Here is a 45,523-nt window from a genome sequence, read left to right as displayed (position 1 = left end):
AAAAATTGAATCAAAAGTATCAGTTATAGAAAAATCATTCTTATTTTATATCATAATCATGTGATATAAGGAAGTTATAATTATTTCTAATGTAATATGAATTTACAATTTTAGAGGGGTAATCTATATGACTAGATTTTTGTTTATTTTATTGGCTTTGACGGTGTTTTCACTCACATCATCAAATGCAGCTATCTATAAAGGTCAACGAATTTTTATTAAAAAATGCTTAAAGTGTCATAAAGAGGGGCAGAACTTTATAGCAAACTACAAGATGAAAAAATGGAAAAGGCTTATGAAGAAAAAAGGGAAATTATTAGCTGAGATACATTTAGATAATGAAAAAGCAAAAAAATCTTGGAAATATTTTAAAAGTAAAAGATATGCTAAAAAATCAAGACATTTAAAACAGTTTTTAATTGAATATGCTAAAGATAGTGGGAATGTTCCTGCTTGTAACTAATCTTTAACAGTAGAGCTTTGGCTCTATTGTTTACTTCATTTTGTAAAATCCTCCTTTTTAGATAAAATATCAAACTTTTTAATAATAGACTTCTTGCATAACCTAGATATATCTCAGAAAAGTAAAAAGTAGTGAGATAGTGCAAAATAAATTTTTATGCCTAGCCATAGCTAAGGATAAAATATTTTTTTGTGCTAGATTGCTGCTTTTTACTTCTCCCTTTGGGCATTATAGAGAGAGCTTTACTCTACGTTAGATAACCTTCACTGTAGCTACGGCTACACTGAAGAACATCTGCCTTGATTAAAACTCTCTCTAAAATGCTGAGCTCTATCTAGGTTATGCAAGAAGTCTAATATATACAATTTAAGGAACTATAATGGAAAAAATGTGGTCAGGCCGTTTCTCGGCATCTGCTTCAAATCTCTTAGACCAATTTAACGCTTCAATTATGTATGATAGAAAACTTTATCGTGAAGATATTGAAGGTTCTCTTGCGCATGCAAAAATGTTAACAAAACAACAAATTCTTACAGAAGATGAATTTAAACTCATCGAAGAAGGATTGATGCAAGTCAAAAGTGAAATTGAATCAGGTGCATTTGAATGGAAAATATCAGATGAAGATTTGCATATGGCAATTGAGAAAAGATTAACCGATATCATAGGTGATGCTGGGAAAAAACTTCATACTGCAAGAAGTAGAAATGATCAGGTAGCAGTAGATTTTCGTTGTTATACCTTACGTAAAAACCTTGAAATTGTTGAACTGATTAAAAAATTAATGAAAGAAATTGTTGTAGTTGCCGATAAGCATACTGAAACATTATTACCAGGGATGACACATCTACAACATGCTCAGCCGATAAATTTCGGGTTTCATTTAGGTGCGTATCTTTCAATGTTTAAACGTGATATCCAAAGGTTTGAAAGTTCATATGAACGTAATAATATTTCACCTTTAGGTTGTGCTGCACTTGCTGGAACACCTCATAATATTGACAGAGAATACTCTGCCAAACTGTTAGGTTTTGAGAGTGTAAGTGTAAACTGTCTTGATACAGTAAGTGATAGAGATTTTGCACTTGAGATTTTATTTAATATTTCAACGATGATGATGCATATCTCCCGTTTGAGTGAAGAATTGGTACTGTGGTCATCATATGAATTTGGTTTTGTAGAGTTAAGTGATGAATACTCAACAGGAAGTTCAATTATGCCACAAAAGAAAAATCCTGATGTACCAGAGCTTTTACGTGGTAAGACAGGACGTGTTTATGGTTCTCTCATAGGACTCTTAACAGTTATGAAAGGGCTTCCTTTAGCATATAATAAAGATACACAAGAAGATAAAGAAGGTGTCTTCGATGCTGTAGAAACAGCTGAGCTTTCACTCGAGATTTTAAAAGAAGCAATCAAAACAATGCAAGTGAAAACAAAAAATATGAACAGTGCTTGCAAGATAGGACATTTAAGTGCGACGGATTTAGCTGATTATTTAGTTGAAAAGTGTGATATTCCTTTTAGAGAAGCACATTTCATTACTGGTAAAGCTGTTGCAAAAAGTGAAGAACTAGGGATAGATTTAAGTGATATAGATTTGTCTCACCTGCAAGAGATTGATGCTAGAATTTCTCAGGATGTTTTAGACTTTTTGGTGCTTGAAAATTCTATGAATGCAAGAAAATCACAAGGTGGAACAGCTTCTATCCGTACAAAAGAGCAATTAGAATTTTTTAAAAAATATTTAGAGGGAAAATAAAATGAATGTAAAAGTAATACATAAAGAGGGAATGAAGTTTGAAGCAAAGACTGCTAAAAGTAGTTTTATTATTGATTGTCCGGTAATTTCACCAGTGGAGTATTTTTTGGCTGGTATCATTACTTGTAGTGCGACAGATCTGATTATGATTCCTAAAAATCAAGGAAAAACTGTTACTGATTTAGTTGTTGATGGTGATGTTGTAAGAGCTGAAGATCATCCTAGAAAATTTGTGAAGTTGCATTTGACATATAATTTTAACTCTGATGCTGATGATACTACCGCTGCAAGATGGGTCATGGCTTCTGTCGAAACATACTGTTCAACTATTAATACTGTGCGTGATACAACAGAGATATCTTACTCTATTACACATAATGGTACATTGGTTCGTGAGAATGAGAAAATTATCAGCGGTACTGGCAGTAAGATAGATTTAGGTGAGATAGACGCTTGTTGCAGCTAGAGAAATTTTCTCTAGCTTTTATAAAAAGTCTTTTGGGTCTGCATCTGTAAAATGACCCCATTTTAGCTTTGCTCCACCTAAGACATGGAAGTGAAGATGTTTTACTTCCTGCCCTCCATCACTTCCAATATTTGTAATAACTCGATAACCACTTTTTTCGATTTTAACTTCTTTAGCTATATCTTGAATAAATGCAGTCATGCCTGCCATTGTTTGGGGTGTTACTTCATTAAAACTATCTACATGTATTTTTGGAATAGCTAAAATATGTATGGGTGCTTTAGGATTAATATCATGAAATGCTAAAAAATTGTCATTTTCTAATATTATATTTGAAGGGATTTCTTTATTTACGATTTTACAAAACAGACACATTGTATTTCCTTGTTTTTGGGTTATTGTAACATATAATTTGACAAATGAAGCTATTTATAAATTAATTTTGACTATAATCTTTTTAAAATTTAAGAACTATGGAGACTCTATTGAAAGAGTGGTACAATAAAATAAATGAAGCACAAAGTGTTGATGCATTAGAAGAGATTCGCATCGCCGTTTTTGGTAAAAAAGGCATATTAGCTGCCGAATTTGCAAAAATGAAAACAGCTCCAAACGAACAAAAAGCTCAAATTGCAAAAGATTTAAATAATCATAAAACTGCACTGATGAACGAGTTTACTGCAAAAAAAATTGCATTACAAACACAAGAGTTGCAAGAAGCAATGAAAGCAGAAGCAATCGATGTTTCTATGTTTAGTACAAAGTCATCTGCAGGTGCACTCCATCCTGTGATGGAGACGATGGATAGAATCGTAGAATATTTTTCTTCCATGAATTTTGCTGTTAAAACAGGTCAAATAGTTGAAGATGATTTTCATAACTTTGAAGCACTCAATCTTCCTAAATACCATCCTGCTCGTGATATGCAAGATACTTTTTATTTTAAAGATGAGATGTTGTTGCGTACACATACTTCACCTGTTCAAATTCGAACAATGCTTGAGAGTAAACCACCTATTCGAATGATTGCACCGGGTGCTGTGTTTCGTCGCGACTATGACTTGACACATACTCCGATGTTTCATCAGATTGAAGGTTTGTTAGTTGATGAAGAGGGAAAAGTTTCATTTGCAAACCTGAAGTTTATTCTTGAAGACTTTTTAAAATATATGTTTGGTGATGTAGCGGTACGTTTTCGTCCTTCATTCTTTCCTTTTACTGAGCCTTCTGCAGAAGTAGATATCTCATGCGTATTTTGTAAAGGTGAGGGTTGTCGTGTTTGCTCTCATACAGGTTGGCTAGAAGTTCTAGGTTGTGGGATCGTAGATCAAAATGTTTTTAAAGCTGTAGAGTATAAAAATGTTAGTGGTTATGCATTTGGTCTTGGAGTAGAGCGATTTGCAATGCTCATTCATCAAATAGGAGATCTTCGTTCACTTTTTGAGGGAGATATTAAGTTACTGGAGCAATTTCAATGATAGTTACTAAATCTTGGTTAAATGAGTGGATAGATCTTGGTGGTATTTCTACAGATGAATTGGCAAAAACTTTTAACGCTATTGGTCTGGAAGTGGATAGAATTCATGAATATAGAGTTCCACAAAAAATTCTCTTTGGAAAAGTACTAGAGTGTGAAAAACACCCTGATGCAGACAAGCTTAATGTATGTAAAGTAGATATTGGTAGTAGTATCCGTCAGATAGTTTGTGGTGCTGCAAATGTGAGAGCAGGACTTGATGTTGTTGTTGCTACAGTAGGTGCAGTTATGCCTTCTGGCCTTGCAATAAAACCTGTAAAACTTCGTGGTATTGATTCTGATGGTATGATCTGTTCTGCTGGAGAGATTGGTCTTCCTGATTTAGGTAAAGGTATTATGGAACTTGATGCAAGTATGGGAGCATACAGCATTGGAGAAGAAGTTAGTACAAACCCTATTTTTAATGATGACTTAATTGAAATTGAATTGACTGCCAACAGAGGTGACTGTTTAAGTATTCGAGGGATAGCAAGAGATCTTAGTGCTGCGTTTGATAGACCTATAAAAGAGTACACAATTACTGATAATGATGAAAAAAGAGGTATTGGTCGTATTCTTTCTTTATCACATGAAAAAGATTTGGATGTCAATCTTAGATATAAAGCAGTAGATTTAAAAGAGTTAACTTTACCTCTTGTTATTAGACTTAGACTTGCTCAGATTGAGGAAAAACGTGAGACTGATATTAAGAGCTTATTATCATACGTCACACATGCAACAGGTGTAATTTTACGGGCTTATGATTGCGAATTTTTCTGTAAAGAAGAAAATAAAATAGCAAAAGTCATTCTTGATGAAGATAAAAATCAATTTGCTTGTGTAGAAGCACAAGACAAAGAGATGGCTTCAACTATTGGTGTTAGTCAAGTTAGTACATCAAAAATGAAAAAACAAGAGGGAAAACTTTTCTTAGAAGCAAGCTATATCCCTCCAGAGATTATCTCAAAAAAGATGGCAGAGCATAAAATAGATGCGGACTCTTTGTTTTATAGAACATCACGTGGAAGTGAACCAGAATTAGAGGGAGGGTTATCTTATTGTGTAGATTTGATTGAATCTTCTTCATCTTCTACAACTTTTAGTGGAATTGTGGAATTTTCGACACAATTTAGAGAAAAAATTGTCACTGTAAAAAAACAAGAGATTGATGAAATTATTGGTGCGAGCATTGATAAAACTGTTGTGAGTAAAATTCTTAAAAATCTTGGATTTGATACTTCAAAATCTTCTACAGATGGATTTGTAATTAATGTACCTCAGTTTCGTCATGATATTGTAAATAAACAGGATATTGTAGAAGAGATCGTTCGTATGGTTGGTATTGATAATATTCCATCTAAAGCATATACTTTGCAGGAAAAGAATCAATTAGAAGATAATTATTTTGAGTATAAAAAACGTTCTATTTTTAGACATCGTGCTGCACAAAGTGGTTTCTTTGAGTCAGTTCATTTTGTTTTTGATGAGAAAAAAGTTTTAAATGCTTATGGATTTGAGACGACAAAAGAAGAATTAGAACTTTTAAATCCTATCGTGCAAACACTAGATACTTTAAGACCCACGCTATTGACTGGACTTTTAAAAGCAGCTTCTCAAAACACTAAAAATGGATATTCTTCAGTAAAACTTTTTGAAATAGGTTCTGTATTTACGCCTTTACGAGAAGAGTCATTAAAAATGGCATTTATTTTTAGTGGGGAAAAAGAGAATGAAAACCTTTCAAATGCTGGAAAACCTGCAAAAATTGATTTTGGATATTTTACACAAAAAATATCGGATGTAGTTGGTGATTTAGAATTGACTCAATACACAACAAAACATAAACTTGCTCACTTGTATCAATCTGCACAAGTTTTACATGATGGTGAAGTTTTAGGTGAACTCTTTAGAGTGCATCCTGAGGTAGAAAAAGCTTATGGCTTAGATGTTACATATATGTGTGAACTTGATTTTTCTAAGATTGCTTATGCTCTTAAAACAGCGAAAAAAAGTTCAAAATATCAAGCTTCATTTAGAGATTTGAGTATAATCACTCCAAATGCAATAAGTTATGAAACTATTAAGAAAGTCATCCAATCAAACGCAGTAAAAGAACTGATACGTTTTTATCCTGTTGATCAGTATAGTGATGAATCTTTAGATGACAATACAAGTCTTTCTATCCGTTTTGTGCTTCAATCAGATGAAAAAACACTAGAAGAGGAAGATATAACAACAGCAATGGATAGTATACTGGCAGCTTTACAAAAAGAGCTTGGTATTGGATTGAGATGAGTTTAGTTAAAGTTTTTCCAGCAACTCCTTTTTCATTAAAAATTGATGCTATTGCGCCAGACAAGTCTATCTCTCACCGAAGTGTAATGTTTGCTATGCTTGCTGATGGTGTAAGTGAGATAGAAAATTTTCTACGCGCAGAGGATACACTGAATTCTTTAGAAATTGTAAAAAATTTAGGTGCAAAAATTGAAGATGATGGAAAGTGTATCAAAATCTCATCAAATGGAATAAAAGAGAGTTTTGAGATACTTGATTGCGGAAACTCCGGAACGGGAATGCGCCTGTTTTGTGGGCTGTTAAGTTCTGCAGATGGGCATTTCGTGCTTACTGGTGATAAATATCTTCGTCGTCGTCCAATGAAAAGAGTAACGGCACCTTTAATAAGCATTGGGGCTAAGGTAGATGGAAGAGAACAGGGTGATTTGGCTCCGTTAAGTATTAGAGGAGCTTCTCTAAAAGCATATGATTATGAAAGTAAAATTGCTTCTGCTCAAGTGAAATCTGCAATGATTTTAGCCGCATTACGAGCTGATGGGGTTTGTACTTATAAAGAGCCAGAACTCTCACGCGACCATACAGAGAGAATGCTAAAAGGCATGGGTGCAAATATTGAAGTTGATGGCTTAAAGACGACAATTCATCCACTAAAAAAACTTTTGACTCCCCTAAAAATAAGAGTACCAGCTGATCCATCTTCTGCTTTTTTCTTTGCAGTTGGAGCAGCTATAACTCCAGGTTCTGATATTGTGCTTGAGGGTGTAACCCTTAATCCGACTAGAATTGAAGCTTTTAAAGCCTTAGAAAGAATGGGGGCAAATATAAAATATGAATTGACAGATGAAAAATATGAACCTGTTGGAAATATACATATTAAATATTCGCCACTGCATGGCATTGTTATTGAAGATAATATCTCTTGGCTTATTGATGAACTTCCAGCACTCTCTATAGCTATGGCTTGTGCTGAGGGTGAAAGTCTTGTGAAAAATGCTGAAGAATTAAGGGTAAAAGAGAGTGATAGAATAGGAACTGTTGTGAGAGGTTTACAGGCTTGTGAAATTCTAGTGCAGGAGTACCCTGATGGGTATAAAATCACAGGTGGGGAACTCCAAAAGGCTAAAGTAGATAGTGATGGTGATCATAGAATTGCCATGAGTTTTATCATTGCAGGTTTACGATGTGGAATGGAAGTGAATGATTTAGAATGTATAAATACCTCTTTTCCAAACTTTTTTGAATTGCTAGAAAAAATTACAACTATAAAGTTTGCTTAAGTATTAAGTGTAAAAGGAAAGATAAATGCATATAGAACTTGCAGAAAATTACGGATTTTGTTTTGGTGTTAAACGTGCAATTAAAATTGCAGAGGAAAATAAAGATTCAGCAACATATGGACCACTCATTCATAATTCTAAAGAGATAGCAAGACTTGATAAAGATTTTAATGTTGCCTTAGAAGAGGACTTTAAAGCATTTAAAACCGGTGATAAAGCAATAGTCCGTACGCATGGTATAGTCAAAGATGAACTTGAAAATCTTCACAAAAGTGGGGTGAAAGTAGTTGATGCAACCTGTCCTTTTGTAACAAAGCCACAAGAAATTGCTCAGGAGATGAGTGAAAAAGGGTATAGTGTCGTCATTTTTGGAGATGAAAAACATCCTGAAATTAAAGGTGTCAAATCATATGCAACACATGGGGCCGAGGTAGTCACATCAGTAGAAGATTTGAAAGATTTAAAACTGCACGAACGTATTGCCCTTATAGCACAAACTACTCGTAAGGTAGAGGATTATATGGAGATTGCAAATTATCTTATTCCTCGTTATAAAGAAGTTTGTGTATTTAACACTATTTGTAATGCGACATTTGAAAACCAAGAGGCAGTTAGAAAACTTTCTAAAAAAGCTGATATCATGCTTGTAATAGGTGGTAAAAATTCATCAAATACAAAACAGCTTTTTAGCATTGCTAAAGAGAATTGCTCTGATAGTTATCATATTGAGGATGAAAATGAACTAGATTTTTCGTGGTTTGAAAACAAACAATATTGTGGTGTTACAGCCGGTGCTTCAACTCCTGACTGGATTATACAAAATGTAATAAAAACAGTCAAAGAAACTGATGTTTAGAGGCACTTTCATATAAGTTTCTTTTTTCCCTATCCTTTATCTTAGAATTTAATACTCATATAATCATTATTTAGATATAATCACGACAATTTTTATGTAACAGAGGATAGGCAATGGCGTTCGATAACGAATCATTTGAAGAAGAAGAAAATTTTGCAGAAATGTTTGCAGAAAGCGAAAAAAAACAAGAGACAAGCCGTATAGTTGAGGGTGAGATTGTAGAGATACAAGATGAAGACAACAGAGCGTTAGTAGGTGTTGGTGATAAACTAGAAGGTATACTAAGCCTTGATGAGATCCGTGATGAAAATGGAGAACTAAAGTTTACTACTGGTGATAAAATTAGAGTAATGCAAATGGGATACTATAACGAGCGTCCTAAGATTTCTTACAAAAAAGTTTTAGAACAAGAAAAAACTATTGAGTTTATTGATGCGAATAAAGACGATTATGAAGATTTAGTAGTTGAAGGTATCATTACTAAGAAAAATCGTGGTGGGTATGTAGTAGAAGCTGATGCAGTTTCTTTCTTTATGCCACGTTCATTAGCTGCGTTTAAAGATACTGATGAAGTAGTTGGTCGTAAAATCAAAGCACAAGTTGTAAAGATTGACCCTGTTGAGAACTCAATCATTCTTTCTCGTCGTAAACTTTTTAATGAAGAGCGTAAAAAGAAAAAAGAAATCATCGATCAACTTATGGCTGAAGATGTTATAGTTGAAGGTACAATCAAAAAAATCACTAGTTATGGTATGTTTGTAGATGTGGGTGGTGTAGATGGTCTTGTTCATTATAATGAGATTAGCTATAAAGGTCCTGTAAACCCATCAAAACTTTACAATGAAGGTGATGTGGTAACTGTTAAAGCTATCTCTTATGATAAAGACAAAAGACATCTTTCTCTTTCAATCAAAGCAGTACAACCAGATCCATGGGCTGAAGTTGAATCTGAATTAGATGAAGGTGATACAATTACTGTTACTGTTTCTAATGTAGAAGCATATGGTGCATTTGTTGATCTTGGAAATGACATTGAAGGTTTCTTACATATTTCAGAAATTACTTGGAATAAAAATGTAAAAAATCCAAATGATTACTTAGAAGTAGGTCAAGAAATTGATGTTGAAGTTATAGAAATTAACTCTAAAACGCATAAGCTTCGTGTTTCATTAAAAAGACTTCTTCCAAAACCATTTGATGAGTTTTTAAAGAAATATAATGAAGGTGACATTGTAACTGGTACAATCACTTCACTTACTGATTTTGGTGCTTTTGTTCGTATTGATGGTGTTGAAGGTCTTTTACATAATCAAGATATTTCATGGGATAAAAATACAAAAGCGAAAGAAGTATTAAAATCTGGTGAAGAGATTGAAGTAAAAATTGCTAAAATTAATGCTGAAGATCAAAAAATCTCTCTTAATCGTAAAACATTACTAGAGTCTCCAATAGATAAATTTGCTACAACGCATAAAGTGAACTCTGTTGTAACTGGTACTATTCGTGATATTAAAGATTTTGGTGTATTTGTATCTTTAGAAGATGGTGTAGATGCACTTATCCGTGATGAAGATTTAACTCCTTTAGTAAAAGAAGAGTTAGAAGTAGGTCAGACAATAGAAGCTGCTATTGCAAACATTGATACTCGTCGTGATCGTATCCGTTTATCTGTTAAAAAATTAGATTATATTAAAAATCAAGAAATGCTTGAAGAAATTAATGATAATGAATCACACTCTTTAGGTGATTTAATCAAAGATAAACTTAGATAAGCTATCTTTAAATGCAAAGTTTTATAAAATGGTTTGCTCCTATAATAGCTATAGGGGTTGCTGTTTTTCTAACTATATTCCTCATCTCAATTAACTCTGCAGATGTTACATTGGATGATGAACCACTGCGTTTAGAAAATACTAACAAGACAATAAAGCCAGAAAAAATTTGGCTAAATCATTTTTCAAAATCCGAAAAATTAGGTTATTTTTATCCTGTAAATGAAATTTATGTCAAAGTAGATTTAAACGAAAAAATAACTAAAACTATTACCTATAAGCTATCTGCTAATATTCAAGATCCGTATCAACTATTTTGTTTAAAAGAAGAATTGAATACGCATAAATTGAAATATTTCTTAAAAAAAGACAAATACGGTATAGATTTACTTATTTATTCACAAAATGTTGATAAATTACAAGACTTAAAAAAAGCGTTAAAAAATTATAAAATCAAGGCTCAAATAGAGCTTTATAAAGAGGAATATTAAATGCAAAAATATACTGTTGTAGTATGTGATCATATTCATGAAGCAGGATTGAAAATGCTTCAAGAAGATGCAAATATAAATTTTATCATGGCGGCTGATGAGCCTAAAGACAAGTTAATAAAAGAGATTATCCCACAAGCTGATGTAGCGATTACACGTAGTTCTACTGATGTAGACTCTTTTTTTATTGAAAATGCTACAAATATGAAAGCAATTGTGCGTGCAGGTGTGGGTGTGGATAATGTAGATATTCCAGGATGTTCTAAAAAAGGTATCATTGTTATGAATGTGCCTACTGCAAATACTATCGCAGCTGTTGAACTTACTCTGACACATATGCTCTCTTGTATGAGAATGTTTCCATATTCTCATGATCATTTAAAAAATCAAAGAATTTGGAAACGTGAAAAATGGTATGGATATGAGCTCAAAGGGAAGAAACTAGGTGTTATTGGTTTTGGTAATATTGGTTCACGTGTAGCTAAACGTGCTAAAGCATTTGAAATGGATATAGTAGCTTATGACCCATATATTAATCCATCTAAAGTAACTGACTTAGATATGACATATACGAAAAATTTTGATGATATTTTATCTTGTGATGTGATTACAATTCATACACCTAAAAATCAAGAAACTATTGGCATTATCAATGAAGAAGAAATTGCTAAAATGAAAGATGGTGTTGTTTTAGTAAACTGTGCTAGAGGTGATTTATATAATGAAGATGCTCTGTATAATGGTCTAAAATCTGGAAAAATTCGTTTTGCTGGTATAGATGTTTTTGGTAAAGAACCAGCGATTAATAATAAACTTCTTGATTTGGATAATATTGTTGTTTCTCCACATCTTGGAGCAAATACTTATGAATCTCAATATAACATCGGTACACAAGCTGCACAAAACGCTATAGCTGCTGCGAAAGGAATTGCATATCCAAATGCGATGAACTTACCTATTGATGAAAGTAAAATTCCTTCTTTTGTAAAACCATTTTTAGAAATGGGACAAAAATTAGGTTTCTTAGAATCACAAATAAACAAGTCTAAAATTATCTCAATTAAAGTTAAAGGTGCTGGTGAAATTGCTAACTATGTTGATTCTCTTGCAACTTTTGTTACTGTTGGTGCTCTAAGTCACAGTAGTGAATCTATTAACTATGTAAATGCAGACTTTGTTGCTAAAGAAAAAGGCATAGAAGTTTTAACTGAAGATTTAGGTGATTCTAAAGTTTATAAAAACTTAATTACTGTAAAAATAACTACCAATGAGGGAACTACATCTGTCTCAGCTACTATTTTTGAAGATGGCTTACAACGTATCGTTTCTATTGATGGTTTCGAGAATGAAGTTGCACTTAAAGGTGACATGATTTTATTTAAGAATAGTGATGTTCCTGGTGTTATTGGGAGTGTTGGTACAATTCTTGCAAAACACAATGTAAATATTTCTGATTTCTCTTTAGCTAGAAATGAGAACAAAGAAGCACTTGCAGTGATTTTAGTTGACAATGCAGTTAACGATACCACTTTAAGTGAATTAGCTGCTCTAGACGCTTGCTTAAGCGTTAAATACGCTCGTATTTAGTTCCTCAACTCTCTTTCTTTTAATTTTTCTTTTACTTTCAAGTTTTGCTTGGAAGTAAAGTCTTTTGGTTTTAATTTTCTTTGATATTATTAATTATTTAAATGTTTTATTTGTATGTAGTAATGTAGGTTAATTCTCATGCATTGCATGAGAATTAATATAGAAGAAAAAGTGAAGTGTTTAGATAGGTTCTTCTATTGAAACAGCTTTTCTTTCTTTAAAGTGAAAATGTTTTTCAAGGTCTGACATATAAAGTAATACAGGTACAATAATTAAAGATGCAACAACTGCTGCAACTGTACCAAATATAAGTGAAACACCAAGTCCACCAAAAACCGCATCACTTGCAAGCAGTGTAGATGCTAACATAATTGCAACAGCAGTTAAAAAGATAGGTTTTGCACGAGTTGCGCTTGCATAAGCAATTGCTTCAGCTTTATGCATACCTTTTTCATGCATTAATGATTTTGTAAAGTCTATAAGCAATAAAGAGTTACGTGAACTAATACCAATAAGAGCAATAAAACCAATAAGGGAAGTCGCTGTTAAGAAGAATGTGTCTGTTGTGAATATATCCATAATCATATGACCTACAATGACTCCTATGATAGAAAGGAATGAACCGAGTAGTATGATTCCACTTAATGTATAACTTTTGTAGTATATAACCATAAGTAAGAAAATTAGAATTAAAGCAGCTATAAACGCAGCTCCAAGATCTCTGAATGTATCCATAGTTACTTTCATCTCTCCATCCCAAACAAGATCATAAGTTTGTCCTGTTTTCTTGTCACGAAGTTGTAAATCAAAAAGACCCGTTTTAAAAACATCATATTCATCTTTAAATGTTTCTATAATTTCTGTTCTTGCATCTAGTAGAGGATACACTTGAGATACCATATCTGTTTCAGCTAGAACATTTGTCATTTGATGTAGGTCTTTACTCATAATCATAGGATTTGATTTTCCTGGAATTATCGTGACCATCTCAGTAACAGGAACCATCATTCCTGATGTATTCATGAGTCTAAGTGCTGATAATTTTACTCTTACAGAGTTTAAATCTTTTTTTGTAAAACGTTTAGAATTTTCTGAAAGAGATAAAAATAGAGGAATTTGATCATCAAATTTATCTGAATTTTTTACGGCAACATTCATACCTTCAAATGCAAGATATAAAATATCATTAAGTTGTTTGATAGTAACACCAGATTTTGCAACTTTTGTACTATTTACTACTATTTCAAAATTGTCATATATCTCATCTTCCATCACGTCGATATCTACAAGACCTTTTGTGTGTTTAAAAACATCTTCAACTTTATAAGCTAGTTTTTTAATGCCTTGTGCATCTTGACCATAAATCTCAGCAACGATTGAGGATAGAGTAGGTGGACCCGCTGGTGGCTCTACAAAAGAGATTTCAGTATCAGGATAAATTTTTTCACAAGCACCCTGAATAATCGGACGAATTCTTTGAACCATAAGATATGAAGGTTCTTCTCTTTCGTGTTTAGCTGTAAGGTTAAGAACAATTTCTGCAACATTTTCAGCATTTTTAAATTGACTTCCTTTGATAAGACCAGCGAAGTCAAGCGGAGATCCCATACCTAAAAAGACCTCAGTATCTACAACATTCTTCTCTTTTGTTACATATGAACTGACACAGTCAGTTACCTTTTTTGTCTGTTCTACTGAACTTCCACTCGCTAAAGTAACATAAATATTGAAAGTATCATTATTTTTCCCTGGAAGCATCTTAGCTTTTACTATTTCAGTGGGTGCTATCAATAAAATTGAACCTATAAAAGCTACAAGTGTAGCAATGAGGATTAGGTTTCTCTTAAATCGACTTTGAACCCCTGTACGTACGAGATTCTCAAATTTATCAAACATTAATGTTCTCCTTTACTATGGTCGGGACGTTTGAGCATTCTTACAGCTAAATAAGGCGTAAATATATAAGCAACAAATAGGGAAGCTATAAGTGCGACAGGAACATTTTCAGGGATTGGTTTCATAAATTGCCCCATCATACCTCCAACAAATGCCATCGGTACCATTGTCATGATAATAGCAAGTGTAGCAATGTTTGTAGGTGCTCCAATCTCATCCGTTGCTTTTACCATTAATTCATCATCAGGAATGTGCGCAGATTCTGCTGAATGGTAGTGTCTGTGAATATTTTCAATAACAATAATTGCAGCATCAACCAAGAGTCCTAGCGAAAGTAAAAATGCAAAAAGTGTAATACGATTGATCGTTTGTCCACTTAAATACGCGACAAAAAGAGTGACAGCTAGAATTGCCGGTACTGTAAATGTAACGATTAAAGATTCTCTCCAACCAAGAACAAAGATAAGTAAAATAGCGATAATCACAATAGAGAGTACCAAGTGCATAACAAGTTCATTTACTGCTTCATTTGCTCTTTCTCCATCATTTCTTGTAATCACATAGCTTACGCCATTTTCAAAGAGGATATCTTTATATTTTTCAAGATTTTTCTTGACTTCTTCAGCAATAATTACTGCATTTGTTCCTTGTAATTTAGAAACAGTTAAAGTAATTTGATTTTGAAATGGCATCATACTTCCATCTTGTTTTCTTTTGCTAATCAATGCTGATTTAAAGTTTTGAATATCATATGAATCTTCAACTTTTGCAACTTGTTTTAAGTATACTGGAGAACCCATATACTGTGCAACTATAATATTTCCAACATCTTTGGCGGTCTCAAGTGCATTTTTAACTCCGACCATAACAATTTGATTGTCTTTAGTACGGTTTTTAATTTCTGGAACATTATAGGCAAGTGATTCAACAGACTTCATAATTTGTCCCATTGAAAGATGGTAACCAGTAAGTTTATTTAAATCTACTTCTATATTGAACTGATGTCTATGCCCACCTTTTAAAGCAGTAACTGCAACATTTGGTAGCCCATTAATATCGTGTTGAATCTCTCGTACTTTGTCATATAACTCTGTTTGAGAAAGTTTACCGTCTGAATAAAAAGCAATACTAACAATAGGTATATCAACATCAATATCAAGAGGTTTAATGATAGGGTTCATAGCACCTTTTGGAAACATATCTGAATTTTGCATGATTTTATCATACACTTTTAGATTAGAAGTTTCTTTTTCTTGACCGATGAAGAATGCTGCGTTTACAATACCAACATTGTCCATAGCCATACCGTAAATATGTTCAACACCTTTTACTTCTTTAAGTTTTCTCTCAAGAGGTTTAACAATGATTTTTTCAACTTCTTTCGCACTCGCTCCAGGCAGCGCAACGATTACAGTTGACCCACTGACGACCATTTGAGGGTTTTCCTCACGTGGCATAACTTCTAAAGCAAGATAGCCTATAAGTAAAAGAGAAATACCTAAGACAATTGTCAAAGGATTTCTAAGAAAAGATTTTGCAAGCTTTCCTGCAATATCTTCTGGAATATAAGATTTGTTATGATTCATATTTATTCCTTAGTCTATAGATACAGTTGCATACATACCTGGATATACAAATCTACTATGTGGTTTAAATGCTATTTTGACTTGAAAAGTATGAGTCATAGGGTTAGAACTAGGGATGATAGCTTTTACTTTTCCGATTTCTTCAAGTTTCAATGATGGAATGTAGATTTTTACTTTTTTACCACGTTTAAGAAGGTGCATATCGCTCTCAGCTATCTCTACTAATACTTTTAAATTACTTAAATCAGAAAGTATATACGCAGGCATACCTGGCATTGCCATTTCACCAACACGTACATTTTTCTTGATAATAACACCATTATTTGGTGCTTTAATATTTAAATATTTATATTGATTTTCAACCTCTTTGAGTCTTTGTTGTGCTTGTTGTACTTGTTTTTTAGAAATTTCAACTAAGTCACGAAGGTTTTTTGCAGCTAGTTCAAGGTTTTCTACTTCATACTTTGAAACCATATCTTTAGCAAGAAGTCTTCTATTTCTATCAAGGTTAAGTTTTATATTTGTATATTGATTTTGATACATTTGTAGTGAAAGTTTTGCTTGAGAAATTCCAAGTTCAACTTGAGATTTCGTAGCATCAATCTCTTTAGAATCAATCTTGTAAAGCATTTGACCTTTTGTGACATAGTCTCCTTCAGCGGCATATGTGTTTGTAACAAATCCCATAAAGCGACTCGTAATCATCTTCTTATTATCAGAAATAACTGTACCCGAAAGAGTAAGTGTCTCCGCCATCAGTGAAGCACCAAGTGCTAGTAATATAAGTAGTTTTTTCATGTTTAGTTTTCTCCGTTTGCTAATTTTTCTAAAGCAAATACTTTTTCAGTACGCTTGTTTTTTGCTTTTTGTAGTTGTAATATTTTTTCTATTTGAGCAGATTGTTTGATGATAACATCACTCATAGAAACAAGTTTCTCTTTATATCTATACTCATAGTTTTCATAGATGGCATTCGCAAGTGCTAACTCTTTTTCAAGAGAAGCTATCTCCTCATCCGCACTTCTAATCTCAGTTCTTATTTTTAAAAGCTTCAGTCTTATACCTTCTTTTGCAAGTTCAACTTGAGAACTCATTTTCAGACGTTCAATTTTTGCTTTTTCTAGTTTTGAGTTATCTATACCACCGTTAAAAAGGTTCCATGTAAGTCTAGCTCCAACAGTATAAGCTTTATGGTCACTTGCATCACCTAAAAAAGTATTATCCGCAGTTGCGATCTCACCAAATGCACCTATAGTTGGATAAAATGCACTCTCAGATGCACCTTGCATAGATTTTTTTATCTCAAGTCCAGTTTGGGCTCTTTGAATATCTAAGTTTGCATTTAAAATATCCTGATCTGTGTAAGTAGGCATCGGAACATCTGCAGTAGGAGTTTGTATCTCTTGTACTTTTTTATTGAGTAAAAAACTTATGTAATGGTAAAGGAGCTCTTCGTTTGATTTCATTTGAACTAAAAGTCTTTCAACATTGCCTTTTTTAGCCTGCACTTCTAAAAGGTCAACTCTTTTAGCATACCCTACCTCTATCATCGTTTTGGTAGTATTTTCTAAAATATTTATGTTTTCTAAAATCGTGTCTAAGTTTGCAATAGATGACTGAAGTAAAGCCATATCATAATAACTTTTTTTCAGTTGGTATACTTTTTCATTCTCAACTTTAGCTTTTTCAAGTGTTTTGAGTTTATGTACTTCTTTCATAATGTCTGTATAACTAGATATTGCGAAACCTGCAAAAAGAGGCACCTCATATCTAAGTTTACTTTGAAAGAAGTTTCTATCATCTGGATAGTTAAGTGTATTAGGTGGTGTAGTTAAGTATGCTGGATCTGTTTGTGCAGGCATTGATGGGTCACCAAAACCAAAATCTCCAAAAGTAGCTTCACGTGAAGTGAGTTTAAAACCAAAAACATTTCCTGCATCGTTTGAACGCGCTATATCTTGTTGGAATGTTAATTTACCCCAGTTCATACCTGAAGCAGAACCTTCACTTTCTTTTGCTGCATCTATATCATACTGTGCTGCTTTTATTTCCAAGTTTTGCGCCTTTAGCGTCTGGAGCGCATCACTTAAAGAGAGTGCCTCTGCATGTATCTGCGAAGCACTAACCAAGAGGGCAAAGGAAAATATACTAACTGTTTTTTTCATACTGTTGTTATCCTTTTTTGAGAAAGTTGTAATACCTAATTATAACATATAATTTTTAGACATATATTGCATATTAATCACATTTGAAATTTTAATCTGCAAAAAAAAGAAGAACAAGAGCGACAAATGCCTTTGTAGATTTTCAGTATAAGAAAATAATATAGTTGTACTTTAAGTTTATATGACTATTATTTGATTTTTAATTTATAATTTTAAAGGTTAATAACTATGTCTAACGCTTGTCCATTGAATTTTATTAAAGTTGATTCTAGTGTCTCCCGCTTAAATTCACTTTTTGTCTCTTTGCTCGTGCTTTCTTATCTTTATACAAATAATGTTTATATTCTTATTTTTTTGTCCTTTGATTTTGTTTTAAAGCTTTTTATCAATGTTGAAATTTCACCTATCATGAGGTTGGCAGAGTCTATAAAATCAACTTTTAAGATTAAAGACAAATATACAGACGGTGGAGCTAAAAAACTAGCGGGATATTTTGGTCTCTTTTTTGTTGTTTCTTTACTCATTACACATTTTATTCATAGCTGGATGTTGACCTTTGGCATCGCTATTGTATTTTTAACATGTTCACTTTTGGATGTCTTTTTTAACTACTGCATCGGTTGTAAGATTTACTTTATTATCAAAAAAATATATCCAAATTTTATGAACAACCTCTAGAAATCAAATGAAAACTATAGGTTTATTTGGAGCTATTTCCATAGGTATTGGTGGTATGGTTGGTGGTGGAATTTTTGCTGTTTTAGGAGAAGCTGTTTCTCTAGCTCATGGTGCTACTGCTGTTGCTTTTGCTATTGCTGGAGTTGTAGCACTTATGACTGCATACTCTTATGCCAAACTCTCCGTAAGGTACAAGAGCCAAGGTGGTACAGTGACCTTTGTCGATAGAGCTTTTGGGGATAATGTATTATCTGGTTCTCTAAATCTTATGCTATGGCTTAGTTACCTTATAACGATTTCTTTGTATGCAACTGCCTTCGCCTCTTATGGAAAAACATTTTTTTCACACACTTCTGTACTATTAGAACATACTCTTATTAGTTTTGCCATTATATTGCCGGCGATTATAAATCTTGTAAGTGCTTCTTTTGTGAGTAAATCAGAAAGCATTATAGTAGCGACAAAAGTTTCTATATTAGTTTTGGTTATAGTTGTTGGAGCTTTTTATATAGAGCCGCATCGAATGTCTCCAAGCAACTGGAGCTCACCTCTGTCTATTGTTGTGGCAGGTATGATTATTTTTGTAGCTTATGAAGGTTTTGAGTTGATTGCAAACTCTGCAGAAGATATTAAGGATGCAGATAAAAATCTTCCTCGTGCTTTTTATGCTTCGGTTATTATTGTTATTGTTTTATATATTTTGATAGCTATGGTGACAGTTGGTAATGTGCCTGAAGAACAACTTATGAAAGCAAAAGATTATGCACTTGCAATTGCGGTAGAACCATCACTTGGAGATAAAGGTTTTTTTCTTGTTGCAGCAGCAGCTCTTTTGTCAACTTTTTCTGCGATAAATGCGACTATCTATGGAAATGCAAGACTTGGATATATCATTGCAAAAGATGGAAAACTTCCAAAAATGTTGATGAAATATAAGAAAGATGTTCCATTTTCAGGTGTTTTATATACAGCATTTTTTAGTCTTATCTTGGCAAATAGTATAGACCTTACAGAAATTGCCATCATCGGAAGTGCAGGCTTTTTACTTATATTTTTACTTGTAAATATAAGTGCTTATAGATTAAGAAAAGAGATTAAGGCAAATCCTATTATCTTGATTATTTCATCAACATTTAGTTTTATAGCACTTGCTGTATTGTTATTTCATACTTATAGTTCAAATCCAAGAGCCATAATGATTTTTATGGCTTTTATAATTATTTCTCTTTTATTTGAACTTATATATGGAAGATACATACGAGGACAATTTTTTAGTAGAGATTACAAGGATGTTTCTTAACATTGCGTTAATACCACAAGAGTATACTCTTAGTATGAAAAAAATATTTTATATAAATCTACTTTTTGCTCTTGGACTAAATGCACAAGTTTTATCCTTGCAAGAGAGTATAAACAAAACACTCTCCAATCACCCTGACATTAAAACTTTTGCTTTAAAAGTGACGCAATCGCGTACAGGCTACACATCAGCTCGGGCGGATTATCTGCCACAGGTAAATCTTTCAGCAGAATATGACCCGATAAAAACCTATGTTTTTCCTTTTAACGGTCAATTTAAAACAGTGGATGACGACGGTTGGAATGCAGGTGTAAATCTCAAACAAAAGATTTGGGATTTTTCAAAAACGACTACAAAAATGGATGCTGCAAAAGTAGAGCAAAAGATAGCAGAACTCTCTTTGCAAGACATAAAAGCGCTTATGGCTTCAAAGGTAAAAAGCCTTTATTCTTTGATGGTTGTTCAAGCAGATGCTATAAAGGTGAGAGAGCAAGATTTACTCTCAAAAGAAGCCTATTATGCTCAGGCAAAAGCTTTGTTTGAACAAGGCTTAAAAACTGAAGCAGATACAAGTCGTTTTTTATCTTCTGTTTATCTAGCAAAAGACAATCTCGCCATTGCCAACTCTTCGTATGAAAAAGCAAAAAATTCACTCTCTCTTTATATGGGTGAAAAGATTGCAGATGATGTGACACTTGATGCTAGTGTACTCAAAAAAGAGTTTAATATCGATGCTCAAAATACACAGAAGATTATTGCATCCAATAAAGAACTTAAAATTTATGAAGAAAATATAGATAAAAACATCTTACTGCATAAATCCGCCAAAGCCTCACATTATGGTTCACTCGACCTTGTTGCATCGTATAACCGCATAGGCTCTTTAAATGAATATGATTCAAAGATAGTCGGTGTTGTTTTAAATATTCCACTCTATAGTGGTGGAAGGATAAGTGCCGAGGCACAAAATGTACAAATAGGTACGCAAATATCAAATGAGCAAAAAGCCTCAAAACTTTTAAATCTCAAAGAAGAGATAAGTAATCTTTTACTTGATATAAAAAGGTATGAGAAAACGATACAGGCAAAAAAAGCACAACTAGAAGCTGCAAGAAGTACACAAAAAGTGCTTGAGGGTAGATATAAAGAAGGCTTGGCAACATATATCGAAGTGCTTGATGCTACAGCCTTGGTTTTAAGTGCAAAGCTTGGTCTTTTAGAAGCTTATTATTCTCGTGCATTAAGTATTGATAGAATCGATTATTTACAAGGAAAAATATAATGAAAAATAGTATAAAATATCTAGCTTTAGCAGGTGTAGTTTTACTTGGAGGAGTGATATTTTACAATAAAGTGTACATTCCAAAAAGTACCTATACTAAAGTAAACGCAGTAGAGGGTGATATCAACAGTTCTGTATTTGGTATTGGTAATGTGGGAGCGAAAAATATTTATACCATCATGGCGCAAACAGGCGGAAGAATTTTAGAGATAAAAACAGACGAGGGCAAATGGGTAAAAAAAGGTGACTTACTTGTGCTCATGGACCCAGTAGATTTACCACAACTCTTAGAAGAGTCCAAAATTTCAGTCCAAAAAGCAGAGTCTGAAGTTGTTGCTTCACAAAAAGAACTACGCTCTTTGGTCGCGCAAAAAAATCTCGCTTTGGTCACTTATAAGCGCTATGAAAAACTGAAAAAACAATCTTTTGCTTCTCAGTCAGAATATGATAAAGCAAAAGCTGATTTAGACTCTATTGCAGCTCAGATTGAAGCAACAAAAGCACATATTGATTCTGCAAAAACAGAAGTACTGCGTGCAAGTAAGGCAGTAAAAGCCTTACAAGTTAAACTCTCTCGTTATAAGATTTATGCACCAGTAGATGGGTATGTCATAGCAAAGGATGCAGCGATATCACAAAGTGTTGCTCAAACGCAGTCAATTTTAAAGATCGTGAGTCCTAAAGAAGTTTGGGTGAAAGCTTACATAGATGAGCGTATCAGTGGTGCTGTAAAAGTAGGGCAAAAAGCAAACATCACGCTTCGTTCACAAGCAGATAAGAGGTTTGAGGGTTATGTAAAACGTATCGTTGCACAGAGTGATGCAGTGACACAAGAAAGAGAAGTTGACATCGCTTTTGATAACCTTCCTATTCCTTTTTATATTAATGAACAAGCTGAGGTGAGTATTGCAGTACAAGAGTTGCACAAAGTTGTTAAAATTCCTTCAAAACTTATTGTTTACAAAGACGCAAAAGCTGGTGTTTGGGTGGATGAAAATATGCAGGCACACTTTGTAGCTGTAGAAATTCTTGCTATTGCAGATGATATGACAGCTGTTGCAGGCATAGATGCAAAGTCAGTTATTCTTACTCCATCCAAAAGTAAAAAACCTCTTTATGAGGGAGCGAAAATATACTAATGATAAATTTAGCACAAAAAGAGATAGCGCATACTTTTGGTAAGTTTATGGTGACTTCCATGGGTGTGGGAATGCTTCTTGGCATAGTTCTTATCATGATGGGTGTCTATCGTGGGATGATTATCGATGCGCAAGTTTTACTTGATGATTTAGATGTGGATTTTTGGATTGTTCAAGAAAATACACTTGGACCATTTGCAGAAGCTTCACGTCTGCATGAGGATCTTAAAGATAGTATCAAAGTTATCCAAGGCATTGACAAATCTGAAGGAATTACCTTTCAAAACTTACAACTCCCATCAAAAGAGGGTGCTGTACGTGTCTATGCTGTAGGATATAATCCTTTTGGCGAGATAAACCCAATAAATCCAAGTAGGATAGTCAAAGGAAGAGGGCTTAAACGCGGTCATTATGAGATCGTTGTAACGGATAAGACAGGATTTAAGCTCGGTGAGAAAATCAAGCTTGGAAGAAATGAGTTTAGTGTTGTGGGCATTACGCATGGAACTGTATCTTCTGGCGGAGATTCTTTAGTCTATATCTCTTTAAAAGATGCACAAGAGTTACAGTTTTTATACTCAAATGCACGCATACGAAATGATAGAGACAGAGGCATAGTTGGTGTAAATTCACACATGCTAAACGCAGTAATAGCAACAAAAAAGAGTGGCTATGATGTCGATAAAGTGGCTGAGGATATTAGAAGGTTTAAGCATAAAAGTGTTTATACCGGTGCCCAAGAAAAAGTGATCTTAACACAGAACCTAATAAAAAAAGCATCAAAACAGATAGGTATGTTTACAGTCATCTTAGTGATAGTTTCTACCATTATTATTGCTTTGATTATCTACACTATGACACTTGAAAAGATGAAAGAGATAGCCATTATGAAACTTATAGGTATTCCAAATTCTATCATTATCAAAATGATAGTTCAAGAAACATTGCTTATGGGTGTTCTTGCTTTTATCTTTGGAAATATCTTTGCTCATTTGATATATGGCAAGTTTCCAAAAAGAGTTGTCCTTGAAGCACCAGATGCTTTTGTACTTTTTGGCGTAGTAGTTGTCGCTTCTATCTTAGCTTCGATAGTCGGTGTGAAAAAGGTAATCAATGCAGACCCAGCCCAAGCGATAGGTGGATGATATGAGTACGCAAGCGATAAAAGTAGAAAATCTTGTCAAAAACTTTGGCAAAGGAAGTTCTTTAGTTGAGGTAATAGATGGTGCCTCTTTTGAAGTTAACAAAGGTGAACTTGTTGCCCTCGTAGCCCCTAGTGGAGCTGGAAAAACAACACTACTTATGATGATAGGCTGTGTAGAAGAGCCTACAAGTGGTACTATTTGGCTTGGTGATGAAAAAGTATATGAAAACAAATGGCTTACAAAAGAGACAAGAAAAATACGAAGAGAAAAGATAGGCTTTATTTTTCAAGCGCATTATCTTATTCCTTTTTTAAATATTTTAGAAAATGTTACTTTAGTCCCACAAACAAACGGCATTAGTAAAAAAGAGAGTGAAGAGTTTGCGATGGAACTTTTGGAGTATTTTGAGATACAAGATAAAGCACAAGCAATGCCCTCAGCACTTTCTGGCGGACAAAATCAACGTGCTGCAATTGCGCGGGCTTTAGCCAATAAACCAAAGATAATTTTAGCCGATGAACCAACAGCAGCACTGGATTCAAAACGTTCTGTGGATGTTGTAAAAATGCTCAAAAAAGTTGCACTAGAACAAGATGTAGCCGTTATCATGGTTACACATGATGAAGCAATGTTACCTCTTTGTGACAGGATTTTAAAGATTGAGGATAAAAAAGTAATCTCGGTGGAGGTTGCAAAAGAGGCACAAATCCTGTAAAAATGCAATATTTAATTTTTTGCTAAAAACTCTATGATATACTTGAACTATGTAAGTAATAGGGGATTTTGTGAAATTAAGATATGTATTGGTCTTAGTATTTGTGGGTATTGTCTTAAACGCAGTTGTATTTTTATTTGTAAATAGGATGCAAATGCAAGAGATGTATCAAACTGCAAAAAGTATAAAGACTACTTTAGATGCCAAACTGAGCAATGCAGTAAACTCAGTCGAATACCTTCACTTAGTCGCAAAAAAACAGCTTGAACAAAGAAACAAACTTGAGCTATATTACACGCCACTTATTCAAAAAAGCAGTGATGGCAAATATTTTGCCTTAGATAAAAAGATTTGTAATAATACTCCATCAGATAAGGGAGTCAATTTATTAGGAAGTGCTTTAGTTTTAAATGAAAAAGATACCCTTCATGAGATGGAGGCAGCATTACAACTTTGTGATTATATGAAACTTATTTATAATGAACATAAAAACTTTGCTTGGATTTATTACTTTTCTAAAAAGAATTTTACTGTTTTATATCCTTTTATCTCTGCAAAAGATTTTCAATACAACATAAATTTACGAGAGATGCCTTTTTTTCAATATGCAACACCAAAGAATAATCCAAAAAGAAAACTTTTCTTTACACCTCTATATAAAGATGCTATTGGAAAAGGTTTGATGCTCACTATCGGTAAGCCACTCTATGATGGCAGGGAGTTTTTAGGGACTATTAATCTGGATGTGACGCTGAATCATGTAGATACTTTACTTTCAAACTTAGACAATCTACACTATAAAAGTGTTCTTTATAATGAAGAGCATGAAGTCTTAGGAAGTAGTAAGCTTATAACTGATTTTGAACGTACAAAAATTTATAAAATTGATGATTATCTTTCAAAAGAGCTACTAGGAGCAAGGAATACTTTTACAAACATAAAATATCTTGATGGCAAATATGTATATATGAAAACGATCAAAAACACGCCTATACATTTTGTTTATTTTATTGATGCTTATACTATTTGGTTTAAGTCATTTGTTTTGATTTTGCCACTCTTTGTTTCACTACTGCTCATCGCATTGCTTTTACTTTTGTATCGTCGCGTAAAGTATCATTCTCTTGTGTTAAAAGAGCAGTCTATTCGAGACTATATGACGGGCGCTTATAACAGAAGATACTTTTTTGATGTGGCTGAAAAGATTTTTTTAAAATCAAAAAGAAAAGATGCATCAGTGGCTATTGTAATGACAGATATTGATGACTTTAAACATGTTAATGACACTTATGGACACAGTGCAGGTGATAAAGCTATCATACAAATGAAAGAGATATTTGAGAAAAATTTACGTGAGTCTGATTTGTATGCCAGATTTGGTGGCGAAGAATTTTGTATTATTTTAGATGATATTTCTAAAAAAGATGTAGAAAAACTGATGGAAAAAATCAGAAAAGAGTTTGAGGTCAATGTCATTGTTGCAGGGTATCATAGATTTAGTTATACCGTCTCGTTTGGTATCGCGTATGGCATGCTTGACTCTTTGGAAAATATGATTTCACTTGCTGATAAAGCACTCTACAAATCAAAAGAAAAAGGAAAAAATATTGTCACAACTTATGAAACTTACTCCTAGTAGCTACCAAAAATAATGCAAGATTTAGTACAACTCATACAAGCAAAAACAGGCATAAAACCTCAATATATTAAAAATATTTTACAACTTATAAAAGAGGGTGCAACAATCCCTTTTATAGCACGATATAGAAAAGAGATGACGGGTGGAGCGAGTGATGAACTGCTTCGTGAGTTTGAGCTCGTTTATCTAAACGCAGTAAAGCTTTTGGAGAGAAAAGAAGAGGTTATACGTCTTATCGGTGAGCGTGCAAACTTAACTTCTGAGCTGCGTTTGAGTATTGAAAAAGCACAAACACTTCGAGAAGTAGAAGACATCTATCGACCGTACAAAGAGAAAAAAAGCTCTCGTGCTATGGTGGCTATCAAAAACGGTTTGACTCCCCTAGCAAATAGCCTACAGAGTTGTAGGCTCACAACTGCTGCATTGAAAGAAGAAGCAAAAAGCTTTGTTAAAGGCGATGTTGATTCAGTAGATAAAGCTCTACAAGGCGCACAGGATATCTTAGCAGAACGCTACGCAGATAATCCAAAAGAGCGTGAAGCCTTACGAAATAACATGCTTCGTTTTGGCTCTCTAGAGATAAAAAAAGGCAAAAAGTTTGATGCCAATGGTGTGTATAAAAACTTTGCAGATAAAAGTGAAAAAGTTGCTTACATCCCTTCACATAGATACCTCGCACTTATGCGTGGTGTCAAAGAAAAGGAGCTTAGTGTTAAGATAGCTATTGATCTTGGGCGTATAGAAGAGAACATCAAAACTTATAAGATAAAGCCAAACGCAGCAAGTTCAAAAGAACTCCTTTTAAGTGCGTATAAAGATGGACTTAAACGCCTTTTACTTCCCTCCTTAGAGCGTGAAGTGCACTCCATACTCAAAGAAAAAGCTGATGTGGCTGCCATCGGTGTTTTTGGTAAAAATCTTGTTCAGTTGTTGATGACACCACCAGTGACTAAGCGTGTGCTTCTTGGTGTTGACCCTGCCTTTGTCAGTGGATGTAAGCTTGCTGTGATAGATGAAAATAGCAACTATCTTGAATCTGCCGTAATTTATCCGACCAAACCAAAAGCAGAGTATGAAAACTCAAAAAAGAAGATTTTGGAATTGCTAAAGAGATACGACATCCGAGGTGTTGCCATAGGAAATGGAACAGGTTCTCGTGAGACACAGGAATTTTTTGCACGTTTAAACGAAGAAGAGGGCATAAACCTAGAGTACACTGTGGTCTCAGAAGCAGGGGCTTCGGTCTATTCAGCTTCTAAGCTTGCACAAGAAGAGTACCCTGAGCTTGATGTTACCATTCGAGGCGCTATCTCTATCGTACAAAGATTACGCGATCCGATGGCTACTTTAGTCAAAATTGACCCGAAATCTTTAGGTATAGGACAGTATCAGCATGATGTTGACCAAAAACTCTTAGCAAAACGACTTGATGATGTCACAAGTGACCTTGTTAATAGAGTTGGCGTAGATGTCAGCTCTGCTTCGGCTACGCTACTTGCTCACATAGCAGGTATCGGGGATAAAATCGCTAAAAATATTGTCGCATATAGAGATGAAAATGGAAACTTTACAACAAAGAGTGAACTTTTAAAAGTAAAAGGTTTGGGTAAAAAAGCTTACGAACAAGCTGCTGGATTTATCCGAATAAAAGAGGGCAAAAATCCTTTTGATAACACTGGAGTTCATCCTGAGAGTTATGATGTTGCAAAAAAGATTACTGCGTTTGCGCTTGAAGAGATAGATATAAAAACAAAAGCAAAAGAGTTAGGTGTAGGTGAGTTGACTTTACGTGACATTATAAAAGAGCTACAAAAACCGGGCTTTGATCCACGAGAAGAGTTACCGAGTATTCCTTTTTCTAAAGAGCTTCGTGATATAGCTATGTTAAGAGAAGGTAGTTTTGTGAGTGGCGTTGTAAGAAACATTGCTGATTTTGGTGCTTTTGTAGATATTGGGCTGAAAAATGACGGTATGATTCATATATCAAAAATGAGTCAAAAACGCATACAGCATCCTCTTGAAGTTCTCTGTATCAATCAATATCTCCCTAAGATAGAGGTCATCGGCATTGACACACAAAAAGGGAAAATCTCTTTGAGTTTGGTGCTTTAGATGAAAAAGGCTCTTTTGTTTGGGGCGCTTCTTTTTAGTGGACTCAAAGCAGGAGATATAGTTGTATCGCATGATGATGCCTACTTTAAAGCTGAGGTAAGAAATACGCAGTTGATTTTTACAAAAAGCAATCTTCCTTTTGCTCAAGATGCCGCAAAGATAGAAACTCTACTGCAGCCCCAATATGAAAAGAGTTTTGCCTACACAATGGATGAAAAACTCTATGTTGGTTTGATTTCAGATAAAAATCAAATAGCCAATGGTTTCTCAACTCAATACCCTTATAATGAGCAGATAAACTATATCGGTGGGGCTTTGGATGCGGACTATTTTAGTAGTACATCTTGGCTTTATACCCTACTGTATCATGAAACTGCACACAATTATCAACTCAATGCAAAAGATAATCCTATCTCATCTACTCTGCACACACTTTTTAAAAATGGTTTTGTTATGATTCCTTGGTTTACCTTGCCTAACATTGTGGAGAGTTCTTTTTTTCTTGAGGGAAACGCAGTGCTTAATGAATCTTTGCATGGCAATGGAGGAAGACTCTACAGTGGGCGTTTTTACGCACAAACGCTGATGCAGGCAAAAGCACATAAGCTCAAACCTGAACTTGTTTATAATAATAATCTCAACTTTTTATATGGTTCACATTTTTATACACTTGGTGGCTATTTTGAGTATTTTTTAGCACAAAAATATGGTCTGAAAAAGACAAATGCTTACTGGAAAAAACATTCACAAGATTGGTTTTTTCCATTTTTGACAAATGCGACATTTAGAAGTGTTTTCTCAAAAGATTTTGAAACACTGATAGAAGAGTGGAGTGCAGAGCTTGCTCATAAAGCACAAAAAATGCACCAAGCAAAAGGAAAAGAGATAGCCTCTTCACAATTTTTTTCTCCTTTAAATGATGATGATAATGAGATATTTTTCATCATCAATGAAACAGGACGTACCCGTCCAAAACTACTGCGTTTAGATAAAAAAACCACTATGCTAAACGCAGTAAGTAAAAGCTTTATCTCAGGGAAAGTGATAAAGAGTGCAGACAATGAGTACACAACACAAGGCTCAAACTATGTCAATCCTTGGCGTATTTCTATCGGGCTTTTTGATGAAAATGCACATATTGTACAAGAGAGTGCTTCTAAAGTTGTGCAGGGGTATTTGTCTGATGGACGAACCGTTTACTTTGATGTTTCATCATCATTATCTGAGCCACAGTTATATGTTGGCAATGCATTGTATGCGCAGGTAAACTCGTCTGTTTATGTAAAGGGTGAAGATATTTACTACTTTAAACAAAAAAACAAAACACGAACACTTTTTAAAAATAAAACAGCACTTTTTAGTCTAAAATCTTACTACTCTCATGTAGTTGGTGTGGATGAGAAGGGAGGTGTTTACTTTATAGCAAATTCTCAGTATGGTTCAAGTTTGTACCGATATAAAGCAGATGAGATTGCACGAATGAGTGAGGCTGATAATATCATAGATGCAAGAGTCCTAAACGCAGCAACTGCACTTGTCGCAACAGTGCAAAGTGACAAATATGCCTATAAAATTCTAAAGCTAAACGCAGTAAAAGAGCAACCTTATGAAGTGAAGCTTAGTGTGAAAAAGAAGATGCAAACAGAGCAAAATGTAAGTGTAGAAGTAAACTTAGAACATCCCTATAGTTCTGTTTTAGATATGCACTATAGTGGGGCTAATGTTTCACTTGGTAATGATGCAAAGGCTGGATTTCTTTTTGATCTTAGTCTTAATTTTACTGATCCTTTAGCACAGAATGCTTTGAGTCTGTATGCGAGTCGTAACATTGATAGGTATCTTCTTGCAGGAGTGAGTTACACAAATACGCAGTACTTTATTAACTATTTTCTCTCTTCGTATGCAGTTTTGCAAGGTCAAGAAAATCTAAACGCAGTAGATGAAAATAGAGACTATGGTATCACAGCAAATGCTGCGTTTAACTTTTATAGAGCTGGGTATCTGCGTGGGGATTTGCAGACGAGTTATTATGAAGATTATCAATCAAAAAGTAGAAAACCACTCTCCGTAGAACTCTCACTGAGTAAAAGAGAACAGTTTGGAGTTAGTTTTTATCCAAATCTTTTCCTTCAAGGCGCATTGTATGGTGTAAAAGAAAGAAGCGATAGCATATATGGTGCTAAAGCTGCGTTTAGTAGGGAAATGGCAGATGAGTTGTACGTAGGAGCTAGTGCGCAGTACTCAAAAAGTGATGCGCCAAACGCAGTAAATGAGCGTGGAGTGAAAGTAGTGAAGTATCAAGTACCACAACTCCTCAGTAGTGACCCCTCAAGTATAGCAATGCCGAGTTTAAAATATAGTGCAGTGTATGCTCAGGATGCACTGAGGTATGGCGTGAAACTAAATAAAGTACTTAACTATAGTGCCTATTATTTTACTTTTCCTCTATCTCTTCGACGTGAAGCACTCCATCTTCAATATGATGCTTATAGTTTTGGTAGTTTTATAAATACTACAAAAGTAAAAGTAGATACCTACACTGCTAGTATGACTTTGGATACCTTATGGTTTAACAAGTTGCTTTTGCCTCTTGAAATAAAGTATATATACAGCTCAGATAAGGTGATTGCGCAGGAACACTCTTTTTCATTAAATTTGGGAGTAACATTTTAAATCATGAAAAAAATTGATTATGTATTTGTGATATTTATTTTAGCAGCTCTTTATTTTCTTGCGGGAAAATTAAGTTTAGTGCTGTTACACGGTATAGGGATTGTCAATATTGGCATTTTTGCTTCTGAGGGTATTGCTTTAGCGATGCTGCTGTATTTTGCTAAAAGGATATGGCCGGGGGTTTTTATAGGGCAGTTTGTATTGGCATTTACAAATTATAATGCACCCCAAAATCAAGACCAGTAAATCAAATGCAAAAGAGATAAAAAAAAGAGATAAAGATCAAATCATTTTAGTTACTACTGCGTTTGATGATAAGGAGACACTCATCGATACGATAAACCTAAAAGTAGATGGATTTGTCTCCAAACCACTTGATTTTGATAAACTCCTAGAACTCTTAAAAGATAAAGCAAAAGAGATTGTACAAGAAAAAGAGAGGCAAAATATTGTCAAAATTCAACAAGATTATTATTGGGATAAACAACTAACTGTACTTGTCTATGAGGGAAAAAATATTAGTCTGACGAAAAAAGAGCGAGATCTTCTTTGCTTACTTTTTTCTGCACCTTTTGAAACGGTTTTTACTTATGAGAGAATATTTGAAGTTTTATGGGGTGAGCGTGATCTTATGAAACATGATAGTCTTAAAACTATCATAAAACAGTTGAGAAAAAAACTCCCTTTTAAGACAATTAAAAACATTTTTGCTGTTGGCTACGCTATAGAAAGATTGTAAAACTACTGCGTTTGCTCTGTAAAGATTGAGACGACTTCACTCTTTTTAAAAGGTTTGTTCAGACAATAATCAAAGAGTTGTTTATGCTTATCTTGACACTCATCACCTGAGATATAAGCAAATTTTGTTTTTCTTATGTTTTTCTCTTCTTCAAGCTTTTTGTATTTTTGTATCATCTGGCTTCCTGAGAGTTTAGGCATGTTTTCATCACTGTAAACGATAGAGTAGGGATGCTCTTTTGCTAAAGCTCTGTGTAGACAGGACAATCCTTCTTCTCCATCAATTACGGTATCTATATCGCAGTACTCATCATCAAGCATTGTTTTTAAAAGTGAGATACTTATAGGATCATCTTCAACAATAAGAATTTTTGGAATTTTCTCTTCATTAACAAAGGAGTAGAGTGCTTCTGAATAACTTGTATACTGTGAAATGATTTGAGCACCTTGAATGTGTGAACTCTTTAGAGACAAAAAATTCTCTTCTACAACGAGATGTTTGAGCTTTTTTATCTTAATAAAGCTAAAAACTTCGTGTGTTAATTTTTTCTCAAAAGTGATGAGGTGTGTTGTCTCAGGTGGAATGAGTTTGACACTTGCAACTGAATGGAGTTTATCAACATCAATCCCCATTTTTACAAAGTAACGTGCTATGTGGTTGGCTACAAAACTGTTTTCTTTGTTCATAAGGATACTTAGAACAGTTTTTTGATCCTTTAATGTTTTAAACTGAATCGCATAGTCTTTTATCTCCATTGGCAGGCTAAAGTAAAAGGTACTCCCTTTGTTGAGTTGGCTCTCAAGCAGGAGCTTTCCACCAAGCTCTTTGACATAGGCGGCACAGATAGAAAGACCAAGTCCTGTCCCTCCATACAGCTCTTTTGTCGTATCTTCAGCTTGTTTAAAAGCTTCAAATATTTCACTCTGTTTCTCTTTAGCTATGCCTATACCGCTATCTTTTACAAAAATATGTAGTTTTTTCTCTTTTTGTTTGTATCGTACAGAAAACTCTATAGAGCCATTTTGTGGCGTAAATTTACTTGCATTTCCTATGAGGTTCATTATGACTCTTTTTATCTTCATCGAGTCAAGAACTATCTCTTTTGGTAAAAAAGGATCTATAAAAATATTGTATTGTATATTTTTTTTGAACATATTTGCCGAAAATATTTCTGCAACATCGGAGAAAAATTTGATGCTATTTATGCTTTTTGTCTCAGAAGTGTTTGGCTCTTTTTTCGTTGAAACACCATCAAGGATAGAAGTTGTAAGCTCATTTATCAGTTGCGCACTCTCTTTTGCATGTTTGATATATATTTTTAATCTTTCATCTTGTACTTGCTCTTGGAGTATCTCTAAAAAACCATACAGACCATTTGCCGGTGTACGGATGTCATGGACGATGTTAGAGATGGAGTCAAGCATTGCCTGTGATGTTTGGGGAAGTTCTCGTGAGCTTTGGAGTGTGTTTAGGTTCTCTATGACATCATCTTGACGTCGTCTTTGTCCGCTGTCTTTACTTTTTTTTGCTCTTCTATCTATAAAAAGGTTTTCAAGTAAAAAAGGTTTGATGGCACGAAGCATCTCTACATCGTTATAAGTAAACTTCTTGTTGTTATCTTCATTCAGAGAGAGGGTAATAATGCCAAGAAATTTCTCATCTAAGTTCAGAGGAAAAAAAATCTTTGATTTTAATTCAAAATTTTCAAAATTGTCTATAGAAGGAGTATAACCCTTTTCGCTTGTTATATTGTTGTAGATTGCTACTGCGTTTGAAACATACGCTTTGTAAAAAAGTCCCTCTTTTTTATGTATAGAGATAGAAGTGTCATAATCAAGCGCTTTTACAAATGCATTTTTTTCTTGTTTATAAAGCCAGATAGAAGTAGCATCCGCTTGTGTCGCATGAGAGATGACATTTTCTAAAATTTTATTTATGAGATACTTATCATTAAGCTGTTGTATCTCTTTTCTTGCTAAAATTATCTGTTCTTGCAAAGCTGCAATGTTTGGCATATATTTCTCTTCATCGTTTTAGTGATAAGATTATATCCTAGAAATATGTAGTTTATTATTAATAAATATGACTTTCAAATTCATTAAAATTCATTTATAATTAAGAGGACAAAAGATACTATACAGCATGAACATAATAAACATCGTGTTATTGTATCTTTTGCTTTGTATTGCACTTGAGGTTTATGAAGTGCAGTGGCAAAAAGCCTCGACTTTGATGGGGATGCTTACTCGAATGTATAAGTATTATGCAAAGAGTATTTTTCTTTTTCTCATCATGCATCCTTCGCTCTATTTTTCAATTTATCTGATGATGATAACAGACTACAACCTTTATGCCGTGCTCTATTTTACGATAAAAGCTGCGGATATATTTACAAAACTTTATATGATGAAGCAGGTGTTTATAGATAGAGAGATAAATGCACAGATGAAAATGATGCTTGCAATGCCACTAGATAAATACCTTCCATATATCGGAGCTTTAGCTTATCCACCATTAGTTTTTATAGCTTTAAACTAAATCTTTCAGCTTTAAAGAAAACAAAATGTTTTTCTACTTTTTATTTTATAAATAGAAATTTTAGAATATTCTGTAATAATTAAAAATCCAATAAAAAGAGAAATAATGCACACATATCAAATTGCAAAGTCAGTACTCAATGATTATAAAAACGATAAACTTAGCGAGCAAAGAGTTGACTTTTTAATAGCCCAAGCCAACGAGCAGCTCGATGAGATAGCTACAAATGAAGCCTTGTACAAAAGTTTTCTACAACACGTTAATGCACCACAAAAGGTAGACAAAATTATTCTTTGGATACTTTTTATGTCAAGTGAGAGTATATGCGATGAGTATATAAATGAATTTAACAAAGGCTTTAGAGAAATCATCCCAATAAGTGATTTGGCAGACTTGCTTCTTTATATTATTCATCTGAAAAAGGTCAAAAATATTGAATTAGATGGATTTGACTACTTAGTGGCATATGATAAAGAAGGTATAGAAGAGGTTGACCAATATAGCTTTACAAATGCTCTACTTTATATTCAAAAATCAAAAGAAGTTGTTATGGAGTTTTAGTAAAAATTTAAAATTCTCTCTTGTTTTTCTTGAAATTTATCTTAGTTTCAAGCAGTATCATATTCACTTACGTGAAAAAATATGATAATCAAGAGGATTACAACAAATGAATAAAAGTGCTAGATCAAAAGTTTTAAATTTTGGGCTTATAGGGCTCTCTTCAGTTATGTTAATAACTGGATGTGGAAATAAACCTCTTCCTAGAAAGGTTTCACATTTAGAGTATAAGCCAGAAGCAGCACTTTTTGCTCCATATAGTGTCAGCGATAAAGAGTTCAAAAAAAGTATATATAACACACCACAAAATCTATCCGTACGTTTAAATGATCTTTCTCCTACAGGTTTTAATACGAGTGTGCGTAATTTAAAAATGGATGGTATTTTATGGGGTACACCAAGTGACCCAAAAACGTCTTTTGAAGTTGTTGAATGTAAGAGAAAAGGAACAGATGTATTCTTAAAAAATGTAATTTATGCTCCATTTGTACTTGGATTAAATATTATTCTTGGTGGTGGATTATGTGAGTATCATCATGTATTTGACTATGAGGAGTTTGATGATAGTGTTAACGAGTGGTTAGAAGATGAAAATATTCACCCAAAAGTTCTTATTGATGGATATGCAACACTTTTACAAGAATCAAAAAATGGGAGTGCCACATTAGCACAATTTAGTAATGAAACAAATGATAAACTTAATGAAATGTTATCTAAATATAAAACAATTTACTCAAATTATAAAATACCACAAGAACAGGCAGTTTATAAAGATGAAAGCGGTTTTTATAAACATGAAAATCTAAAAAGTTTAGTAGATGTTCAAGCAAACAAATTTTCACAAAAGTCTGTTAATTATAAAAAAGAGTATCAAACAAATGTAGATAGAAATTTTCCTTGTGAAGCAGACCAAGAGTGTCTAGATAAGTTTCAAGGAGCTACTTCAGAGATAGCAACCGATGTGCAAAAACGACTAACAGAGGCTCAAAAAGAAAATAAAAAAGTGTTTAGTGATTATAAAAATCTTTTACAAAAAACAATATCTACTTATAGTATAAGTAAAGATTCTAGTGAACATAGTGTTGAGAAAAAACATAAGATATTATATTATACGCTTTTCAAAGCTCCAGATACAATTAAAAGTCGTATTCAAAAATTTCCAACAACTTATAAAATAACATCAGCAAGTTTTACAGAAATTTATCCTGCATATAAAAATGAAGATGAAAATATTAAGATAGCATTTAATCCGGAGACAAAAAATATCACACTTGAAAATAAAACGAAAAATTTCATAGAGATACAGTCGGTAAGTGTTTATTATGGTAGTGAGATTTATACGATAAATAATGATAAAAATACAAACTTTGTGAATGAACTCTCGCCAGATGCGGTTAACACAATGAGCTTATGGAGAGATATCCCTTTAGCAGACTATAAGCGTATCACTACAAAAGATACAAATGGAAAAAAACTTTCTTTTGGTTTTGCTGTAAAATATAAAACCATACAACAAAATCAGCAACATACTCTGTACCGTTTAGATAGTCATAACCTTACTAGAATTTTAAAAACATTCTAGACTCACAAAGGGAGGCAATCTTCTTTGCTTCCTCTTTTTCAATCACCTTAAATTTTTTAAAAGCAGTGGACTTAAAGACAGAGCAATGTATAATTTAAACTATATATTGAATAAATAGAGGGTGAGGGAGATAACGTGAAGATACGAGTCTATTACGAAGATACAGATATGGGTGGGGTTGTGTACCATTCAAATTATTTAAACTTTTGTGAAAGGTCACGTAGTGAGGCCTTTTTTTCAAAAGGTTTGAGCCCTGTTTTGCAAGAGGGTCATTTTGTTGCTCGTAAGCTAAATGCAGACTTTTATAAGAGTGCTAAGCTAGGGGATTTGTTGGAGATTAAGAACTTTCTTGTTGAGATGAAAGCGGCTTCTTTTACTCTACGTCAAGAGATATATAAAGAAGAAGAAAAGATTTTTGAGCTTGAAATTTTACTTGTTCATCTCTCATTTGAGGGAAGGGTTCAGAAGATGAGTGCTTCAAACAGAGAACAAATTCTCTCATTGTTTTAAGAGTAAAGAATGAAAAATATAGATAAAAATATCTTTTACATTGGCTTGGTTAGCTTTTTCACAGATATGTCTTCAAATATGGTAAAAACACTTTTACCTGTTTTTGTTGTCTATGTTTTGAGCGAAGGCGTTGATAAGCTTGGTATTATTATCGCTATTGCGACTTTCGTATCTTATGCTTTTCGAATTCTTTTTGGATATTTAAGTGATAAATATCAAATAGTAAAGCCATTTCTGATTGTCGGTTACCTATTATCTACGATTTCTAAACCATTGTTAGGCTTTTCACATAGTTTCATAAGTGTTGCATTACTCCAAGGTGTTGAACGAATGGGTAAAGCCATACGAAGTGCATCGAAAGATTCTCTTATCAGTAGTTATGTTTTAAATAACGAACATGGTAGAACTTTTGGTTTTCATAAAATGTTAGATATTGCTGGTGAGTTGAGCGGGGCATTTTTGATTTTTGTTCTTTTTTTATTTATAGCACAAGATGAAAAATCTATAAGGTTGATCTTTGAGTTGACTATTATTCCTGGGTTGATTGCTGTTGCAATAGTGATATTTCTTGTAAAAGATGCACCAAAAAAATTGAAAAAAGAGAAAAATGTTATAAACAAGGAAGACTATCAATTATTTCCTATTTTATTCATCTATTTTGGATTTTTATTTTTTATTATGAGTGATCAATTTTTTATTTTAAAAGCAAGGAGTGAAGGATTTTCTTTAGCAACAATTCCACTTCTTGTTATGATGCTTACGGCTGTACAGACTCTTATGAGTTATTATGGTGGGGTTTTAAGTGATAAGATAGGCGTTATTAGGGTAATGCTACTTGCTTTTATTTTTGGTATTATTTCTATTTCAATGTTAAATGTAAATATTTGGCTGGCATTTACATTTTTAGGTCTTTTTACTGTTTTAAGTCTAAATGCTATTCGTGCATATATCTCACAGTATTCCAAATCCAAGGGTTTTGTATTTGGAGTGTTTTATGGTGGCGTAGCAGTCTTTAGTGCTTTGGGGGCAATTGTTGTTGGGTATATTTGGAAGAACTATGGTTTTGAAAGCTCTGTACTTTTTAGTGAAATTGGTATGAGTTTTATGCTTGTTATTTTACTTTTGAGAAGAGCTTAAAACTCTTCTTCTTTGTTTACCCGTTGCTCTGGAATATACTTTGAAAATTTTGAGAGCCCTGGTCTAAGTAGCTCAACATCATACAGCATTTGATTGTCTGAGAGTTCAACGTCATACTCTCTTTCTCCACCTGTAATTTGGTTATAGAAGTAATCTATCCCAACGGTTGTTGTGTAGTTTATCCAGTCATATCTTATGTCATTGCCAAGCAGTGCATTGTTTTCAATAATGTTGTTGTTTTCTAGTGTGATGGAATTTGCAACTATCATTTTTTCTCTATCAATATACTGTGTCATAGAAAGTAATAAGGGATCATAGTTTATCTGTGTTGAGAGAATATTTATCACATTTGTGTCATAAAGTGTAAGCTGTGACATAATCATTCCACTTTTGATAATAGGGGTATTTATAAAAAATGAACCATCAACTATCTTTTCATTATCCTTAAGATAACGTTCTAGATTTGTTGTTCTTTTTGAGATGAAATAGTTGATGACCTTTCTAGGTTCAGTTATATTCATCTCTTCATTTATGGCATCTTCTTGGGGTGCATAAACACTTATTTCATCCGCATATGTCATAGGTTCATTAACATCTATTGTTGGATGTAAAAACTCCTCTTTTTGATAGCGTGCGAGTTTTTTACCAGTGTTTGACCTATCCGAAAAGATAACAAGTGGTGAGACGGCTTCTTTTAAAAGCAGTTTACTTTGTTGTTCGTAGTCGATACCACCAAAAGTCATGTAACTTGAGCTAGAATTAACATCATTTTTATTGATTGTTGGGAAGTAGATATTTGCTTCAGGGTCAAGTGCGATGACATTATCCACACCTTGTTTTGTGAGTGGAGCGATAACGTAGCCAAAACCATCTGCTTCTATCTTGCTAAACGCAGCTTGCAAGTCTTCTAGGCTTTCGCTCTCAACTTTGTAGCTTTTAAGTTCAAAAGCATTACTTCGTGTCATAAGGTAGGCAAAAGTTGCATTTGTTGTGGATGCTGCATACTTTCCTATCTTTTTATATGGTAAAAGTAGGGCGATACTAAGCTGGGAGTTGGTATTGAAAGCGCCAATATTTAAAACAGACATATTCATCACTCTTGCATCATCTAGCTCTTTATCGGCTAGTTTTTTATGTGCATGGGCTAGAAATGAAAAAATCATACCGTTGTCAAGATAGGTCTGCAAACACTCCTCGCTACAGTCATAAGGGTCAAGGTCTTGAATGTAACTCTTAGGAAGTGGAATATTTGAAATCATAAAGCTTTGGGCAAAAATGACAGCAGGGATAAGGAATAAAAATATTTTTCTCATAGAAAACTCTTAGTGTTTTTTTTAATCATAAAGCTTATTATATCAATACTTAGATGAGATTATACTTTTGATTTGATATACTTTAGTGATACTTGTCCACCGTGCCAAACACTTTTAAGCTATCTACCAAATTTAGCTGAACATTTTAAAGATGAAGAGGTAGTAATAGCAAAGGTAAACGCAGCGCATAATCCAAAACTCTCAAAAAAGTTTATGGTGCGAAGCGTACCTCTTACGGTAGTCATTGGAAAAGATAAAATGGTTCATCGTGCAGAGGTAGGGTTGTTAGGTATTGATGGCTATATTAAAATGATAGATAAGGCACTAGGTAAGGGTGGCTTTTTTCGTAAACTATTTGCTTAAATGATTAATTGGATATAATCACAAAATGACAAAAAAAAGTTTTTTTTATTACGCAGAAGATTATTGGGATATCGTTGTTGGAATTGTTGCTGTCATTGCAGCTTTTTATTTTCATGAACATGGACAGAAGATACTATCTACTGCGTTTGCAGCTATAGGTATTGGCGCATTGTCACTTACTGTATCTGAGGTTGCAGAGATACTCTCAGAACGATTGCAAGAGCCTTATGGAAGTTTTGTGCTTACATTTAGTGCAGTTGTTGTTGAAATTATTTTACTGTATATTATTTTGCTTCAAGTGCATGAATCACCAGAAGTACTCAACACGGTTAAGGGTGGTATTATTTCTGCCGTGATTGTGGATATGAATGTTTTACTTGGTTTAGCTGTCTTTTTAGGTGGTTTGAAGTTTACTGAGCAAGAACACAACAAAGAGACCTCAAATGCTTATACGACTATTTTATATGTTGCATCAGTTGCTTTGTTGGTTCCTAGTTTACTTGGTTCATCAGAGCATCAAGCAAGCACAGTGATTCAAGCCTCACAAATTATTGCTTTCGTGCTATTTGTTTTTTATGTTGTTATTATTATCTTTCAAACCAAAACACATACACATTTTTTTAAGCAAACGGCCAGAAGTAGAATCTTTAGAATGAAAAGAAAAGCAATGGAAAATATAGAGGAGGAGGAAGATGATTATGTTTTTGATAAGTTCAATAACATTGGTCTGATATTTTCTATTTTTGTTTTTATTGCTATTATTGCTTTGGGTGCAGAAGTGTTTGCAAGCGATGGAGTGAAGTTAGCAAAAGAGCATGGAATTTCTGCTGGTATTTCAGGTCTAATCATCGCAATTATCGCAGTAGCTCCAGAGATAGTTACAGCAGTAAAAGCTGCAAAAAATGATGAGATACAAAGGGTAGTAAATATAGCAATGGGAGCATCCACTGTTTCTATATTACTAACTGTTCCAGTCTTAATGCTCCTTGCCTTTATGACAAATATTCCTTTGGCACTTGACTTTAATCCTCTTGAGATTGGTGCGCTTATTTTAACCATCATACTCGTTTGGAAAACAACAGATGAAGGACATACAAACTACTTTGAGGGGATTTCTCACCTTATGTTTTTTGTCTCTTATGCTATTATCGCTGCATATTTTTAACTCTTTTTTTCGCTCTCAAAAAAGAGAGCGTATTTGCATACTTGTTACAGTTCAGCAGATTGTAAACGCAGTGAAACAAGCTCATTTACCACTTTAGGATTTGCTTTACCACCAGTGGCTTTAAGTACTTGCCCTACAAAGAAACCTAAGAGTTTTGTGTTACCCGCTTTAAACTTAACAAGATTATCTGGATTTTTCGCAATCACTTCATCAATAATAGGTGAAATTTTTGCCGGATCACTAATCTGTATAAGACCTTTGTCTTCAACTATTTTTTTTGGATTTTCTCCAGACTTTGTCATCTCTTCAAATATTTGTTTAGCAATTTTATTTGAGATAGTTGCATCATCGATCATCTTTACAAGTTCAGCGATCTGTTTTGGAGTGAACTTTAGCTCACTTAATTGATGCTCTTTTAGTTCTCTTGCTACTTCATTTGCTATGATATTCGCAAGATTTACAGGACTCTCTAACGCATTGAGTGCCTCTTTGTAAAACGCAGAGAGTTGTTCATCACGAGCGAGAGTATTTGAGAGTTCACTATTGAGTTTAAGTTCGTTAATATAGTTGTCATAGAGTGCTTTTTGTGTCTCAGTCATAGGTACTACTTCACCATCGATCTGCTCTTTTTTTACTTGTTGTTTTGGTGTAGTCTTGGTTTTTTGGCTTTTTTTAGACCAAGAGTCTTTGAGTCCTACTATTTTATTAAATACTGGTTTTTCATCTGTGTAGTCAATAGGATCAGCGTAAAAATATCCTTGTCTTTCAAACTGAAATCTTTCATCGGGTTTGTCTGTTATAACAGCAGGTTCAACAAGAGCATTTTTGACAACTTTTAAAGAGTCTGGATTAATATCTTCTACACCTTGGGGAGCTTCACAAGAGAAGAGTCTGTCATAAAGCCTTACTTCCACTTTTTTCGCCTCTTTAGCACTTACCCATTGGATAGCACTTTTTACTTTGATGCCACTGGTGTCAGAGCCACTTTTAGAAGTAGGATGGTACTCTGCTATAATCTCTGTGATATTGCCATTTGCATCTTTTATGATTTCTTTACATGAGATGATATACGCATGTTTAAGTCTTACTGATTGTGTTGGCGTCAAACGAAAGTAACCTTTTGGAGGATTTTCGTTAAAGTCATCACGTTCAATATATATCTCACGAGAAAATGGTAAAACTCTGCTTCCCTCTTTTGGAACATCATCAGGGTAGTATGAAGCAGTAAGCTCTTCGCTACCATCATAATTTGCTATAGTTACTTTCAGTGGGTCAAGTACACACATTACGCGTGGTACTTTTGTATTTAGATCATCTCGGATACAAAATTCAAGCTGCGAGACATCAACCATTGAGTTTGCTTTTGCTACACCGACCAGATCACAAAAGTTTAAAATAGACTCAGGTGTATACCCTTTGCGTCTATATCCAGCGATGGTTGGTAAACGAGGATCATCCCAACCCTTAACGAAGTCACCCTCAACTAATTCGAGAAGCTTTCTTTTACTCATAACCGTATAGTTTATCCCTAGTCGTGCAAATTCATATTGGTAAGGGCGTGGTGGTTCAAGGTTTAATTCTTCTAGTACCCAGTTGTAAATATCACGGTTATTTTCAAACTCTAGTGTACAAAGCGAGTGTGAAACACCTTCTATATAGTCAGATAAACAGTGAGCAAAGTCATACATTGGGTAAACAGCCCACTCATCACCTGCTCTAAAGTGGTGAGTATGTCGGATACGATATAGAAGAGGATCTCTCATTTTCATATTTGATGCGCTCATATCTATCTTTGCTCTTAGAACATGTTCGCCATCTTGAAACTCACCATTTTTCATTCTCTCAAAAAGGTCTAAGTTCTCTTGGACACTACGCTGGGCATATTTACTGCGTTTACCTGCCTCGATCACAGTCCCACGATACTCTCGTATCTCTTCTTCCGTGAGACTATCAACATAGGCTTTACCAATTTTTATAAGTTCTATAGCATAATCATATATCTTAGAAAAATAATCAGAAGTAAAACGTACATTACCATCCCACTCATACCCAAGCCACTCTACAGCATCTTTCAGAGCCTCAACATATTTTGTATCTTCTGTAGTGGGGTTGGTATCGTCCATTCTGAGATTACAATGTCCATTATAATCACGTGCAATACCAAAGTTTATAAAGATAGATTTAGCGTGTCCGATGTGAGGAAAACCATTAGGCTCTGGGGGAAATCTTGTAACAACTTCTTTGCATTTACCTGATTTTAGGTCCTCTTCAACTATTGTACGTAAAAAATTTTTACTTTCATTCATTATTGTTAAACCTTTTAATTTTGTAACTTTTATTAGAATTGTATTTTATCAGATTAGAGCTTATAAATAAAACTGCTTTTTAAAGGCAACTTTTGATAGTTTTCAAATCATTTAATGTTACTTTTTTAGACTCAGGGTTTCGCAAAAGATACTGGGGATGATAAATAGGGATGAGTTTATACTCCTTGTAGTCTATGACATGCCCTCGGACATTTTCGAAGTTGTCAGTGTCCCCTGTAAGATGAGCATAGGCCTCAGCACCAAGTGTCACAATGACTTTTGGTTTGACAAAATCTATCTGTGAATAAAGATAGTTTTTACAAGAGTTCCATTCTGAGAGAGAGGGTTTGTTTGATTGTAGTGGTTTACATTTGATAGCATGTGTTAGGTATGCTTCTTCGACACGAATTTTTATGACATTTTCTATCATTTTTTTGAGTGTATCGCCTGAGCGACCTGCATAGTAACTATTTGTCTTGTCTTGTACTTGTGATATGCTGTAGTCTAAGATAAATAGAGCTGCGTTTGGATTGCCAAAACCGCTCATACTTTGGGTGCGGGACTTGCTAAGATCACAAAGGTGACAAGTCGTAACACTTTGTGCTAATTGTTCTAAAGTTTCATCATTTTTGGAGTTTTGTATCTGATTCAAATCAAAGTGGTCGATGTACTCAAAACCGATTGCTTTTAGTTTGTAAAGATTTTGTAACAACACAAGATTTTGATACGATTTCAAAGTGACCACCATTTATAAATATTGTATGAGTATAATAAAAATGTGGTTAAACTACACTTTATAAAAAGATATGCTATGATAAGAAAATCAAAGGATTGAGAGAAATATGGAAAGTAGCCCACTAAAAATAAGAAACTTTACGTTAAAGTCTTCAACAGATGTTCCCAGCGTTGTGAGAAAAATAAAAGAATTAGAACATGATCAATTATTAATTCACATATTATCTTATTTTCATAATACTGTTTTAGTACAAACTTTGTACAAAGAGCTTCTTCATTTATATCCTAACTCGAAAATAGTCCTTTTAAAGCATGAGGATAAAGTCACAACTTCAGTAAATATTTTTTCTTTAGATCTAGATGACATTGAAAACATTAGTGATGAGGTCTTAAAAGAACTTTATCTTGATAATTCTGATAAAAATCATTGTATAGAAGATTATAGAACACAACTTTTTAAAAGATATTTTACCGATCATTTAACAAATCTCCCAAACTTATATCAACTTCGAAAAGATTTGGAACATCTTGAAAATCCTGGTCTAATTTTACTTAAAGTAGACAATTTTCAAACAATAAATAACTTTTATGGCTTTATCGTTGGTGATTATGTTCTTGAGAGTGTTGGAAAATTTCTTAAAAAAACTCTGCCTGATAACAAAGTTTATAGGCTCTCAGGTGCAGAGTTTGCTATTACAACAGAAATAAATCTAGGATTTTATGAGCTGAAAAAGTATATCGAAGAGATATATCATAAAATAAGCAAAATTAGAGTTTATTATCAAAAAACAAAAATTTATATAGATTTTACATTTGGCTCTTCATCAAAAAAAGATAGTTCAAATATATTTTCAAAAGTTTCTATGGCACTAATGTATGCAAAACAAAGAGGTGTTCCGTATTGGATATATGAAGATAGAATGCACTTTGAAGATGATTATAGTCGTAATCTTACAATGTCTCATACGGTAAAAGAAGCTGTAGATAATTCCAAAGTGCTGCCTTATTATCAAGCAATTTTAGATAACAAGACAGGAAAAGTGGTCAAATATGAATGTTTAGCAAGACTTGTTGATTCAAATGAAAAGATTATTGCTCCAGCGATTTTCATCCCTGTAGCGAAAAAAATCAAGGTGTACAATAAAGTTACACAGTGCATTATCAATAAATCATTTGATTTTTTTGAAAATAGTAACTATGAATTTAGTATAAACCTCTCTATTGAAGATATTATGAGTAGTGAAATGTTTCATTTCATTATTGAAAAATTAAAAAACTCCGAGGCATCATCTCGCGTAACTTTTGAAATACTTGAGAGTGAAGCAATTCAAGACTTTAAAAGAGTTGATAGATTTATCTCAGAAGTAAGAAGATATGGTGCACAAATTGCTATCGATGACTTTGGTAGCGGGTATTCTAATTTTTTATATCTTACGAAGGTGGAAGCAGACTATATTAAGATAGATGGCTCTCTTATCAAAAATATCGATGTTAATCCATCAGCTTTAATTGTTGTTGAGACCATTGTTGATTTTGCAAAAAAACTTGGTATAAAAACTATTGCAGAGTATGTTCACTCAAGTGTTGTAATGGATAAAGTGGTAGATTTAGGTATAGATTATTCACAAGGCTTTTATATAGACGAACCGTCTTTGCATATAGAATAAAAAGTTTGGATTGTATGGGAAGAGATAAAGCCCAAAAGAAAGGGCTTTAAGAGAAATTACTCAGCTACTTCTACAACTACTGGAGTTGACTCCCA

Annotated in this window: 38 protein-coding genes; 29 read left to right on the top strand and 9 right to left on the bottom strand. The window is 33.7% G+C overall.

From position 1 onward, the window contains the following. The first annotated feature begins 127 nt into the window (after positions 1-127). The 3 genes from MV052_RS06330 to MV052_RS06320 all read left to right on the top strand — a co-directional run bounded on the left by MV052_RS06330 (position 128) and on the right by MV052_RS06320 (position 2,691). Positions 128-463, top strand: a complete 336-nt coding sequence (locus tag MV052_RS06330; RefSeq protein ID WP_297442070.1) for a cytochrome C — start codon at positions 128-130, stop codon at positions 461-463. 379 nt (positions 464-842) lie between these two features. Beyond that, positions 843-2,225, top strand: a complete 1,383-nt coding sequence (argH, locus tag MV052_RS06325) for an argininosuccinate lyase (RefSeq protein WP_297442068.1) — start codon at positions 843-845, stop codon at positions 2,223-2,225. Position 2,226: 1 nt separating this feature from the next. Continuing rightward, positions 2,227-2,691 (top strand): OsmC family protein, encoded by a 465-nt coding sequence (locus tag MV052_RS06320; protein ID WP_297442066.1) that lies wholly within the window; start codon positions 2,227-2,229, stop codon positions 2,689-2,691. 18 nt (positions 2,692-2,709) lie between these two features. Here MV052_RS06320 and MV052_RS06315 read toward each other — a convergent pair whose 3' ends face one another. Next, a complete protein-coding gene (locus tag MV052_RS06315) occupies positions 2,710-3,066 on the bottom strand; it encodes a histidine triad nucleotide-binding protein (protein WP_297442064.1) in 357 nt (118 codons plus the stop codon). A gap of 98 nt (positions 3,067-3,164) precedes the next feature. Between MV052_RS06315 and pheS the strand changes: the two genes are divergently transcribed. The 7 genes from pheS to serA all read left to right on the top strand — a co-directional run bounded on the left by pheS (position 3,165) and on the right by serA (position 12,485). Beyond that, positions 3,165-4,169, top strand: a complete 1,005-nt coding sequence (gene pheS / locus MV052_RS06310; RefSeq protein ID WP_297442062.1) for a phenylalanine--tRNA ligase subunit alpha — start codon at positions 3,165-3,167, stop codon at positions 4,167-4,169. Beyond that, positions 4,166-6,502, top strand: coding sequence for a phenylalanine--tRNA ligase subunit beta (pheT, locus tag MV052_RS06305; protein WP_297442060.1), 2,337 nt, complete (start codon positions 4,166-4,168; stop codon positions 6,500-6,502). Before pheS ends, pheT begins: the two co-directional genes overlap by 4 nt. Further along, positions 6,499-7,779 (top strand): 3-phosphoshikimate 1-carboxyvinyltransferase, encoded by a 1,281-nt coding sequence (gene aroA / locus MV052_RS06300; protein ID WP_297442058.1) that lies wholly within the window; start codon positions 6,499-6,501, stop codon positions 7,777-7,779. Before pheT ends, aroA begins: the two co-directional genes overlap by 4 nt. Positions 7,780-7,804: 25 nt before the next feature. Further along, positions 7,805-8,635, top strand: coding sequence for a 4-hydroxy-3-methylbut-2-enyl diphosphate reductase (locus tag MV052_RS06295; RefSeq protein WP_297442056.1), 831 nt, complete (start codon positions 7,805-7,807; stop codon positions 8,633-8,635). 113 nt (positions 8,636-8,748) lie between these two features. Beyond that, the gene (locus MV052_RS06290; RefSeq protein WP_297442054.1) at positions 8,749-10,407 is read left to right on the top strand and encodes a 30S ribosomal protein S1; all 1,659 of its coding nucleotides are present in this window, start codon (positions 8,749-8,751) and stop codon (positions 10,405-10,407) included. 11 nt (positions 10,408-10,418) lie between these two features. After that, the gene (locus tag MV052_RS06285; RefSeq protein WP_297442052.1) at positions 10,419-10,898 is read left to right on the top strand and encodes a hypothetical protein; all 480 of its coding nucleotides are present in this window, start codon (positions 10,419-10,421) and stop codon (positions 10,896-10,898) included. Beyond that, positions 10,899-12,485 carry a phosphoglycerate dehydrogenase gene (gene serA, locus MV052_RS06280; protein WP_297442050.1) on the top strand — a complete coding sequence of 529 codons (1,587 nt, stop codon included), beginning with the start codon at positions 10,899-10,901 and terminating at the stop codon, positions 12,483-12,485. Between the two features lie 180 nt (positions 12,486-12,665). On the opposite strand, the gene MV052_RS06275 is transcribed toward serA, so the two are convergent. From MV052_RS06275 to MV052_RS06260, 4 genes are read right to left on the bottom strand one after another with little or no spacing between them, the layout of a single operon-like run. Continuing rightward, complete coding sequence (locus MV052_RS06275) at positions 12,666-14,381, bottom strand: efflux RND transporter permease subunit (protein WP_297442048.1); 1,716 nt, start codon at positions 14,379-14,381, stop codon at positions 12,666-12,668. Further along, the gene (locus MV052_RS06270) at positions 14,381-15,967 is read right to left on the bottom strand and encodes an efflux RND transporter permease subunit (protein WP_297442046.1); all 1,587 of its coding nucleotides are present in this window, start codon (positions 15,965-15,967) and stop codon (positions 14,381-14,383) included. The genes MV052_RS06275 and MV052_RS06270 overlap by 1 nt, the downstream gene beginning before the upstream one ends. Positions 15,968-15,976: 9 nt before the next feature. After that, the gene (locus MV052_RS06265) at positions 15,977-16,765 is read right to left on the bottom strand and encodes an efflux RND transporter periplasmic adaptor subunit (protein ID WP_297442044.1); all 789 of its coding nucleotides are present in this window, start codon (positions 16,763-16,765) and stop codon (positions 15,977-15,979) included. A 2-nt stretch (positions 16,766-16,767) separates the two neighbouring features. Then, complete coding sequence (locus MV052_RS06260; RefSeq protein ID WP_297442042.1) at positions 16,768-18,132, bottom strand: TolC family protein; 1,365 nt, start codon at positions 18,130-18,132, stop codon at positions 16,768-16,770. A gap of 228 nt (positions 18,133-18,360) precedes the next feature. Here MV052_RS06260 and MV052_RS06255 point away from each other — a divergent pair, with 228 nt between their 5' ends. The 11 genes from MV052_RS06255 to MV052_RS06205 all read left to right on the top strand — a co-directional run bounded on the left by MV052_RS06255 (position 18,361) and on the right by MV052_RS06205 (position 31,554). Continuing rightward, positions 18,361-18,810 carry a DUF4395 domain-containing protein gene (locus MV052_RS06255; RefSeq protein ID WP_297442040.1) on the top strand — a complete coding sequence of 150 codons (450 nt, stop codon included), beginning with the start codon at positions 18,361-18,363 and terminating at the stop codon, positions 18,808-18,810. Positions 18,811-18,817: 7 nt separating this feature from the next. Beyond that, positions 18,818-20,110, top strand: coding sequence for an APC family permease (locus tag MV052_RS06250; protein WP_297442037.1), 1,293 nt, complete (start codon positions 18,818-18,820; stop codon positions 20,108-20,110). Positions 20,111-20,144: 34 nt separating this feature from the next. Further along, complete coding sequence (locus MV052_RS06245) at positions 20,145-21,392, top strand: TolC family protein (protein WP_297442035.1); 1,248 nt, start codon at positions 20,145-20,147, stop codon at positions 21,390-21,392. Beyond that, positions 21,392-22,531, top strand: coding sequence for an efflux RND transporter periplasmic adaptor subunit (locus tag MV052_RS06240; RefSeq protein ID WP_297442033.1), 1,140 nt, complete (start codon positions 21,392-21,394; stop codon positions 22,529-22,531). The genes MV052_RS06245 and MV052_RS06240 overlap by 1 nt, the downstream gene beginning before the upstream one ends. Beyond that, positions 22,531-23,676 (top strand): FtsX-like permease family protein, encoded by a 1,146-nt coding sequence (locus tag MV052_RS06235; RefSeq protein ID WP_297442030.1) that lies wholly within the window; start codon positions 22,531-22,533, stop codon positions 23,674-23,676. The genes MV052_RS06240 and MV052_RS06235 overlap by 1 nt, the downstream gene beginning before the upstream one ends. Before the next feature lies 1 nt (position 23,677). Next, positions 23,678-24,391, top strand: coding sequence for an ABC transporter ATP-binding protein (locus MV052_RS06230; protein WP_297442028.1), 714 nt, complete (start codon positions 23,678-23,680; stop codon positions 24,389-24,391). A gap of 70 nt (positions 24,392-24,461) precedes the next feature. Continuing rightward, on the top strand, positions 24,462-26,027 hold the full coding sequence (locus MV052_RS06225) for a sensor domain-containing diguanylate cyclase (RefSeq protein WP_297442025.1): 1,566 nt from the start codon (positions 24,462-24,464) through the stop codon (positions 26,025-26,027). A 15-nt stretch (positions 26,028-26,042) separates the two neighbouring features. Next, entirely contained in the window at positions 26,043-28,142 is a 2,100-nt protein-coding gene (locus MV052_RS06220; RefSeq protein WP_297442023.1) for a Tex family protein, read from the top strand. Continuing rightward, entirely contained in the window at positions 28,143-30,815 is a 2,673-nt protein-coding gene (locus tag MV052_RS06215; protein ID WP_297442021.1) for a hypothetical protein, read from the top strand. 3 nt (positions 30,816-30,818) lie between these two features. Further along, on the top strand, positions 30,819-31,061 hold the full coding sequence (locus MV052_RS06210) for a hypothetical protein (protein WP_297442019.1): 243 nt from the start codon (positions 30,819-30,821) through the stop codon (positions 31,059-31,061). Continuing rightward, positions 31,036-31,554 carry a winged helix-turn-helix domain-containing protein gene (locus MV052_RS06205; protein ID WP_297442017.1) on the top strand — a complete coding sequence of 173 codons (519 nt, stop codon included), beginning with the start codon at positions 31,036-31,038 and terminating at the stop codon, positions 31,552-31,554. The genes MV052_RS06210 and MV052_RS06205 overlap by 26 nt, the downstream gene beginning before the upstream one ends. A gap of 2 nt (positions 31,555-31,556) precedes the next feature. On the opposite strand, the gene MV052_RS06200 is transcribed toward MV052_RS06205, so the two are convergent. Next, a complete protein-coding gene (locus MV052_RS06200) occupies positions 31,557-33,569 on the bottom strand; it encodes an ATP-binding protein (protein WP_297442015.1) in 2,013 nt (670 codons plus the stop codon). Between the two features lie 127 nt (positions 33,570-33,696). Between MV052_RS06200 and MV052_RS06195 the strand changes: the two genes are divergently transcribed. The 5 genes from MV052_RS06195 to MV052_RS06175 all read left to right on the top strand — a co-directional run bounded on the left by MV052_RS06195 (position 33,697) and on the right by MV052_RS06175 (position 37,879). Next, the gene (locus tag MV052_RS06195; RefSeq protein WP_297442013.1) at positions 33,697-34,092 is read left to right on the top strand and encodes a hypothetical protein; all 396 of its coding nucleotides are present in this window, start codon (positions 33,697-33,699) and stop codon (positions 34,090-34,092) included. Between the two features lie 105 nt (positions 34,093-34,197). Continuing rightward, on the top strand, positions 34,198-34,653 hold the full coding sequence (locus MV052_RS06190; protein ID WP_297442011.1) for a hypothetical protein: 456 nt from the start codon (positions 34,198-34,200) through the stop codon (positions 34,651-34,653). 106 nt (positions 34,654-34,759) lie between these two features. Next, on the top strand, positions 34,760-36,232 hold the full coding sequence (locus MV052_RS06185; RefSeq protein ID WP_297442009.1) for a hypothetical protein: 1,473 nt from the start codon (positions 34,760-34,762) through the stop codon (positions 36,230-36,232). 135 nt (positions 36,233-36,367) lie between these two features. Continuing rightward, a complete protein-coding gene (locus tag MV052_RS06180; protein ID WP_297442007.1) occupies positions 36,368-36,742 on the top strand; it encodes a YbgC/FadM family acyl-CoA thioesterase in 375 nt (124 codons plus the stop codon). A gap of 9 nt (positions 36,743-36,751) precedes the next feature. Then, on the top strand, positions 36,752-37,879 hold the full coding sequence (locus MV052_RS06175; protein ID WP_297442005.1) for an MFS transporter: 1,128 nt from the start codon (positions 36,752-36,754) through the stop codon (positions 37,877-37,879). Here the strand turns inward: MV052_RS06175 and MV052_RS06170 are convergent. Next, the gene (locus MV052_RS06170) at positions 37,876-39,192 is read right to left on the bottom strand and encodes a hypothetical protein (protein ID WP_297442003.1); all 1,317 of its coding nucleotides are present in this window, start codon (positions 39,190-39,192) and stop codon (positions 37,876-37,878) included. The two genes, MV052_RS06175 and MV052_RS06170, sit on opposite strands and share 4 nt — an antisense overlap. A 72-nt stretch (positions 39,193-39,264) precedes the next feature. Here MV052_RS06170 and MV052_RS06165 point away from each other — a divergent pair, with 72 nt between their 5' ends. Both MV052_RS06165 and MV052_RS06160 read left to right on the top strand, forming a co-directional pair. Continuing rightward, a complete protein-coding gene (locus tag MV052_RS06165; RefSeq protein ID WP_297442001.1) occupies positions 39,265-39,555 on the top strand; it encodes a thioredoxin family protein in 291 nt (96 codons plus the stop codon). 25 nt (positions 39,556-39,580) lie between these two features. Next, on the top strand, positions 39,581-40,720 hold the full coding sequence (locus MV052_RS06160) for a sodium:proton exchanger (protein ID WP_297441999.1): 1,140 nt from the start codon (positions 39,581-39,583) through the stop codon (positions 40,718-40,720). 44 nt (positions 40,721-40,764) lie between these two features. On the opposite strand, the gene MV052_RS06155 is transcribed toward MV052_RS06160, so the two are convergent. Next, complete coding sequence (locus MV052_RS06155; protein WP_297441997.1) at positions 40,765-43,026, bottom strand: glutamine--tRNA ligase/YqeY domain fusion protein; 2,262 nt, start codon at positions 43,024-43,026, stop codon at positions 40,765-40,767. A 79-nt stretch (positions 43,027-43,105) separates the two neighbouring features. Continuing rightward, the gene (locus MV052_RS06150) at positions 43,106-43,771 is read right to left on the bottom strand and encodes a uracil-DNA glycosylase (RefSeq protein ID WP_297442072.1); all 666 of its coding nucleotides are present in this window, start codon (positions 43,769-43,771) and stop codon (positions 43,106-43,108) included. A gap of 97 nt (positions 43,772-43,868) precedes the next feature. Between MV052_RS06150 and MV052_RS06145 the strand changes: the two genes are divergently transcribed. Beyond that, positions 43,869-45,428 carry an EAL domain-containing protein gene (locus MV052_RS06145; RefSeq protein WP_297441995.1) on the top strand — a complete coding sequence of 520 codons (1,560 nt, stop codon included), beginning with the start codon at positions 43,869-43,871 and terminating at the stop codon, positions 45,426-45,428. Positions 45,429-45,523: the final 95 nt, after the last annotated feature.

This window comes from Sulfurimonas sp., assembly GCF_026988655.1.
Taxonomy (GTDB): domain Bacteria; phylum Campylobacterota; class Campylobacteria; order Campylobacterales; family Sulfurimonadaceae; genus Sulfurimonas.
This window is presented reverse-complemented; position numbering and strand designations above follow the sequence as displayed.

Excerpts from the sequence above, each read along its gene's own strand:
- MV052_RS06330 (WP_297442070.1), top strand. The coding sequence starts at position 128 with ATGACTAGATTTTTGTTTATTTTATTGGCTTTGACGGTGTTTTCACTC.
- argH (WP_297442068.1), top strand. The coding sequence starts at position 843 with ATGGAAAAAATGTGGTCAGGCCGTTTCTCGGCATCTGCTTCAAATCTC.
- MV052_RS06320 (WP_297442066.1), top strand. The coding sequence starts at position 2,227 with ATGAATGTAAAAGTAATACATAAAGAGGGAATGAAGTTTGAAGCAAAG.
- MV052_RS06315 (WP_297442064.1), bottom strand. The coding sequence starts at position 3,066 with ATGTGTCTGTTTTGTAAAATCGTAAATAAAGAAATCCCTTCAAATATA.
- pheS (WP_297442062.1), top strand. The coding sequence starts at position 3,165 with ATGGAGACTCTATTGAAAGAGTGGTACAATAAAATAAATGAAGCACAA.
- pheT (WP_297442060.1), top strand. The coding sequence starts at position 4,166 with ATGATAGTTACTAAATCTTGGTTAAATGAGTGGATAGATCTTGGTGGT.
- aroA (WP_297442058.1), top strand. The coding sequence starts at position 6,499 with ATGAGTTTAGTTAAAGTTTTTCCAGCAACTCCTTTTTCATTAAAAATT.
- MV052_RS06295 (WP_297442056.1), top strand. The coding sequence starts at position 7,805 with ATGCATATAGAACTTGCAGAAAATTACGGATTTTGTTTTGGTGTTAAA.
- MV052_RS06290 (WP_297442054.1), top strand. The coding sequence starts at position 8,749 with ATGGCGTTCGATAACGAATCATTTGAAGAAGAAGAAAATTTTGCAGAA.
- MV052_RS06285 (WP_297442052.1), top strand. The coding sequence starts at position 10,419 with ATGCAAAGTTTTATAAAATGGTTTGCTCCTATAATAGCTATAGGGGTT.
- serA (WP_297442050.1), top strand. The coding sequence starts at position 10,899 with ATGCAAAAATATACTGTTGTAGTATGTGATCATATTCATGAAGCAGGA.
- MV052_RS06275 (WP_297442048.1), bottom strand. The coding sequence starts at position 14,381 with ATGTTTGATAAATTTGAGAATCTCGTACGTACAGGGGTTCAAAGTCGA.
- MV052_RS06270 (WP_297442046.1), bottom strand. The coding sequence starts at position 15,967 with ATGAATCATAACAAATCTTATATTCCAGAAGATATTGCAGGAAAGCTT.
- MV052_RS06265 (WP_297442044.1), bottom strand. The coding sequence starts at position 16,765 with ATGAAAAAACTACTTATATTACTAGCACTTGGTGCTTCACTGATGGCG.
- MV052_RS06260 (WP_297442042.1), bottom strand. The coding sequence starts at position 18,132 with ATGAAAAAAACAGTTAGTATATTTTCCTTTGCCCTCTTGGTTAGTGCT.
- MV052_RS06255 (WP_297442040.1), top strand. The coding sequence starts at position 18,361 with ATGTCTAACGCTTGTCCATTGAATTTTATTAAAGTTGATTCTAGTGTC.
- MV052_RS06250 (WP_297442037.1), top strand. The coding sequence starts at position 18,818 with ATGAAAACTATAGGTTTATTTGGAGCTATTTCCATAGGTATTGGTGGT.
- MV052_RS06245 (WP_297442035.1), top strand. The coding sequence starts at position 20,145 with ATGAAAAAAATATTTTATATAAATCTACTTTTTGCTCTTGGACTAAAT.
- MV052_RS06240 (WP_297442033.1), top strand. The coding sequence starts at position 21,392 with ATGAAAAATAGTATAAAATATCTAGCTTTAGCAGGTGTAGTTTTACTT.
- MV052_RS06235 (WP_297442030.1), top strand. The coding sequence starts at position 22,531 with ATGATAAATTTAGCACAAAAAGAGATAGCGCATACTTTTGGTAAGTTT.
- MV052_RS06230 (WP_297442028.1), top strand. The coding sequence starts at position 23,678 with ATGAGTACGCAAGCGATAAAAGTAGAAAATCTTGTCAAAAACTTTGGC.
- MV052_RS06220 (WP_297442023.1), top strand. The coding sequence starts at position 26,043 with ATGCAAGATTTAGTACAACTCATACAAGCAAAAACAGGCATAAAACCT.
- MV052_RS06215 (WP_297442021.1), top strand. The coding sequence starts at position 28,143 with ATGAAAAAGGCTCTTTTGTTTGGGGCGCTTCTTTTTAGTGGACTCAAA.
- MV052_RS06210 (WP_297442019.1), top strand. The coding sequence starts at position 30,819 with ATGAAAAAAATTGATTATGTATTTGTGATATTTATTTTAGCAGCTCTT.
- MV052_RS06205 (WP_297442017.1), top strand. The coding sequence starts at position 31,036 with ATGCACCCCAAAATCAAGACCAGTAAATCAAATGCAAAAGAGATAAAA.
- MV052_RS06200 (WP_297442015.1), bottom strand. The coding sequence starts at position 33,569 with ATGCCAAACATTGCAGCTTTGCAAGAACAGATAATTTTAGCAAGAAAA.
- MV052_RS06195 (WP_297442013.1), top strand. The coding sequence starts at position 33,697 with ATGAACATAATAAACATCGTGTTATTGTATCTTTTGCTTTGTATTGCA.
- MV052_RS06190 (WP_297442011.1), top strand. The coding sequence starts at position 34,198 with ATGCACACATATCAAATTGCAAAGTCAGTACTCAATGATTATAAAAAC.
- MV052_RS06185 (WP_297442009.1), top strand. The coding sequence starts at position 34,760 with ATGAATAAAAGTGCTAGATCAAAAGTTTTAAATTTTGGGCTTATAGGG.
- MV052_RS06175 (WP_297442005.1), top strand. The coding sequence starts at position 36,752 with ATGAAAAATATAGATAAAAATATCTTTTACATTGGCTTGGTTAGCTTT.
- MV052_RS06170 (WP_297442003.1), bottom strand. The coding sequence starts at position 39,192 with ATGAGAAAAATATTTTTATTCCTTATCCCTGCTGTCATTTTTGCCCAA.
- MV052_RS06160 (WP_297441999.1), top strand. The coding sequence starts at position 39,581 with ATGACAAAAAAAAGTTTTTTTTATTACGCAGAAGATTATTGGGATATC.
- MV052_RS06155 (WP_297441997.1), bottom strand. The coding sequence starts at position 43,026 with ATGAATGAAAGTAAAAATTTTTTACGTACAATAGTTGAAGAGGACCTA.
- MV052_RS06145 (WP_297441995.1), top strand. The coding sequence starts at position 43,869 with ATGGAAAGTAGCCCACTAAAAATAAGAAACTTTACGTTAAAGTCTTCA.